The organism is Lacticaseibacillus boliensis, from assembly GCF_054784775.1.
The window spans coordinates 1-46,664 of record NZ_BAAIHN010000023.1 but is presented as its reverse complement, the minus strand read 5'-3'; the positions used below and the strand labels follow the sequence as shown (position 1 = coordinate 46,664).

Annotated in this window: 52 protein-coding genes and 2 pseudogenes; 17 read left to right on the top strand and 37 right to left on the bottom strand. The window is 56.0% G+C overall.

All coding sequences use genetic code 11. The annotated features are described in order from the left end of the window. Window positions 1–131: 131 nt before the first annotated feature. Window positions 132–683 (bottom strand): ECF transporter S component, encoded by a 552-nt coding sequence (locus ACYVRB_RS10025; RefSeq protein ID WP_461215161.1) that lies wholly within the window; start codon window positions 681–683, stop codon window positions 132–134. 20 nt (window positions 684–703) lie between these two features. After that, window positions 704–1,528 carry a pyridoxamine kinase gene (locus ACYVRB_RS10020; protein WP_461215165.1) on the bottom strand — a complete coding sequence of 275 codons (825 nt, stop codon included), beginning with the start codon at window positions 1,526–1,528 and terminating at the stop codon, window positions 704–706. Window positions 1,529–1,610: 82 nt separating this feature from the next. On the opposite strand from ACYVRB_RS10020, the gene ACYVRB_RS10015 reads away from it, so the two are divergent. Both ACYVRB_RS10015 and ACYVRB_RS10010 read left to right on the top strand, forming a co-directional pair. Next, window positions 1,611–2,405 carry a MerR family transcriptional regulator gene (locus ACYVRB_RS10015; protein ID WP_461215160.1) on the top strand — a complete coding sequence of 265 codons (795 nt, stop codon included), beginning with the start codon at window positions 1,611–1,613 and terminating at the stop codon, window positions 2,403–2,405. Window positions 2,406–2,461: 56 nt separating this feature from the next. Next, complete coding sequence (locus tag ACYVRB_RS10010; protein ID WP_461215159.1) at window positions 2,462–3,145, top strand: DUF554 domain-containing protein; 684 nt, start codon at window positions 2,462–2,464, stop codon at window positions 3,143–3,145. Here ACYVRB_RS10010 and ACYVRB_RS10005 read toward each other — a convergent pair. Both ACYVRB_RS10005 and ACYVRB_RS10000 read right to left on the bottom strand, forming a co-directional pair. Further along, complete coding sequence (locus ACYVRB_RS10005; protein WP_461215158.1) at window positions 3,098–3,835, bottom strand: glycosyltransferase family 2 protein; 738 nt, start codon at window positions 3,833–3,835, stop codon at window positions 3,098–3,100. The genes ACYVRB_RS10010 and ACYVRB_RS10005 overlap by 48 nt on opposite strands. 175 nt (window positions 3,836–4,010) lie before the next feature. Next, entirely contained in the window at window positions 4,011–6,059 is a 2,049-nt protein-coding gene (locus ACYVRB_RS10000) for a KUP/HAK/KT family potassium transporter (protein WP_461215157.1), read from the bottom strand. Window positions 6,060–6,171: 112 nt separating this feature from the next. Here ACYVRB_RS10000 and ACYVRB_RS09995 point away from each other — a divergent pair, with 112 nt between their 5' ends. Continuing rightward, window positions 6,172–6,750 carry a TetR/AcrR family transcriptional regulator C-terminal domain-containing protein gene (locus ACYVRB_RS09995; RefSeq protein WP_461215156.1) on the top strand — a complete coding sequence of 193 codons (579 nt, stop codon included), beginning with the start codon at window positions 6,172–6,174 and terminating at the stop codon, window positions 6,748–6,750. Between the two features lie 77 nt (window positions 6,751–6,827). Here ACYVRB_RS09995 and ACYVRB_RS09990 read toward each other — a convergent pair whose 3' ends face one another. Then, a complete protein-coding gene (locus tag ACYVRB_RS09990; protein ID WP_461215155.1) occupies window positions 6,828–7,457 on the bottom strand; it encodes a pentapeptide repeat-containing protein in 630 nt (209 codons plus the stop codon). A 53-nt stretch (window positions 7,458–7,510) separates the two neighbouring features. On the opposite strand from ACYVRB_RS09990, the gene ACYVRB_RS09985 reads away from it, so the two are divergent. Further along, window positions 7,511–8,317 carry an HAD family hydrolase gene (locus ACYVRB_RS09985; RefSeq protein ID WP_461215154.1) on the top strand — a complete coding sequence of 269 codons (807 nt, stop codon included), beginning with the start codon at window positions 7,511–7,513 and terminating at the stop codon, window positions 8,315–8,317. Here ACYVRB_RS09985 and ACYVRB_RS09980 read toward each other — a convergent pair. The 4 genes from ACYVRB_RS09980 to ACYVRB_RS09965 all read right to left on the bottom strand — a co-directional run bounded on the left by ACYVRB_RS09980 (window position 8,314) and on the right by ACYVRB_RS09965 (window position 11,120). Then, entirely contained in the window at window positions 8,314–8,943 is a 630-nt protein-coding gene (locus ACYVRB_RS09980) for a LysE/ArgO family amino acid transporter (RefSeq protein ID WP_461215153.1), read from the bottom strand. The genes ACYVRB_RS09985 and ACYVRB_RS09980 overlap by 4 nt on opposite strands. A 170-nt stretch (window positions 8,944–9,113) precedes the next feature. Beyond that, entirely contained in the window at window positions 9,114–9,332 is a 219-nt protein-coding gene (locus ACYVRB_RS09975; RefSeq protein ID WP_461215152.1) for a P8 family protein, read from the bottom strand. Between the two features lie 203 nt (window positions 9,333–9,535). Then, complete coding sequence (locus ACYVRB_RS09970) at window positions 9,536–10,201, bottom strand: EAL domain-containing protein (RefSeq protein WP_461215151.1); 666 nt, start codon at window positions 10,199–10,201, stop codon at window positions 9,536–9,538. 220 nt (window positions 10,202–10,421) lie between these two features. Then, window positions 10,422–11,120: an EAL domain-containing protein gene (locus ACYVRB_RS09965; protein ID WP_461215150.1), complete on the bottom strand. Its 699-nt coding sequence runs from the start codon at window positions 11,118–11,120 to the stop codon at window positions 10,422–10,424. 310 nt (window positions 11,121–11,430) lie between these two features. Here ACYVRB_RS09965 and ACYVRB_RS09960 point away from each other — a divergent pair, with 310 nt between their 5' ends. Next, window positions 11,431–11,928, top strand: a complete 498-nt coding sequence (locus ACYVRB_RS09960; protein ID WP_461215149.1) for a GNAT family N-acetyltransferase — start codon at window positions 11,431–11,433, stop codon at window positions 11,926–11,928. A 661-nt stretch (window positions 11,929–12,589) separates the two neighbouring features. Here the strand turns inward: ACYVRB_RS09960 and ACYVRB_RS09955 are convergent. Further along, window positions 12,590–13,183 carry a DUF1801 domain-containing protein gene (locus tag ACYVRB_RS09955; protein WP_461215148.1) on the bottom strand — a complete coding sequence of 198 codons (594 nt, stop codon included), beginning with the start codon at window positions 13,181–13,183 and terminating at the stop codon, window positions 12,590–12,592. A gap of 83 nt (window positions 13,184–13,266) precedes the next feature. Between ACYVRB_RS09955 and ACYVRB_RS09950 the strand changes: the two genes are divergently transcribed. Both ACYVRB_RS09950 and ACYVRB_RS09945 read left to right on the top strand, forming a co-directional pair. Beyond that, entirely contained in the window at window positions 13,267–13,503 is a 237-nt protein-coding gene (locus tag ACYVRB_RS09950; protein ID WP_461215147.1) for a hypothetical protein, read from the top strand. A 27-nt stretch (window positions 13,504–13,530) separates the two neighbouring features. After that, the gene (locus ACYVRB_RS09945; RefSeq protein ID WP_461215146.1) at window positions 13,531–14,298 is read left to right on the top strand and encodes a putative ABC transporter permease; all 768 of its coding nucleotides are present in this window, start codon (window positions 13,531–13,533) and stop codon (window positions 14,296–14,298) included. Between the two features lie 54 nt (window positions 14,299–14,352). Here the strand turns inward: ACYVRB_RS09945 and ACYVRB_RS09940 are convergent, their stop codons facing one another. Next, a complete protein-coding gene (locus ACYVRB_RS09940; protein ID WP_461215145.1) occupies window positions 14,353–14,799 on the bottom strand; it encodes a GNAT family N-acetyltransferase in 447 nt (148 codons plus the stop codon). A 34-nt stretch (window positions 14,800–14,833) separates the two neighbouring features. Next, window positions 14,834–16,012: an MFS transporter gene (locus tag ACYVRB_RS09935; protein ID WP_461215144.1), complete on the bottom strand. Its 1,179-nt coding sequence runs from the start codon at window positions 16,010–16,012 to the stop codon at window positions 14,834–14,836. A 117-nt stretch (window positions 16,013–16,129) separates the two neighbouring features. On the opposite strand from ACYVRB_RS09935, the gene ACYVRB_RS09930 reads away from it, so the two are divergent. Next, the gene (locus tag ACYVRB_RS09930) at window positions 16,130–16,507 is read left to right on the top strand and encodes a winged helix-turn-helix transcriptional regulator (protein WP_461215143.1); all 378 of its coding nucleotides are present in this window, start codon (window positions 16,130–16,132) and stop codon (window positions 16,505–16,507) included. A 56-nt stretch (window positions 16,508–16,563) separates the two neighbouring features. On the opposite strand, the gene ACYVRB_RS09925 is transcribed toward ACYVRB_RS09930, so the two are convergent. Beyond that, on the bottom strand, window positions 16,564–16,767 hold the full coding sequence (locus tag ACYVRB_RS09925) for an EamA family transporter (RefSeq protein ID WP_461215164.1): 204 nt from the start codon (window positions 16,765–16,767) through the stop codon (window positions 16,564–16,566). Continuing rightward, on the bottom strand, window positions 16,768–17,457 hold the full coding sequence (locus tag ACYVRB_RS09920) for a DMT family transporter (protein ID WP_461215142.1): 690 nt from the start codon (window positions 17,455–17,457) through the stop codon (window positions 16,768–16,770). It lies immediately after the preceding gene. A 254-nt stretch (window positions 17,458–17,711) separates the two neighbouring features. On the opposite strand from ACYVRB_RS09920, the gene ACYVRB_RS09915 reads away from it, so the two are divergent. Together ACYVRB_RS09915 and ACYVRB_RS09910 are read left to right on the top strand one after the other, a co-directional pair. Continuing rightward, window positions 17,712–18,395, top strand: coding sequence for a TerC family protein (locus tag ACYVRB_RS09915; protein ID WP_461215141.1), 684 nt, complete (start codon window positions 17,712–17,714; stop codon window positions 18,393–18,395). Beyond that, window positions 18,373–18,975: a sugar O-acetyltransferase gene (locus ACYVRB_RS09910; protein WP_461215140.1), complete on the top strand. Its 603-nt coding sequence runs from the start codon at window positions 18,373–18,375 to the stop codon at window positions 18,973–18,975. The genes ACYVRB_RS09915 and ACYVRB_RS09910 overlap by 23 nt, the downstream gene beginning before the upstream one ends. 56 nt (window positions 18,976–19,031) lie before the next feature. Here the strand turns inward: ACYVRB_RS09910 and ACYVRB_RS09905 are convergent, their stop codons facing one another. The 10 genes and pseudogenes from ACYVRB_RS09905 to ACYVRB_RS09860 all read right to left on the bottom strand — a co-directional run bounded on the left by ACYVRB_RS09905 (window position 19,032) and on the right by ACYVRB_RS09860 (window position 28,779). After that, window positions 19,032–20,117: an iron-containing alcohol dehydrogenase gene (locus tag ACYVRB_RS09905; RefSeq protein WP_461215139.1), complete on the bottom strand. Its 1,086-nt coding sequence runs from the start codon at window positions 20,115–20,117 to the stop codon at window positions 19,032–19,034. Next, window positions 20,110–21,246, bottom strand: coding sequence for a 2-aminoethylphosphonate--pyruvate transaminase (gene phnW / locus ACYVRB_RS09900; RefSeq protein WP_461215163.1), 1,137 nt, complete (start codon window positions 21,244–21,246; stop codon window positions 20,110–20,112). Before phnW ends, ACYVRB_RS09905 begins: the two co-directional genes overlap by 8 nt. Next, a pseudogene (gene phnX, locus ACYVRB_RS09895) lies at window positions 21,247–21,996 on the bottom strand (phosphonoacetaldehyde hydrolase); the annotation flags it as partial. 18 nt (window positions 21,997–22,014) lie between these two features. Then, window positions 22,015–22,851 (bottom strand): PhnE/PtxC family ABC transporter permease, encoded by an 837-nt coding sequence (locus ACYVRB_RS09890; protein WP_461215138.1) that lies wholly within the window; start codon window positions 22,849–22,851, stop codon window positions 22,015–22,017. Then, window positions 22,845–23,636 (bottom strand): ABC transporter permease subunit, encoded by a 792-nt coding sequence (locus ACYVRB_RS09885; protein ID WP_461215137.1) that lies wholly within the window; start codon window positions 23,634–23,636, stop codon window positions 22,845–22,847. Before ACYVRB_RS09885 ends, ACYVRB_RS09890 begins: the two co-directional genes overlap by 7 nt. A gap of 13 nt (window positions 23,637–23,649) precedes the next feature. Beyond that, window positions 23,650–24,381, bottom strand: a complete 732-nt coding sequence (gene phnC, locus ACYVRB_RS09880; RefSeq protein WP_461215136.1) for a phosphonate ABC transporter ATP-binding protein — start codon at window positions 24,379–24,381, stop codon at window positions 23,650–23,652. A gap of 17 nt (window positions 24,382–24,398) precedes the next feature. Continuing rightward, the gene (locus ACYVRB_RS09875; RefSeq protein WP_461215135.1) at window positions 24,399–25,421 is read right to left on the bottom strand and encodes a phosphate/phosphite/phosphonate ABC transporter substrate-binding protein; all 1,023 of its coding nucleotides are present in this window, start codon (window positions 25,419–25,421) and stop codon (window positions 24,399–24,401) included. Window positions 25,422–25,909: 488 nt separating this feature from the next. Next, a complete protein-coding gene (locus ACYVRB_RS09870; RefSeq protein ID WP_461215134.1) occupies window positions 25,910–26,260 on the bottom strand; it encodes a hypothetical protein in 351 nt (116 codons plus the stop codon). Window positions 26,261–26,303: 43 nt separating this feature from the next. Continuing rightward, complete coding sequence (locus ACYVRB_RS09865; protein WP_461215133.1) at window positions 26,304–27,251, bottom strand: 2-hydroxyacid dehydrogenase; 948 nt, start codon at window positions 27,249–27,251, stop codon at window positions 26,304–26,306. Between the two features lie 61 nt (window positions 27,252–27,312). Continuing rightward, a complete protein-coding gene (locus ACYVRB_RS09860; protein ID WP_461215132.1) occupies window positions 27,313–28,779 on the bottom strand; it encodes a PucR family transcriptional regulator in 1,467 nt (488 codons plus the stop codon). 212 nt (window positions 28,780–28,991) lie between these two features. Here ACYVRB_RS09860 and ACYVRB_RS09855 point away from each other — a divergent pair, with 212 nt between their 5' ends. Genes ACYVRB_RS09855 through ACYVRB_RS09835 form a run of 5 tightly spaced genes read left to right on the top strand, consistent with a single transcriptional unit; the run spans window position 28,992 to window position 32,722 of the window. Further along, complete coding sequence (locus ACYVRB_RS09855; RefSeq protein ID WP_461215131.1) at window positions 28,992–29,846, top strand: SDR family NAD(P)-dependent oxidoreductase; 855 nt, start codon at window positions 28,992–28,994, stop codon at window positions 29,844–29,846. Between the two features lie 31 nt (window positions 29,847–29,877). Continuing rightward, window positions 29,878–30,723 (top strand): acetoacetate decarboxylase family protein, encoded by an 846-nt coding sequence (locus tag ACYVRB_RS09850; RefSeq protein ID WP_461215130.1) that lies wholly within the window; start codon window positions 29,878–29,880, stop codon window positions 30,721–30,723. 15 nt (window positions 30,724–30,738) lie between these two features. Continuing rightward, on the top strand, window positions 30,739–31,380 hold the full coding sequence (locus tag ACYVRB_RS09845; RefSeq protein ID WP_461215129.1) for a nitroreductase family protein: 642 nt from the start codon (window positions 30,739–30,741) through the stop codon (window positions 31,378–31,380). A gap of 11 nt (window positions 31,381–31,391) precedes the next feature. After that, window positions 31,392–32,492, top strand: a complete 1,101-nt coding sequence (locus ACYVRB_RS09840; RefSeq protein ID WP_461215128.1) for an alpha-hydroxy-acid oxidizing protein — start codon at window positions 31,392–31,394, stop codon at window positions 32,490–32,492. A gap of 29 nt (window positions 32,493–32,521) precedes the next feature. Next, window positions 32,522–32,722, top strand: coding sequence for a hypothetical protein (locus ACYVRB_RS09835; RefSeq protein WP_461215127.1), 201 nt, complete (start codon window positions 32,522–32,524; stop codon window positions 32,720–32,722). A gap of 63 nt (window positions 32,723–32,785) precedes the next feature. Here ACYVRB_RS09835 and ACYVRB_RS09830 read toward each other — a convergent pair whose 3' ends face one another. After that, complete coding sequence (locus ACYVRB_RS09830; protein WP_461215126.1) at window positions 32,786–33,016, bottom strand: cytochrome b5 domain-containing protein; 231 nt, start codon at window positions 33,014–33,016, stop codon at window positions 32,786–32,788. Window positions 33,017–33,073: 57 nt separating this feature from the next. Further along, window positions 33,074–33,373 carry a hypothetical protein gene (locus ACYVRB_RS09825; RefSeq protein ID WP_461215125.1) on the bottom strand — a complete coding sequence of 100 codons (300 nt, stop codon included), beginning with the start codon at window positions 33,371–33,373 and terminating at the stop codon, window positions 33,074–33,076. A gap of 112 nt (window positions 33,374–33,485) precedes the next feature. Between ACYVRB_RS09825 and ACYVRB_RS09820 the strand changes: the two genes are divergently transcribed. Continuing rightward, on the top strand, window positions 33,486–35,096 hold the full coding sequence (locus tag ACYVRB_RS09820; protein WP_461215124.1) for an FAD-dependent oxidoreductase: 1,611 nt from the start codon (window positions 33,486–33,488) through the stop codon (window positions 35,094–35,096). A 33-nt stretch (window positions 35,097–35,129) separates the two neighbouring features. Here the strand turns inward: ACYVRB_RS09820 and ACYVRB_RS09815 are convergent, their stop codons facing one another. The 7 genes from ACYVRB_RS09815 to ACYVRB_RS09785 all read right to left on the bottom strand — a co-directional run bounded on the left by ACYVRB_RS09815 (window position 35,130) and on the right by ACYVRB_RS09785 (window position 38,743). Continuing rightward, window positions 35,130–35,501: a hypothetical protein gene (locus ACYVRB_RS09815; RefSeq protein ID WP_461215123.1), complete on the bottom strand. Its 372-nt coding sequence runs from the start codon at window positions 35,499–35,501 to the stop codon at window positions 35,130–35,132. Window positions 35,502–35,579: 78 nt separating this feature from the next. After that, a complete protein-coding gene (locus ACYVRB_RS09810; protein WP_461215122.1) occupies window positions 35,580–35,837 on the bottom strand; it encodes a GlsB/YeaQ/YmgE family stress response membrane protein in 258 nt (85 codons plus the stop codon). Between the two features lie 99 nt (window positions 35,838–35,936). Next, the gene (locus ACYVRB_RS09805) at window positions 35,937–36,824 is read right to left on the bottom strand and encodes a metal ABC transporter solute-binding protein, Zn/Mn family (RefSeq protein WP_461215162.1); all 888 of its coding nucleotides are present in this window, start codon (window positions 36,822–36,824) and stop codon (window positions 35,937–35,939) included. 113 nt (window positions 36,825–36,937) lie between these two features. Further along, window positions 36,938–37,057 (bottom strand): putative metal homeostasis protein, encoded by a 120-nt coding sequence (locus tag ACYVRB_RS09800; RefSeq protein ID WP_461215121.1) that lies wholly within the window; start codon window positions 37,055–37,057, stop codon window positions 36,938–36,940. A gap of 154 nt (window positions 37,058–37,211) precedes the next feature. After that, window positions 37,212–37,808 carry a sugar O-acetyltransferase gene (locus tag ACYVRB_RS09795; protein ID WP_461215120.1) on the bottom strand — a complete coding sequence of 199 codons (597 nt, stop codon included), beginning with the start codon at window positions 37,806–37,808 and terminating at the stop codon, window positions 37,212–37,214. A gap of 34 nt (window positions 37,809–37,842) precedes the next feature. Next, window positions 37,843–38,427 carry a nuclear transport factor 2 family protein gene (locus ACYVRB_RS09790; protein ID WP_461215119.1) on the bottom strand — a complete coding sequence of 195 codons (585 nt, stop codon included), beginning with the start codon at window positions 38,425–38,427 and terminating at the stop codon, window positions 37,843–37,845. 16 nt (window positions 38,428–38,443) lie between these two features. Beyond that, complete coding sequence (locus ACYVRB_RS09785) at window positions 38,444–38,743, bottom strand: DUF2316 family protein (RefSeq protein WP_461215118.1); 300 nt, start codon at window positions 38,741–38,743, stop codon at window positions 38,444–38,446. 108 nt (window positions 38,744–38,851) lie between these two features. Between ACYVRB_RS09785 and ACYVRB_RS09780 the strand changes: the two genes are divergently transcribed. Next, the gene (locus ACYVRB_RS09780) at window positions 38,852–39,283 is read left to right on the top strand and encodes a MarR family winged helix-turn-helix transcriptional regulator (protein ID WP_461215117.1); all 432 of its coding nucleotides are present in this window, start codon (window positions 38,852–38,854) and stop codon (window positions 39,281–39,283) included. A gap of 65 nt (window positions 39,284–39,348) precedes the next feature. Here ACYVRB_RS09780 and ACYVRB_RS09775 read toward each other — a convergent pair whose 3' ends face one another. From ACYVRB_RS09775 to ACYVRB_RS09760, 4 genes and pseudogenes are all read right to left on the bottom strand, one after another. Continuing rightward, the gene (locus ACYVRB_RS09775) at window positions 39,349–40,308 is read right to left on the bottom strand and encodes a glycosyltransferase (protein ID WP_461215116.1); all 960 of its coding nucleotides are present in this window, start codon (window positions 40,306–40,308) and stop codon (window positions 39,349–39,351) included. Next, a complete protein-coding gene (locus tag ACYVRB_RS09770) occupies window positions 40,305–41,246 on the bottom strand; it encodes a glycosyltransferase family 2 protein (protein WP_461215115.1) in 942 nt (313 codons plus the stop codon). The genes ACYVRB_RS09775 and ACYVRB_RS09770 overlap by 4 nt, the downstream gene beginning before the upstream one ends. Then, on the bottom strand, window positions 41,239–42,228 hold the full coding sequence (locus ACYVRB_RS09765) for a glycosyltransferase family 2 protein (RefSeq protein ID WP_461215114.1): 990 nt from the start codon (window positions 42,226–42,228) through the stop codon (window positions 41,239–41,241). Before ACYVRB_RS09765 ends, ACYVRB_RS09770 begins: the two co-directional genes overlap by 8 nt. A gap of 96 nt (window positions 42,229–42,324) precedes the next feature. After that, window positions 42,325–46,664, bottom strand: a pseudogene (locus ACYVRB_RS09760) (hypothetical protein); the annotation flags it as partial.

Genomic DNA, 46,664 nt, shown 5'->3' with positions numbered 1-46,664 from the left:
TTTGGTTTCGACGCTTAGAGCATAGCATGGGTAGCTTTGTAGGTGTCCTTTTAATTTGTCATTTTAAAAAGGGCCTACACTCTCGGCGTTGGATTTCTCCAACACCAGAAAGTGTAGACCCGTTTTTTCGCTCACACGCGCGCTTTGAACGCCCGGTGCAAGGCGGCATACAAAATCGGCACGACGATTGCCGTTGAGATTGCGTTGATGGTCGCAGACGTCAGGCTCAAGAAACTGGCGACGATGGCGACCTTGAAACTGGTCCCTACCATCAAGGCTTCGACGATCGACACCAGGTAACTGGTGATGATCTTGGTGATGCCGGCGGTGACACTGATGATGATGATTCGCGTGGCGCTCAGATCGCCGCGGCGATCGCGCAAGCCGCGGTACAGACGCGACACGACGATCGCCATGACGGCACATTCCAACACCGTCAACCAAGACGTCGCGGCATAGCCGTTGAGCAGGTCAAAGCCCCCCAGCCCGATCGCTGACGCGACAAAGCCATAAGGTCCACCTAAAAACAAGATGGCCAAGACCATCAAGGTGTTGCCAAAATGAATGAAAGGCTTGCCGACCAAAGCCGGTAGCGGAATGCGTAAGACAGAGATCCCGATAAAAATAATGGCGGCAAACAAGCCAGTGAAGACAAGTTTGCGTAAATTGTTGGTTCGTTGCATCTTTTTCCCCCTACTAAACACTATTGTAGCTGTGCGATCAGCCACGGCAGGTCCGCGACGTAATCGACCCCCATGCGCGGATCGCGAACGGTGGCAAGCGTGCTGATGATCGCCTTAGTGACAAAGGTCGCGGCCAGATCACAGGCTTCTTGCAGGCCGCGGCGGCTGAGCAAGGCGCCGCACAAGACACTGGCAAAGATGTCGCCGGTGCCAAAATAATGCCCGGCAAACCGCCGGTGGCGCAACACCCACGACTGGGCGCCATCGGTACCAACGACGCCGATGCTGCCATGGTCTAACGCCACACCGGTAACCACCACGGCGACGCCAAAACGTTCCGCGACCCGCTCGGCCAACGCTTTGGCCGCGGCTTCATCCCAAGGCTTATCGCGTAGCGGTTCGTCGAGTAACAGTTGCGCTTCCGTGGGATTAGGTGTGATTACCGTGGCTTGAGCCACCAAATCGCGCATGGCGGCCACGTATTCTGGCCCGAAACCGCGATACAGCTTGCCGTCGTCTGCCATCACCGGATCGATGACCCGCACAGCAAGGCTGTGATACTGCGGCAACCATTGCTGCCACACCGCCAACGCAGGCGCACCAAGATAGCCCAATAACAAGCCATCAGGCGCCAACCCCAGCTGTTGCCAATGCGTCAAAATACCCGGCATCTGCGGCGACAAGTCAGCAAACGTGCTGCCTGCAAAACCGGTATGCGCAGACAACAGCGCCGTTGGCAACACATAACAATCCTGGCGCATCGCCGTCAGCAACGGTAGCGCCACGGTCATCGACACCTGGCCGACGCCAGAAAGATCTTGGCTAATGATCACACTCACGATAATCCTCCTTGTCGTGTCACCAATTGTAAGGGAAAATTCTTGCGAATACTAGTTTTTTTCAGAAAATCGTGCTAGCGTGAAGCCTATGGAAAACGAATTCACGATCGGCCAGATGGCGGCCTTGAACGCCACCACAGTGAAGACCCTACGCTATTATGATCAGATTGGCCTCCTCAAGCCGGCCCGCGTCGATGCCGCCAGCGGCTATCGCTATTATACTGTCGCCCAGTTTGAGCGGTTGAACACCATCCAATACCTCAGCCGGCTCGGGCTTTCGTTGGCAACGATCCAGGCCCACTTGGCACAGCCGCACACCGATTCTTTTTTGGCGATGCTGGCGACGCAACGCCAACAGATCCACCACCAGATTGCGACGCTTCATCGCATCGATGCCCAACTTGAAGCGCGGATCGCAGACATCCAAACTGCTGCCCAGGCCCCAGTCGCCCAGCCCTTCACCCAGCTTTTGCCACAACGCAACATCGTCAGGCTCGACACGCCGATCCATCACAACGACGAGCTGGAGTTGGCCTTACGCCGCATGCAAAGCAACGCGGCGATCTACATCGGTGGCGTCGGCCTGTTGCTCGATCAAGCCGCCTTGCTTGACGGCCGCTTCGCGGATTACAGCGGCTTATTCGTCTTGGTGGAAACCAACGACACGACTACCGCGACGTTGCCGGCCGGCGAATACGCCTGCATCAGATTCAACGGCGACCACACGCAAGCCGGTGATTATTACCGCCGACTGTTGAATCAGATCGCAGAACTTAACGCCACAGTCAGCGGCTTTGCCTGTGAGCGCACGATCATCGATCAAGACATCTCAAGCGACCCGGCCGCTTATCGCACCGAGATCCAGATCCCGATTCAGCGTTGACTCTCCTGTTAGAGGAGTGTTTACAATAGCATCATCAACTTCTATTGGAGGACAACATGTTAGGCACGATTTTTAACACCACGATGATCATCATTGGTAGCAGTATTGGCGCCATTTTCCGCAAGGGGATGCGGCCTGCCACCAAAGACATGGTCATGCAAGCGTTGGGGCTGGCGGTCATTGCCATCGGCCTGAACACGACTTTGACCCACATGAAAAACAGCCACTACCCGGTGTTGTTCATCGCCAGCCTCGCCATCGGGGCACTGATCGGCAGCCACTTCGATCTCGACGGCCACTTCAACCATTTGCTGGGGCGGTTTCAAGGCCAGGCGGGCCTGGCTCAAGGCCTCGCCACCGGCGTGTTGCTTTATTGCATCGGGACGCTGTCGATCGTCGGCCCGATCACGGCCGCGTTGAACGGCGACATCACGATGCTGTTAACCAACGGGATGCTAGATGCAGTCACCTCAACAGTCCTTGCCGCCAATTTTGGCATCGGGATGATTCTCGCCGCACCGATCTTATTTTGCTGGCAAGGCGGGATTTTTTTATTGGCGACACTGCTGCACAGCGCCATCTCCAACGCCATGCTCACCGAGTTGTCGATCGTCGGCGGCGTGTTGATCTTGGCCAGCGGCATCAGCATTCTCGGGCTCAAGCCGATCAAGACGCTGAACCTCTTGCCGGCGTTAGCCGTTCCAGTCATTGTCGTCGCGGTGATCCAGGTGTTCGCCTAAACGCGCGATCTTAGAAAACACCACGGCTTCTTGCGCCCGCCCGCTGTAGCCGGCGGTGTGGATGGTGCTGTTTGGACGCATGACTTTGGTGTAGCGCACCTGCGGATCAAACAGATACCGCCCGGCGTTGGCCGCGACAAAACTCGCGGTGAACCAATAATCTTCTGCCAGACGTAGCGACTCATCAAACCGTAGATCCCCGATGGCGCTGCGTAAAAACGCCTTGTTCCAGACATACCCGCCGACCGCCGTGCCGTGTTGAGACACCTGCGCAAACATCTGCGCTTGATCTAACACCTCCCAGCCGCGAGAACGCGACACGCCACCACCCCACCACCGATAACCGACGGTGGTGGCGACCACGCCTTGGCCAAAGCCAGCGGCCAGCGTCTCAACAAAATCCGGCGCCAGCTCGTCGTCGCCGTCGACAAACACCACGGCATCCCCGGTCGCGTGCGCCAGCCCGACGTTGCGCGCGCGGCTGATGCCGCTGTGTTTTGGCAACGCCAGCACGTGCCAATCGGGATGCCCGTCAACAAATTCGGTTGCCACCTGCGCGGACTGATCGGTCGTGCCGTCCAGCACCAACCACAATTCAAAATCGACTGTTTGCGCCGCTACCGTTGCCAACATCGGGGCCAGATACTTCCCTAATTGATAGATCGGAACCACCAAAGAAAGACGCGTCATGCTAAACTCCTCCTTGTCAGACGCCAAGCGTCGAAGTGAGTTTAGTATGACGCGCCTTTTGTGCTGACGCAAAGATTTGCCTATGGTAGCTAGCGGCCGTCCAGCAAGCGCATGAAACCGGCATTTTGCCAGGTTCTTGCCGGCCTTGACAGCTGCAAATCACATCATTTAGCCATTATTTGTTAATCGTATCATCATTTATCGGCTTGCCGTCTTTGCGGTTGTACACTTCGTAGTGATCGAAGCGCGGTCGCAGCGGACTTTCGATAAACAGTGGCACCGTTTCTTCGATCACGTTGGCAAATTCCAAGCCGTACCACTGGGCCGGCGTCGTCGTGATGTTTTGCATGAACAACCGCCCAGAGATCAGGCGCTTTTGCCAGTTTGGAATGTTGTCTGCGGCCAAGAGTCCTGCCGGCTTTTCACCGATGATCACGAAGCGGAAGTCCCCGACCCGCCGGTTGCGGATGGTCGAGTAAACCGGCGCTTGCGGTGCCAAGATGCCGGCGTCTAACAAGTCGTTGATGATCTGACGGATGTAGACGTTGACGTGTTGCGAACACCGGAAGCCCAGGTAGAGTTGCACCGAGACGACGTTATTGGTTTTCATCATGTCCACAGTGTAGTGCATGTCCCAAGGCGAATCGGTTTCGTTGACCGTCACGAACCAGTAGACCTTGGCACGCTTAGGTTGCTTGTCGAGGATCGAATACATCGTGGTACGCTTCAGCCGATAGCCCGGCTTGACCTTGGTCATATACACCAGGTTGGTCGTCAGCATCGGAATGCTTTCATCGTTGGCAAGCGCCTGTAGCTGGCCGAGGTAATCCGTCAAGGTGACATATTCGGACTCGTCTTGATACTGCTCGCGGAACTTGTTGCCAAAATACCACACCACCATGATGCCCAAAATCAACAGCATGATGAGCAAGGTGATATAGCCGCCCATGATGAACTTGGTCAGGCTGGCAACCAGGAAAATGGCTTCGATCACCGCAAAGAACCCGGCAATGACAGCCGCCCGCACCCTGGAGCCGTGCGAAGACAAAAACTCGAACAGCAACAAGGTCGTCATCAGCATCGTGACCGTGATGGCCAAACCGTATGCCGCCTCCATATGCTCAGAGGTCCTGAAGAAGCCCACGATCCCAAGCGTGACCACGCACAAAAACCAGTTGACCAAGCCAATATAGATCTGACTGCGGGTGTTGTTGGGATGGCGAATCGTCATCTTTGGCAGGAACTTCAGCCCCACCGCTTCATTGACTAAGGTGAAGGAGCCTGTGATCAAGGCCTGGCTGGCAATGATCGCGGCAAACGTCGCCAATACAATCGCCACCGGCCGCAACCCGCTAGGCAGCATTGCGTAAAACGGGTTGATCGTTTCCAAGCCGCGATAAGCTGCGTCTTGGGCGTGGTTCAACAGCCAAGCGCCTTGACCAAAATAATTCAGCATCAACATCGCGTAGACAAACGGCCAGGTCAGATAAATGTTTTTCTTGCCGACGTGCCCCATGTCTGAGTACAACGCTTCGGCCCCGGTCGTCGCCAAGAAGATACTCCCTAATAGGAAGATCCCGACTTTGTTGTTCGGGCTGAACAAGACTCTGATGGCATACACCGGCGACAGCGCCTTTAAGATCTCCAGATGTGTGGTCATATGTAGGAACCCGGCGATACCCAAGAAGCTGAACCAGATCAGCATGACCGGTCCGAACAGCTTCCCGATGCTGGCGGTGCCGGCCTTTTGGATCATAAAGATGCCCAAAATAATGACCGCCACGATCACCATCACCACGGTTTGGGAATTGGAGAAGATGAAGCGCCCGAATTGCTGGCCCTTCAACCCTTCGATCGCACTGGTGACCGTCACCGCCGGCGTCAGCGTGCCGTCGGCCAACAACGCCGCGCCACCGACCAAAGCCGGCACCGCCAGCCACCGTCCGCGATGGCGGACCAAGGCAAACAGCGCGAAGATTCCGCCTTCACCTTTGTTGTCTGCCTTCATGGCGATAATGACATACTTGATCGTCGTCAACAGCATCAAGGTCCAGAAGATCAACGACACCGACCCGATGATATAATCCGGCCGCAACGCGCCGACAGAACCGGCATCGCCGATGATGGCGTTCATGACGTAAAGGGGGCTGGTCCCGATGTCGCCATAGACGATCCCCAATGTGATCAACAGCCCTGCCAATGACACCTTTTTCTTTAAAGCCAAAAACGATCCCTCCTTGACAAACATCAGTGGTTTCACTATACGGCGTTGACCGGCTAAACACAATCTTGCACCACAAACTAGCGACGGTTATGATGAAAAAAGGGGGTGTGTTATGGATACGAAAACCAAGATCGAAGATGCCACCAAGCGCTTGGTGGTCAGCCAGCCTTTTGCCAACATCAACGTCACCACGATCATGCAGGTGGCAGGCTTGCGGCGGCAAACCTTCTATGATTACTTCCGCGATAAATACGACGTGTTAGGCGAGATCTACGCCACAGAAGTCGCCCAAGCGGCTCATTATTGCGGCCATTATCAATATTGGCCGCAAACCGTCGCCAGCATCGTCGCCTATTTTGGCACCAACCGCGCCTTTTACCAGCGCGTGTTGACGATCGACGAACAAAACGCCCCAGAACAGATCATCCAGACCCACCTGCAAAACATGGTCGCAGATATTTTTAAGACCATGGGTGACGCCGAACAGGTGATTATCGACACGCAGTACTGTCAGTTTCTCAAGACGATGCTTGGCGACGCGCTGTTGGCCGGCATCAAAGCCTGGCTGCTGGCAGAAGCGCCGGTCACCATCGCCCAAGAAACCGCCAACCTGCAGGCCTACATTCAAGATGGCATCAACGGGTTTTTGTTGCGGGCACGCAGGCTCCAAGTCGTCGACGGCCGCTCATGAGCGTTGTTTCAGCCACTCAAAACACCAACAGCTCTGCATCGCGATCCTACAATCGCCGTGCAGAGCTGTTGATGTTTTCAATCGCTGACGGCCAAGCCGAGATAGCGCGCCGCCAGTGCCGCGGCTTGTTCGCTGGTGACATGCAGGCCGCGCAACTGTGTGGCATTGGCCTCGATCGTGGTGAAGTCGCAAGTCGCCACATCGATGCCTAACAGCCGCGTGCCAAACAACCCGAGGCCGTCAATCATGCAATGATCAAATCCCAGCTTGGTGGCGTGGACCTCGCTGAGCTCTGCCCGCTCCAGGCGGCAATCTTTGAAGCTGACGGTTTTTAAGGTCGCCTCGGGCAACCACGCCAGCGTCATCTGACACTCGTTGAATTGCACGTTGGCCGCATAGCAGCGCGTCAAGTTGGTTCCGACCAGGCGACACTGGTCAAAGCGCACGCGGTACAAGGTCGCTTCGCTGAGGTCGACATTGGCAAAGTCGCAATTGTGAAACACCACGTCGCTGGCTTCGAAGCGTTCCGCCTGTAGCGCGGTGAAGTCGACGTGCTCGACGCGGCTGTTTTCGATCGTCGGGTGGTGCAGCCAAGCCTTGGTGGCATTGTCGTTGCAAAGCTTGCAACCGTTGAGATAAGGGTCTTCTCCCTCCCAATCTGCCAAACTTGCCGGCGTCAGCTCAGCTTGAATCCTCGGTTCCTGCATGGATTTCCTCCTATATGATAGACTTGGTAGTGAATGATAATAAAGGAGTTACTATGACGATTACCCACATTTTTTCAGACATGGACGGCACACTGTTAAACAGCGCCGGCCGCCTCACTGCCACCAACGCCCAACTGATTCAAGACGCGCACCTGCCGCTCACGCTGGTTTCTGCGCGTGCCCCGATCGAGATGGCACCAGCCATCACCGGCTTACATCTCACCGGCCCGCAGATCGCCTTCAACGGCGGTTTGATTTTTCGCCCAGACGACGGCGCCTTCACGCCGCTGGTCCAAGCGCCAATCGGAAAAAACGCCGCGCACACCTTGTTGCACGCGATTCAAGACCAGTTTCCAACTGTCAGCCTGAGTTTCTACGACCGCAAGCACTGGTACACGCCACGCATCGATGAAGGCATCCGCTACGAGCAGCGGCTGACCGAACAGGCCCCGGAGCTGCGGGTGTCTGCGATCGAAGACGCAGATCACCTCACTGTTTTCAAGCTGATGATGATCTGCTTTGACGCCGAACAGATGCAAGCGTTAGTGACTTACCTTCACAGCCTACACGTTTCAGGCGTTGCCATCCAGCGATCCGGCGACGCTTATCTGGAAATTACCAGCGCCCAGGCATTAAAATCCACCGGCATTCGCTACATCTTGCAAGCCGCCGGGCTAAAACCGGAAACCACCGCCGCGTTTGGCGACGGGCATAACGACCTGCCCATGTTAACCCTCGTCGGGACGCCGATCGCCATGGCCAATGCGCAACCCGAGGTGCTGGCCGCCTGCCAATACACCACCTTAAGCAACGATCAAGACGGCGTCGGCCGCGGGATCCACCGCTTTTTGCTGGGCTAAAACCATGCCAACACCATGGTGAGCGCATGCCAGATCAGCGTGCAGCCGTAAATCGTCACGATGGTCCCGGAAATCAGGTTCAACCACAACAAAAACCGCCGCGGCAGGCGGTTTTTGAGGATGCCGATGATCAAGGTCACCCCGAAAAACCACAGCGCCGTGCTGGTCAACACCCCGAGCAAGAACGGCAACACCTCACCGCTGGCCAGACTGCTGCGCATCGCACCGAAGGAAACGCTGGTGTCGATGATTGCCTGTGGGTTGGCAAACGCCACCGCCCAGGCCGCCAGCCAGGCTTCTTTGAGTGGCAACGGCTTGGCCGCCCCGTCCATGGTAGTGGCGTTGGCCCCGCGCACGATCCCGATGCCCATCCACACCACGATGCCGCCGCCGATTAGCAGAATCAACAGCTTCAGCCACGCGAAGCGCTCGATCAATGCCCCCATGCCCAAAAACGCCACCACCGTCAGCGTGGTATCCGCCAGCCACACGAAACTACAGATCAGCATAGCCCGGCGTAAACGGTTGGCCATGGCCGAATTAAAGACAAACAGGTTTTGCATCCCGATGGAACTCACCAGTGCGATCGAGACCAACAACCCTCGAAGGTAAACAGCTAACATCATAATCCCCCTATAACGCCAAAAGGCATCCACCCCACGATCTTCCGACGCAATGCGCCGTGCCTCCGATCGTGAGGTGGATGCCTAAGTTGCGTGCCCGACGACACCACAACCCAATAGCGATTTAATTGATTATCATGTTAGCTGACCTAACAGCCACTGTCAACGCCAAATTACTTCTTCAACAACTTCTCGGCCAAGGCCTTGACCTCGTCGTCGGATTCGTCAAGCAACGGCTTCATTTGCTCTTCTGTCTTAACGGTATCCTTAGCGTTTTGTTCCATGTAGAAGTTCCACAAAGCGTCGCGTACAGGCGTCTCATCGTCGCTCCAATCGAATACCGCGTTCATAGGCTGATCCAACACTAATGTCTTCTCGACTACTGCTGCCATAATTCAATTACCTCCACATATTTTTTCTTGCTTACAAGTACATTATAGTCCTTTTGCTGGATTATGGCACAACTAAATTAGCACTTTGGCGAACTGATTGCTAAATCGATTTTTCTCATTCATTCGCACCTCTCCCGCACACAAGCGCCCCTGCACCGGATTCGGTCGACCGAATCCGGTGCAGGGGCGCTTGGGCGATGGGTTTAAACGTCAAGCAGCGCTGGCTTGCCCAGCAAATAACCTTGAACCACATCGCAAGGATAATCTTGGCGAATCCGTTGAAATTCCGCGTCGGTTTCCAAGCCTTCGATGGCGAGAAACTTGTGGTTGGCCTTGGCCAGGTCGTACCAATAGTCGAGCTCGTCTTTGATGTCATCGATCGTCTTGAACGGCCGAAAATTCTGCAAGGCAAATTTGTATTCCGCAACAGAATCGCCCATCTGCAAGACCATCTGTGGCGTATTTTGCCCGGTACCCACATCATCGATGCAGACCAACAGCCCCGCGTCTGCATAGCGCTGAGCCGCCGCTACCAGCTGAGCTTGCGTCACGCATGGCGCCACGCGCTCGGTCAATTCAATGAACAAACGCAACTTGGTGTGTTCCTCGATGCGCAATACCATCGCCATGTAAGCCGGATCGACGAACTGATCTTGCTCCAAATTGAACGACAACATCGTGATATTGTCCGGCACGACTGCCACGATCTGCGTCAACAATTTTTCAATGATCGGTGCTGACAGCTTGTTAAAGTCTTCTGGCAACACCCAGCGCTCATCGCGCCATTCACGAATAAACAGCTCATAGCCAATCGGTTTTTGATTATCTGGATTTAAATCAAACTTTGGCTGTCCAAAGAAACGGAACATCCTCATGCCTCCCAATGCACCAATAAAATAAAATACGACCTGAACATGTCTTTCTCATGTGCGGGTCGTATGCTCGATTTCTCGAACTTGAGCAGGTTACTATTGTCTGCGTCACCGAAGCCGATAACGCTATTTGTTTACAAGTATAAGTATAGCCGACGTTTGCCGGGCACACAATATAATTAGAAAAAATTTCGCCGATAGTGATTCGTCGTCTCGACTAGCTACCACTGACTTCGAACGGCTCGTACAAGACGTCTTCCAAGCGTGCCTGGTGGGCAAACAAGTATCCCTGCAGATAATCCCCAGGATAACGCGCGGTCAACAGCGCCAGTTCGATGTTGGATTCGATGCCTTCCCAAACCAGCAACTTTTTTTGTTGTTGCGCCATCTCGGTCCAAAACTTCAACTGTGGCGCCAACTCGTTGACCGATGAAATCGGCCGGAAGTTTTGGAAGGCAAACTTGTACTCGGTGATGTAATCGTTCAGCAACATCACCAGCGCCGGCGAGTTCTGCCCGGTGCCCACATCATCGATGCAAACGGCAAGTCCGCAGGCGGCAAAACGCTTAGCCGCGGCCAATAACTGCTTGGCGGTGACGTCTTTGCCAATGCGCTCGGTCAGCTCGGTATACAGCGTGATGTCGGTGTGCCGCTGGACGCTGGCAATCATCGCCGTGAACGCCGGATCGATAAACTGCGCCTGTTCCAGATTGAACGACAACAACTCGATGCCATCTGGCATCTGCGCGATTGTTTGCCGCAACAGATTGTTCAGCGTGAGCACCCCGATGCCGGTCAACGGATCTGGAATCTGCCACCGCCCATTGCGCCATTGCCTGATGAATAACTCATAACCAACGGGTTCGCCATACGACTTAGCCATAGAATATTTAGGTTGTGCAAAAACCGTATACACACTGTCACCTCCAAGATGATTCACCCTACCCAATACACAAGAAAATAAAACGACCCGAACATGTCTCTCTCATGTGCGGGTCGTATGCTCGGAATCATTCCGAACTTGAGCATTTTTTCTGATGTTTGAATAAGTCTATTATACACAGCTAATAGGTAAAATGCTACAAAAAAATTTATCTATTTACGAGTTTCTTCTACGCAAGGCGTACACTCTCGTCAAGCACCGCCGCGACGGCCTCTATCAGCTTTTGCCTGACGGCGCCATTGTGCTGTATGATGGGCACAACATGATTCGAGGAGAGAAAATTATGGCCATCACATTCACCTATGCCACTCACGCCCAACTGCCGGCGATCGTTGCTATCTACAACCAGGCCATTCCCGGCCGGCTGGCGACCGCTGACCTCAAACCCGTCACCGTCGCTGACAAAGAAGCGTGGTTTGCGGCCTATAACCATGACCGCCGTCCGCTGTGGACGATCAACGTCGACCACCAGCTCGCCGGCTGGGTCGGCCTGGAGTCCTTCTACGGTCGGCCGGCATATAACCACACCGCAGAGATCAGCATCTACATCGCCGATGCCTTCCAACATCACGGCCTCGGCCAGCAAGCCTTGGACTTTGTCGCCACCCAACTGCCCCGGCTTGATCTGGACACACTCGTCGCGTTTGTCTTTTCCCACAACGCCGCCAGCCAAGGCTTGTTCGCCCGCAACGGCTTCCAACGCTGGGCCCACCTGCCCGACGTCGCCTTAATGGACGACCAACGCCGTAGCCTCGACATCCTCGGCAAAAAATTCAACTAGCTTCAGACACGTCACCTCTCATTAAAGAAGTGGCGTGTTATCGTCTTTAAACACTATCGTTGTCCGGTAGCGTAAGCATTCGGTGTTGGGTAGACCAGTAAGCTGTCGGTGCGGGCGAAAGCGACTCCAGCAGGCTTCAATCTGACGTGGAGAGGGTGCTCGGCGGAGCTAACTTCGTCTGCGACGAAGTTGATCTCCACCTGCGCTTGGCTGTAGGCGACAAGTCGCCAACAGCCATCTCACCACGTCAGATTGACCTGCTTCCGTCACTTTCGCCCATACCCTGGATTCTACGTATCAGGATCGTATAGTGTAACGGACAAGCGGGTTGTCGCACGCTGTGAATATGGTGCAACAAATGAATTATCAGTCACTATCTAATGTTTCTAGCCTCAGAAATTGCCACTTAGGATATTTAGGACACAAATGTAAGGACGGGGTGCGCGGAAGACAGATATGGCTCAGGCGCGACATTGTTGTTGGTGGCTTGCCACCTACAACAACGGCGTCGAGGGAGATCCACTCGTAGCGTAGCGGAGAGTTAGCTCCCGAGCGCCGCGCACCGTTCCAGCCATATCTGTCTGTAGTGCACACCGTCCGGGCCTATACCACCATCCAAAACACATACCAAAGAAGACTTACGCTGCCGGACAGCGTTAGATCAGAGCTTAGCATCAGGCTTGACTCGTGGTGACCAAGGTCGCTTCATATAGACATCCCCCTCGCTTAGTTCAGCTAGCATCTGAGCCAAGCGGCGTTGTTTAGTTGCGGGTTGTTTGGCGCGGGCGATCCAGTTGAGATAGTCTGTCCGCTGATATTGCGGCCGTTCCACGAATGCTTCGGCCACCCCGGCAGTTGCCATGGCTTGGGCGATCGCTTCTGGAACCGGCACGACCGCGCGGCGCTTGGGCGGCGTGTGCAAATCAGCGTGTGCGAGCCGGTAGCGGGCAATGCGCGTGATCAGATCGAGCGGTAGCGGCTGGTCATAGGCAAATTGAATCGCGCCTTTGGACGTCGGGTAGGCCTTGAGTTCATTGGCAAACGCCGCGATCGGGGCGGCGGTTGGGTAAAAGCCAGCGTGGGTCTTGTTGGTCCCGAAATACACCAGCACCCGCTGCTGCCACAACGCCGGCATGCCATAGCTGATCCGCTCCTCAGCATCTGGCAGGACCGCCTTTAACGTCTCATACAACGCTTGCAGGTGTGGCTGGGCGACAGGTTGTTGGGCTTGAATATAGTCTGTGATCACCGTCATGGTGGCAACCTCCAATTTTTTGTTGATGCTTGTCTACAAAGTACCATATCCAGACGTCTTCTTGTTGGGAGGAGGGGAAAAAGTTGCGCGCATCTGCATTCGATCAGCACCTGCTGGCATTAGGACAGCAGGTCATCGCCTTACTGCTTGCCCGCGGGATCAGCCAAGCCGACGCCAGCCTACCGCCGCGCGATGGTCACCGGCAAAAGCGAAGCCCTCAGGCAACTCGCCAAGGCAGATTACGTCGTCGGCACCAGCATCGGGGCCACCGCAGATCGGGTTCCCTATATTTCTCCAACGCGATGAGCGTGGTACACTGAAGAAAATCCATTTCAAGGAGCGAGTATATGCCTTTTCAACAAGTCTTCACGCTGTGGGTGCTGTACTTCTTCGCTTATGCCTTCGTCGGCTGGGTGTGGGAGTCAGGCTATGTCAGCGTCCAAAAACGCCACTGGGTGAACTCCGGTTTCCTCAACGGCCCGATCATCCCGGTTTACGGCTTTTCGATGATCGCCGTGCTCGCCGCCATCGCCCCTTTTCAAAATAACTTGTTGGTGTTATACCTCGCTTCTGCGGTGGTGGTGACGATCATCGAATATCTCACCAGTTGGCTGATGGAGCTACTGTTTCACGCGCGGTGGTGGGATTATTCCAAGGTCCCCCTCAATCTCAACGGCCGCGTCGCCTTACCGATCTCTGCTTTTTGGGGACTGGGCGTCGTTGTGATCGTCAAGTTCATCCACCCACTGGTCGCCACCGCTGTGTTGTGGCTGGCCGGCCATTACGGGATCTTCGCGGCGATTGTGCTGATCGCCGGCGGCATGTTCGACTTCGGCTTCACGCTGGCCAATGCGTTGGCCTTTGGTGCTGCGACCAAGCGCGTGGGCGATGCCATCGAAGCCAAGAAAGCAGAACTGCGCGAAAAACTCGACACCCAGCGCGATTGGCTCGAAACCTATCGCGAAGATGCCAAGTTGCCACACCTCAACGCCGTGCAACGCCGGCTGGTCCGCAGTTTTCCTAACTTGCAGCTGCGCGATACGCGCACCCCGCGGCAAGATTTTGAAGACCTGATCAACCAGCTCAAGCAAAAGCGTCACAACGACAAAAACTGAACATGCAAAAACGCGCCAACATCACAACCGTGGTGTTGGCGCGTTTTAATTTGGTCAGTTCCCATGCAACAGCATGTCCAAATGGGGAATGCCGTCTTCTAAATAAGTGGCAGACACCGGCTTGAACCCGAAGCTGGCATAAAATGCCTGCAGGTAGGCTTGCGCCTGGATCAACACTCCTTGGTTTGGATACAGGCGCTGGATCTCGGCTAATGTCGCTTGGACCAACTGGCGTCCGAGGTGTTGATGTCTGGCCTTAGCCACCACCAGAACGCGGCCAAACGAGAGATGCACGCCATCATCGTGGGGAATAATGCGCGCGTATGCCACCAGTTCGCCTGCTTGCAGCAACATCACGTGCCGCGCAGTTTGGTCTTTGGCGTCGACTTCCTGGTAAGGGCAGTCTTGTTCCACCACAAACACGGCGATACGCGCTGCCATGATCGTCAACAGCTCCTGTGGGGTAAGTTCATTCGTCTCTTTGATCGCAATCGTTGTCATTAGGCTTCCTCCCAGAAGCCATCTTACCACGCCATCAGGCTTCTTGGCGCGCCAACCATGCCGTCAAGCCCAGCGCCCCTAGACTGAATAAGATCCCGCCCCAAGGTGTTGCCATCAGCTCCCAGTGGTTGAGCAATTGCCCACCGATAAAGCTTGCGCCCATGACCCCGACATTAAACGCGGAAATGTTCAGCGCCGAGGCAAGTTGCGTATCTTCAGGCAGCGCCTGCTCGGCCGCCTGCATGACCACCAACTGCAACCCAGGCACGTTCATGAACGCCAACAGCCCCATCGCCAGTAACAAGAACAACCCGACGCCGGTGTTGGCCAGTCCAAACAACATCGCGATCATCACAACAGTCAGCGCGGCAAACATTTTGACCAACGCGTGCAACGGCCGGTGGTTGGCGAACTTGCCACCAAGCGTGTTGCCGACCGCCACTGCCAAGCCATAGAACAACAACAAAATCACAGTGGCGCTGGCATCAAAACCCATGCGTGCCAACATGGCAGAGATATAAGTGTAGACTGGGAAGCTCGCCCCGTAGCCCAGTGCCGTGATGATCAAGCTGGCCCGCACCTGCGAATCGCCCAGCAAGCGCCACACCCCACCGCGGCGGCCAGTTGCCGGCTGCGGCAAGTCGTTAGGCACCAATAACCAATTCAACAACAGTGCCACGACACCGAATACTGCGATAAAGCCAAACGCCAGCCGCCAACTCGCATGCTGGGCAATGAACGTCCCCAGAGGCACCCCGGTCACGGTTGCGACCGTCAGCCCGGTAAACATCGTGGCAATGGCGCTCGCTCGGCGGTCTGCGGCTACAACCGAAGCCGCGATCATCGTCGCAACGGCCATGAATAGCCCGTGGGCAAAAGCGGAGATCACCCGCCCGACCAGCAACAGCCAGAAGTTAGGCGCCAAGGCCGTCGCTAGATTGCCGATCACAAAGGTAACCATCACGGCCAACAACAATGCCTTGCGAGGCACACGGCCGGTTTTTGCTGTCAGTAACGGAGCGCCGATCATGATCCCGGCCGCATAGACCGACACGGTCAATCCGGCGGTGCTCAAGCGCACGCCAAACGCCGTGACCAGCAACGGCATCACCCCGACGGAGATAAATTCGGTCATCCCGATGGCAAAAGCAGACAGTGCCAGCGCCAACAACGTCCAAGTAGCGGTACGAGAATGCGTAGAAGTAGTTTCCATATTGTCCTCCAGATGTTTTTCTTACAAAAAACAAGTATAATGATCAGGGATATTTCCGCAATTACGCACTAATAAGTGCTGTACGTACCAAAAAGTACCTATCCCAAGGAGGACCTTATGCAAACTTATAACATTGGTGTCGAAGCGACCATGGCGATCATTGGCGGCAAGTGGAAGCCCATCATCTTGTGTCACCTGCGCCACGGCGTCATGCGCACCGGAGAGCTCCGCCGGGCCATCCCCAACATCACCCAAAAAATGCTCACGCAACAACTACGTGAGCTCGAAGCCGACGGGATCGTCCACCGCCATGTTTACAATCAGGTGCCGCCGCGCGTCGACTACTGCCTGACCGAACGCGGCAAGAGTCTCAACGGCATCTTGAGTGCTTTGTGCACTTGGGGCGAGCACAACATCGACGAGCGCCGTGCCAACGGGGAAGCCATCACCCTCATCCATCGCGACGACGTCAAGCTGACCCCTACTGATGATTAAGCCGATGCAAAAGGCGTGTGCCACCAGCCACACGCCTTTTGCGGCTCTACATATGATCAAGTCCTGCGCCGAAACAGCCACAGCCGCCGGAACCCGACTTGCATCACCACCAAGGCCAACACGATCAGCGCCCCGCCAATCAACAGGTCCCAGGTGAACGGTTCGAACCCAAACACGACGGAAAAAATGCTACCAAACATCGACTCGGTCATCAAGATCAGCCCCGCCGGTGTCGGGTCTGTGTAGCGCTGACCGACCAGCTACAGGGTCTGCGCGCCAAACGACGACACGATCCCGAGAATGATTACCGGCAACAGTCCCGCCTGCCAATCGACGCCGGCATAGGTCCCGCGTTCAAACAGCGCACTCCAGATGAGCCCAAACGTCCCTTGCGTTAACCCCAGCATGAATGCCAAGATCCAGGGACTCGATTCGGTGACGACGCCAAAATACACGATCTGTAGCGCATAGAAAAGCGCAGACACGATCGTCAACAAATCGCCCAGATGCAGACTGAGGCCATGTTGAAACACCCCGGTCAAAAACGCCATGCCGATCATGCAGATCACGATCGCGACATAAGCCTTGCGGACAGGCCTTTGCCGGAAAAACAACCAGACGATAAACGGGATCATGACGACATAGATCGCGGTCAAAAACGCGTTGTTGGCCGGCGTCGTATACATCAAGCCAATCGTCTGCAACTGATAGCCCAAGAAATTGATCGTGCCGGCGATCAGCCCCACCGTGAAGTCGCGCTTGTTCATCTTGTTGATGGTCTGATGGAAGAACGCGTAGGCCAACCCGGCATAGATCAGCCCGCGGATGCCGTTGATCAACCCGGCGTGCATGCCGGCGTTGGTCGCCTGTTTGCTGAAAAGATACCCCGCACCCCAGATGATGGCCGCCAGTAGCAACATCAAATTGGCCTTCGTTTTTGTGATCCGCACCCGATCTCCTCCTCAATCCGTTCACCACACCGCCTTGGCGGTGCGATATAATCGATTACGCCCACCAGCGTAACACAACTAACGGGTTTTCAACCATTGGAAAACATTTATCGTTTTCTCATGAGATTTTTAGGTTATAATGTATGCCATAGATTCTAAAAGGGGGAACCATTATCAATACGCTCATTCGACTTTACGCCCCATTCTTTGAGGCTTCAGACTGGCACGCGGCGGTCATGACCGGCGCCGGCTTAATGACCATCTTGACCTTGGCCATCATGGAATGCCTGTTGTCAGTCGACAACGCGGTGGTTTTGGCCGCCCAAACCGCCACCTTAGGCGATCCGAAGAAGGAACATTCCGCTTTGATGTGGGGGCTTTGGGGCTCATACATCCTGCGCTTTATCGCCATCGGCCTAGGCAGTTTCTTGATCAAGTTCTGGGCGATCAAGGCTTTAGGCGCGGCTTACCTGCTGTGGATGTCGCTGCACTTCTTCTGGGAACAACACAACCCCAAGCCCGAAGAAGAAACGACCGCCAAAGCGCATTCGTTTTGGGGAACCGTCGCCGCGATCGTTTTCTTAGACTTTGTCTTTTCGATCGACTCGATCCTCACGGCGCTGGCGATCGATAACAACCCGGTGATCGTGTTGATCGGGGGCATGATCGGGATCTTGGCCATGCGGTTTGTCGCCCAAGGCATGATCGTGCTGCTCGCCAAGGTGCCCGAGCTATTGTACATGGCCTATGTCTTGATCGGCTTCATCGCCGTCAAGCTGGGCCTAAGTCTTCCCGCCATCGGGATCGAAGTGTCGAACACATTCTTTTCGATCTTCGTGCTCGTCGCGTTCATCGCCACGTTAGTCATCCACCGACTGCGCAACCAACCTAAAAAAGGAAAGCAGGTCAACCCAGATGACCCATCTATCAGACGGTAAGCTGTATCTGCCCAACGACCCGGAGCTCATGGCCGAGCAGTTGCACTATCAAGATCTGCAGGCGCAATACAACCAGACACTTCCCAGCCAACAGACCCAACGACGTGACTTGCTCCAGCAGATGTTTCATACCATTGGGGACGACTGCTACATAGAAGCCCCGCTGCATGCCAACTGGGGCGGCCACCATGCGGATTTTGGCCACAACATCTACGCCAACTACAACCTGACCATGGTCGACGACGACCGGATCACGGTCGGCGACAACACGATGTTTGGCCCCAATGTGACGCTGGCGACAGGAAGCCATCCAGTGTTGCCGGAGTTGCGCGCCCGCGGTTATCAATACAACCTCCCGATCACAATCGGCCGCAACTGCTGGCTCGGGGCCGGGGTAATCGTTTTGCCCGGCATCAGCATCGGCGACAACACCGTCGTCGGCGCCGGCAGCGTCGTCACCCACGACCTGCCACAAGACGTGGTGGCGGTGGGCAATCCCGCCCGCGTCTTGCGTGCGATCAACGCCGAAGATCGCGAATTCTACGCCAAAGGGCGGCGGATCGACTGGCACGACTTATAAATCAAAAAACTGATGGCGGCGGTATCCGGATCTGGATATCGTCACCATCAGTTTTTTTATGCCAAGATCGTTTGGTACAGCGTCGTGAGTGTCGCCGGCGTTAGCGTCGCGGGATTGTTGGCCAGACGCTGTTCATTGACGGCTGCGGCCAGTTCCGCCGCAGCCTCTGGCGTGGCGTCAAGCTTGGGCAGGTTGAGGCTGGCAACCAGGTTTTGATAAGCGGTCAAGCCGGTTTCCGGCGTGCCGGCAAGCATGATTCCCAGGCTGGCAAAACAATCTGCGAGGTAAACTTCTCCGCGCGGATGCCGCCAAGATTCCGGATGCTCGAGCATGTAGCGCCACACCACCGGCAGACACAGCGCAACGGCATGCCCATGGGCGATATGATAGCGATGTGTCAGCCCGTAGCTCATTGCGTGAGCGCCGGTCGTTGTGGTGATGGCGATCGCCTGGCCTGCCAGATGGGCGGCCTGCATCACCGCGTCTTGGGCCTGCAAGTCGTCTGCCATGTAGTCGCGATAATTGCGCATGATCGCTGTGATCGCCTGCCGGGAATCGGCCTGACTTGCCGCCGTTGCGGCCTGCGACCAAAAGGATTCGATCGCCTGGCTCAGCGCGTCTAACAGGCCACACGCCCGCTGATAAACCGGCAGCGTCGTCAGCAATTCTGGTGCGAGCAAAGCCACGGTGGGGGTCAGCCACGGTGCTTGGACCGAGCGTTTGCGGCCGTTGCGATAAACCACCGCAAACGGCGTGGCCTCGCTGCCGGTACCTGCCGTGGTCGGGACCGCGATATGGGGCAAGGCGTTTTGTCGCAACGGCTGGTCGACGACCGGGGCCTGTTGCACGCCTTGAAAGGCCTTGATGCACTTGGCAACATCGATCGCACTGCCGCCGCCAAGCGACACCAGACCGTCGCAATCCCCTAGCGCAAACTGGGCCATGCCCGCAATCACCTGACGGTCGCTGGGGTTCGGGGTAAACTGTGAAAATTGCGCATAAGGCCGCAACCAGTTGACGATCTCGGGACGATTTTTGATTGCTTCGTCACACACCACCAACGGTCGGCGACAGCCGGCATACTCAAGCGCCGCCGTCAGCGCTGCGATCAGTTCTCCAGACGCTACATTCACTTTAACCATTGGCAACGACTTCGCTTTGCACTTGGGGATATGCGGCGATCGCGGTCAGCAGGCGGTCGATATCGGCTTCCGTTACCGTACCAATGTTGCCGATCCGAAACGTCGGCGACTGCGACACCTTGCCGGGATAGATAATAAAGCCCGCGGCCTTCAGCGCTTCATAAAAGCCGTTGAAATCAAAGTGCGCGTCAGGATATTTAAAGCTGGTGATGATCGGAGACTGCACGTCTTCATGGATCAAAGGGGCATAGCCCAGGTTTGCCATGCCGGCGCGCAGGCGTTCTTCGTTGGCCGCATACCGCTTGCTTCTTGCGGCCACGCCACCTTCTGCGACTAGTTCTTCTAACGCCGTCTTGAACGCATACACCGTGTGCGTCGGGCTGGTGAACCGCCACTTGCCGTCGTTGTCTTCAAAACACCGCCATTGATCATACAGGTCCAGGCTTAGGCTGCTGGCGTTACCTGCGCATTCAGCCAAGCGAGCCTTGTTGGCGATCACAAAGGCAAACCCAGGCACGCCTTGGATACACTTGTTGGCGCTGGAAATCACATAATCGGCTTGCAAGACATCCAGATCCATCACCACCCCACCAAAGCTCGACATCGCGTCGACAATGGTCGTGATGCCCAAACCGTTGAGCTCGGGGATCAGCGGCACCAGTGGGTTCAAGATGCCGGTCGTGGTTTCAGAATGCACCATAGCAAAATGGGTGACTTCTGGATGCTGGTGAAGGATCGTCAACACCTTTTGGGCCGAGACCACATGAGTTTCCCCAAAGTCGATCGCGATGTGTTGGATCCCTAACCGTGCCGCCATCTGCGCCATCCGCTGGCCATAAGCGCCGTTCATGGCGATCAACAAGACGCCATCTTCAGGCATTGCGGTTTGCAGCGTCGCCTCTACGGCGTAGCTGCCGCTGCCTTGCAACAAAACGCTGCTGTAAATCTCGGGGTCTGCGTGGCCGACCGCCAACAGTGCGCGTCTGATGGTTTGGGTTACCGCCTTGTATTCCGGATCCCAGGTGCCGTGATCGACCGTCATCGCCTCTTTGACGCTGGCGGTGGTAGTCAACGGCCCCGGCGTCAACAACAGTGGGGCTTGGTGATTCAGCCGTTCGATCAATGGCATCACGTCTGCCAAGGTCGTCACCGTCGCGTCAGCCCCGGCGGCTTCAAAAGTCTCGCGGGCCAACTCGCGCAGGCGGTCTTGTTCTTGTGTAGACAAGGCGACAAATTCCGCCTCTGACAGCCCGATGACGTTACTGCCTTCCACCACCCCGACGCTGATCGCGCCGGCGTTAGTGCCTTCATGGATATCGTTGACCGTGTCGCCGATCTTCAGCACGGTTTGCGGGTCGGTGATGCCCAGCGCCTTCATGGCATGCGTCAGCATCGCCGCAGCCGGTCGCCCGACGCCGCCGGTTTGCTCTGACGTCACGTTAAGCACCGGGTGATAGCCTTGTGCCGCCGCCACTGGCGCGACTTGGGCGATCATGTCAGCGGTATAGCCGGACGTCGACGCGATCGCAATATTTTTTTGTTCAAGGTAAGCACACAGCGCCTTCAACCCTGGCTTCAGCGCGGCGGTTTCGGTCAACACGCGCTTGATCTCGGTTTGAAATTGGGCGTAGACTTCGTCGATCGCCGCGTCGCGATCTGCGGTGTGGCCGGTCGCCACCCAGGCCGCCCAGGTGCTGGGCTCTGCGAAAATTTTGGCGATGTGTTGGGCCTTATCCAGCCCAACGTCTGCTCGGATCACGTCTTCTGCCACGTCGATGCCGTAATGGGCAAACGCGCGCTGAAACGCGATGATCGGCGCACGACTGCCATAATCGACCGTCGTGCCGGCCCAATCAAATACAACTGCTTTAATGGTCATGGTTTCCTCCTGAAACACTCACTCGATCACGTGCTTGCGCAGCCGCGAACCGATGAATTCTAGCACGAACACGAACGCCAAGATGTAATAGACGATCAGGCCGACTTCGTTGAAATTGAAATAAAAGTTGCTGGCAACATACAGCTGGTAGCCGATGCCGCCGGCGCCTGCCGCGGCGTCGACGACCACTGCGTTGGCGAAGTTGATCTCAAAGCGGATGAACGTCCAGCTCAACAGCCGCGACGCCAAAGACGGCAACACTGCCTGGGTCAACACCGGCAGCAACCCGCAACCGCTGGCCTTGAGCGCCTCGATCGTTTGCGCCGGGATCTCTTCGATCGTGTTGGCGTAAACCTTGGCCAGATAGGCCATGCTGTGGAAGGTCAACCCCACCACCGCGGCGTCGGGACCCAGCCCCAGCGCCACCGAATAGATCAGCACCCACAAGATCGTGGGAATCGCGCGAACGAACGCCATCACGCTTTTGACGATCGTCGCCAGCCAACGCGGGGCGATGTTTTGCGCGGCCATCAACCCGCAAACCAGCCCCAACGCCGCGCCTAACACGGTGGTGACTAGCGCCAGCGCGATGCTTTGCAACAACGCCACGGCGAGCTTGGCCACGCTGTCGTTACCGACGTTTGGTTGCAAAAACATCAGCTTCAAGTGGCTGAAAAAGCTTGCCGTCGCCGCCCACAGGTCAAAATGGGTGGGGATCACCGACACCACGCCGTAAAGCGTCAACGCCGTGATCCCGGCCAGAAACAATCGTAAAGTTTGCTGACGGCGGTTTTTCGGCCGCACAGCCGGCGCTTGTCGGCGTTCGGGGGCTTCAACAATGCGTGTATCTAGCATGTCAGTCTCCTTTCGATCCAGCTGGATCCTAGTTCCAAGGCGATGACCAAAACGATCAGCGTCATCACCACCAACCCGGCGGCAGGATAGTTAATGCTCTTAAAGTACAGGTCGAACAAGAACCCGATCCCGGTCCCGGTCAGCAAGCCGACCAGCGTCGCGTCACGGACATTGTTTTCCACCATGTACAGCAACCATTCGATGGCAGGCACCGCGATCTCCGGCAGCAAGCCTTGCACCAGCGCCTGGGCCGGATTCGCCCCGGTGGCGGTCAACGCCTCGAGCTTGCCGGTGTCAAAGTCTTCGATCGTTTCCAAAAACGCCCGCGTCAAGAAGCCGAGGTTCATCAAAAACAACGCCAGAAAGCCGGTCAGCTCGTTTTGTTTGAACGAAAACAACAAGATCAGCGCCCAGGCAATGATTGGGATGTTGCGCAACACCGAGGCAAACCCGCGAATCAGCGCGGTCAGCCCGGCCGGCCGCTTGCCCAGATTAGGCGCCCCCAACACCGCCAGCAACAAGCTCAACCCGCCGGCGACGCCAGCGGCCGCCGCGGCGATCACAAACGTCCGCCACAGCTGATACAAGATCGTTTGCAAGGCCCCAAGCGACGCCGCCGTCGGCATGAAGTTCTGCGCCATCCAGACGAACCCGGTGTGGACCCGCAACAAGGCGCCTTGGTTGAATCCCAGGCCGACGCTTGCGATCACATACAGTGCCGCGATGATCAGCAACGCGGCTAATTCGCGCAACTGCTTGCGGCGGAAAAATTGTGCTTGATTCATGTCGCGTCTCCTCTCAGCGGTAAATCGCTTGGACTTGCGCTTCTGTCAGCGCCTGAGGGGTGTCGTCAAACACCAGCTTGCCGTGATTCAACGCCACGATATGGTCGGCGTAGTCGCGGGCGATGCTGACCTGATGCAGGTTGACGATGACGATCAGGTCTTTATCGTCGGCCAGCTTGCGCAAGATATCCATCACCAGCGTCGCCGACTTCGGGTCCAGCGACGCGATCGGTTCGTCACACAAGATCATCTTGGGGTGTTGCATCAAGGCCCGGGCGATCCCGACGCGCTGTTTTTGCCCGCCGGACAGGCGCTTGCAGGCGACATAGGCAAAATCTTCAAGCCCCATCTCCTTGATCAGCGTCAACGCCTCTTCTCGTTGTGCAGGCGAATACAAGGCCAGCATCCCCGCCAGCGTGGACTTACGGCCGAGACAGCCGTGCAAGACGTTTTCGATCACCGTCAGTGAATCGATCAGGTTGTAGTTTTGAAAAATCATCCCGATATCGCGCCGTGCTTGTTGTAGCTGGCGCTTGGACAACAAGCGCAGGTCTTGGTCGTCTAGCCACACGGCACCGCTGTCGTCTTTGAGCAGCTGATTGAGGCTGCGCAACAGTGTCGTTTTCCCGGCACCAGACGGCCCGATCACCGCGGTGATGGTGCCTGGTGCCGCTTGGAAGCTGACGTCTTGAAGCGATGGCTTATCTGGCGTGTATTGCTTGCATAGCGATTCAACAACTAACATGGCTTACCTCTCGTCGGTTACTCGCCTAACACTTGGTGAGTTGGCGCGTACCATTTGTCTGTGATGTGGATGAAGTGCACCTTGCCGGTTTGGGTGAACAGGCCAGGGGTCTTCGCGTCTGCCTTGCTGAAAAATGCCGGATCTTTTGTCGTGGCTTCAGACGTCAACGCTTTGATGATCTTGGCTTGGTCGGCCTTAGACACGGCCTTGGTGTTGACCGCCAGCGGTTCGTTTTGGACCTGGGCCGCGGCGATGGCGATGCTTTCCTTGTTACGGGCGTCGTTCAGCGGTGCTGGGGCGTCGGCCTTGATCTTGAAATCGGCGCCAGCCTTGGTCTTGTCGTTGGTGAAACTACCATATTGGGTCAAGTCGATGTCGTCAAATGCCGCCACGTCAGCGTCGCCGTTGAACAAGTTGACGGCAGAGCCTGGATGGGACTGGCCGTATAGCACCTTCTTGAAGAAGCTACCGCCTTGTTGCAGGTCACTGAGCTTCACGTCGTTGGTCTTGGCGATTGCCCCAGCCGGCACCGCAAACCCAGAAGTGGAAGTCGCTGCGACAAAGGAAATCGTCTTGTTTTTCAGCGTCTTCAAGGAGTATTGGCCGCTGGTCTTGTAGGCATCTGCCTTGGCCTTTGGCACCATCAGGTATGAATAGTAATGCGCGTCTTTAAGCGTGCCGGATTCTCCAGAGTAGGTCACCAGCGGGTTCACGTTGGCGTTTTGCTTGCGGGCTTGGATATAGCTGTCAGGCCCCATCAAGCCGATCTGCGCCTTGCCGGATGCTAACGCCTGAATGGCAACGTTATAGTCGGTGGTGGTTTGGATCTTAACCTGCTTGCCGGTCGCCTTGTGGATCAGCTTGCTCATTGCCGTGCGGACAGGGGTGAGTTCTTTGCTGGATTCTGACGGCAGGAAAACCACCGTCAAGGCCTTGCCGTTTTTGTCGGCCTTGGCGCTGTTGCTGCTGCAACCCGCGGCGGTTGCCAATAACCCTGCTGCGGCCACCATGGCCAAGACGTGCTTGCTGTTCAGTTTCAAAATAACTCCTCCTCGGTAAGGTCGATTAACTAACAACATCAGTGTATCGATACCGTGTAAAGATACCCGCATCTTCACGTGAAGGTTATGAAAAAGATCCCACCGCCGCGTAAAATTCCTGTATGCTGCCGATACAACGCCAAAAAAGGCGAGCCACTGATGGGCTCGCCTTCTTCCTATTAAATTAAGTTGGCCGTCCTCCAGAAAAAAACGGGATAGCTCTGCTTCGCCGGCAATGGCGGTATGCTGTGCGGCCGTCTTCTTCCTCCGGACTCACATCCCATACCGAGAGGCATCTGGATGACTTTCTGAATACGATTGCCATGCACGTAAGCCAGAGATACAGACCCAAAACGATGGCATTTTATCTCATCTAGAAGTTTGTGCCAACCATCCCGACACGTTAAACCCAGGATGCGGGTGAAAGCGACGGAAGCAGGTCGATCTGCCGTGGTGGAGTCGCTTTCGCCCATGCCCGGCAGCTCAACCTATCCGCAATGACAATCTTCGCTGCGACAAAGTGCTTTGCTGGCAACGATCGCGATATCACCGTCTGTTGTGGCAAAGTACACGCCGGCTTCCGCTTCGTCTTGGAGCAAGAAGCCGGAAGCCGTTTTGGCCTGCGTCAACGCGCTTGCCAAAGGCATCGGTGTGACTGCAGCCACTTCTCCGGTGTCGGTGAAGGTCACCTTTTGCGCCAACACGTCGGGCATCCCAATGCTGGCCATCTCCCAATAATCAGCCACCTTCCCTGCAGGCAAGGCGCGCACGATGTGTTGCGGGACCGAGTCGAGCAGTGGCAGCCGTTGTTCAAGCGTCTGTTTTGTTACTGTCGCCATTTTGACCACCTCCATGCCTAGTATAACGCATTGAAAGCGGTTGCTAAAGCACCCGATTGATCGGGTCGCCTGCCTGCCAGGCCGTGATGTTGGCGCCGACCAGCTTGACCAAACGCTGGCGCGTTTCAAGTCCCCGCCAGCCCATGTGCGGCGTCACGATCACGTTAGGTAGGCTAAACAAAGGACTGTCGTCGGGCAGCGGCTCGACTTCTTGCACATCTAAGCCGGCCCCGGCGAGTTGGCCTTGCTGAAGTGCTACGACCAGCGCTTCGGTGTCGACCAAGCCGCCGCGCGCGGTGTTAATCAAAAACGCGCTTGGCTTCATTAAAGCAAGTGCTTGCGCGTCGATCAGATGGTGGGTCTGTTCAGTGAGCGGCAGGTTCAGCGACACAAAATCACTCTGCTGCAACAAGGTCTTCAGATCGGTGAAGTGGATGCCGTCGCGGTCTACTCGTGGCGTGCGCGTGTTGACAAGGATCTTCATGCCCAGCGCCTGGGCGACCTTGATGATTTCTTGGCCGATGTGGCCAAACCCGATCACCCCAAGCGTCTTGTCGTTGACCTCGATGTGATCGACCAGCAGGTGGTCGCTGAAATTGCGATGGTCGCCGTTAGCCAACATTCGCAGCTGCGTCTGCATCGAACTGGCCAGATTCAACAGCAACATGATGGCGGTGTGTGCCACCCGCTGCGTGGAATACGCCGGGATGTTCGTCAGCGCGATGCCGCGCGCCTGCAGCGCCTGGGCGTCGTAGTTGTTATACCCCGTCCCCGCCTCCACGATCATTTTGACGCTATCTGGCAGCTGCTGGATCAGATCGGCTCCCATCGGCAGCTCTTTGATCACCAGGATTTCGGCGCCTTTTGCGCGTTCACTCAGCTGTTGCGGTTGGGTGCTGCCATAAACCGCGACGTCTTCTCCGATGCTGGCCCAATCCATGCGGCGATCATAGTCGACGACATCCCCGTTTACTACGACAATTTTTGCCATCTTATTTCCTCCTCAAACTCATTTTGTCGCTTCCAGTTTACCGCTATGTTTGCGTCAGCGTCTATTTTTTGGCACCGCTGTGCAGGTGGTTGGCGTTGAGGCATTGCATGACTTTGAAGCTGGCGGCCAGCTTGAAGCAGGTGTTGGCGTCTTTGAGGTCTAGCCCGGTGATGCTGTGGATCCGCGTCAGCCGGTTGCGCAAGGTGTTGGGGTGAATATACATCGCCGTAGCGCATTCTGCCTGGTTGCAGGTCGCCTGCAGATAAGCGTGCAGCGTCAAGACCAAGTCCGTGTGATAAGTCGCGTCGTGTCTGGTCAGCGCCTTGATGGCCGGATTGATGAAAAATGGCAAGATTGCGGCCCCGTCGTTGACCTGCGTCAGCATCAAGTCAAAAAATGCGTCTTCACAAAACACGACCGGCTCCGCCAGCCGCAACTTGGCCGTCCGTCCGCACACGGCGTTAGCGGCGACGGTGTCTTCCGGGCGGGTGTAGAGGTTTGAGACGATCAAATGACAACGGGCGTGCGCTGCCAGCTTGGTCAACTGATCGTGAAAATGCGAATCGTGATATTCCTGCAGGCTGACGGTGATCAGGCCGACGCATTGGTGATGGTGGATGGTAATCAAAAACTGGCTAAACATCGGCGTCGCCAGATACTTCAGCTGTTCTTTGAGTTCTTCGAGTGTCTGTTGGCCGTTGGGATAGGCGCGCACGACCACCATCGAATGCGGCAGCGTCGCGTTTTGCAGGTGGAACTGCGCGGCAAAGGTGGAATCGACCGGCGACGTCAACAACATATTCACCAGCCGGTCGCGCGCAGACACCGCCGGTTCGATCACATGCGCCTGCACGGCGGCGTTGGCGACCAGCTTTCCGAGCAGTGGCAGTAGCTGGGTTTGATTGGCGGCGATCGGTTTGGCGTACACCGCCATGGCCAGATACCCCAAGGCATCGTTGTGGTGAGACAGCGGCGTCACCAACAGCGGGATCGGGGACTGGTCTGGATTGGTCAAGTAGAGATGATGGTAAAAATTATCCGGATCCAGCGCCGGCACATGCGTCGCCAAGAACCGCCCGACGGGACTGTCTGGTCCCACCGCAGCGTTAGTGGTGCGCAAGATGTGCTGGCCGTCGAGGCTCAACACCAACAGCGGGTTATTGAGCATCCCCGCCGCCTGGGCGAGCGTGGTGTCAAAATCCGCCGTGATCGCGGCGATCGCCAGCTGGGTGAGTGCCGTTTGGTCGCAGGGTTGGCCGAGCATGGCGGCGACTTCTTCAAGCAGCCGCAACGGCAACACCTTGTCGTCGGCGACCAGTGTCACTGTCGCCAAACACCAAGCCTTTTGCCCGGCATAAACGATCAGCGTCACTTGGTGCGGCCCGACATCGAGATACAACGTTCCAGAACTGGGCGCTTCGAGCGTATCGTCTGCCACCTGGACCCGCAAGATCGGGACGTTAGGGGCGTGATATCGCCTTAAGGCCAAGGTTTGCGCCAATTGGTTCAACAAGTCTTCGCTTAACATGGTGGATCCTCCCATTTCATCGTAACCACATGGCGAGTTGTCAACCATGTGGCTTTCCCACAATAAGTCGCGTGGATGCTTGTGGGCTTTCCCCCTACTAGCATAGCCCATGTAAGCGCTATTATACAGGTGTAAACGAGATCGAAAGACTTTCGACCTCGTCCCCGGGGCGTTGTTTATCGCACAAGGCATAGTGAAAAGGAGCAATTATCATGAAAGATTTTAAAGATAAGGTCATGTTCATCACAGGCGCTGCTCATGGGTTCGGCCGCGAGATCGCGATCGAAGCAGCAAAGCGCGGCATGAAGTTGGCGATGGTCGATATCGACGCCCCTGCACTGAAAGAAACCGCAGGCAAGCTGGGCGACGCTGACGCGTTGGTCCTTCCTGCAGATGTCACCAAAGAAGACGAGATCAACGACGCGATCGACAAGACCATGGCGCATTTTGGCCGCATCGATGTGTTGATCAACGACGCCGGGATCGCGTTGCCTGGGCGCATGTGGGAATTGCCGGTCCGCGACTGGGAATGGATCATGCACGTCAACACCATGAGCCAAGTCTATACCATGCGCAAGATCATCCCGATCATGTTGAAGCAAAAGACCCACGCCGCCATTTTGAACGTGGCGTCCATCGCCGGGTTGCTCGACACCCCTGGGATGCCGGCCTATCACGCCAGCAAGTTCGCTTCTGTGGGCTTGACTGAAGCAACCGCCTACGACCTGCAACGCATCAACGCCGACATTCAGATGCACGTCATGTGCCCAGGCTTCGTTCAAACCGACCTGTACCACACGGAACAACACCGTCCGGCCCAATACACCGACAAGTCCGATCCATACTACAGCAGCGAAGCTTATCTGAAGGGGCAACAGTTTGCCAAGTATGTCATCGTCAATGGCAGCCCGATCGACACCATCGCGCCAACGGTCTTCAAGGCCTTGGAAGACGACACCTTCTACATCCTCACCCATCCAGAATTCAACGGCTTGATCACCGACCGGGTCAACCGCATCGTCAACGGCGGCAAGCCTGATGTCCATGTCATGGACGGGATCATGTAGCTGCGCGTCATTCAATTAGGAGGAAAAAATTATGGCTAGTTATAAAGCATCTGCAACAGACGTCAAGAATTTCTTGAACTTGCCAAGCATGAACGACCAAGGCGGCCTCGCCTTCGCTTATGCGACCGATCCGGCCAAGCTCGCCGCCCTCGTACCGGCGCCTTTGAAAGTCGTTGCCCCGATCGTTGTCGGGTATGTGGTCCACATGGGCAAGCCAACCTTTGGTGCCCCTTATCTGGAGCAAACCTTGTACGCGATGGTTTCTTACAAAGACAAGATGGTGGGCGCCTATCCGTTCGAATTGTTGCTGTCTGGTCCAGGCGCAGAAGCCGGCTTGGTTGCCGGCCGTGAAGGCGCTGGGATTCCGAAGAAGTTGGCAGATCACATCGAGTTGCAGCGCACCGGCGACCACGCCCATGCCTGCGTCGTTCGCCATGGTAAGACCTTGTTGGACCTCGACTGGGATGCCGGCGAGATCAACGATCCGTCCTTCTTGAAGCAATTCGCGTCGATGATGCCGTTGAACCAAGAAGTCCAAACCAATAGCTTCTTCTTCAACTACGATCTGCAACAAGACGACCAAGGCGCCAACCACTTCACCAACGTCGAATTGGTCGCTACTCAGATGAAGTCCTTCACCGACGACTTGAAGCCAGGTAAGCTGAGCCTGAAGCTCGACTCGACCGAAGACGATCCGCTGGGCGAATTGCCAGTCTTGAAGCCACTGGGCGCCGGCTGGTACCACTTCAAGACCTCCACGATGTTCAAGACGCTGAACCTCGAGGCCGTTTCTGCAGAAGCCACCGCCCCTTATCTGATCACCGGGCGCTACGACCATGGGGTATGCGATCCTGCCGCGACCAGCTATTCATTCTAAAAAGGAGTGCTTGATATGACTGTTAAAAATAATAATTTTGAAGACGTGATGTTTAACCGGCATTCCGTCCGTCAATTCGACCCGTCAGTTAAAATCGACCGCGATGAGATCCAAGCGATGATCGCCAGCGCCACCACGGCACCTTCTGCTTGCAACTTGCAGTCTTGGCATTTTGTCGTCATCGATACCCCAGAAGCCAAGGCGAAGTTTAAGAAAGCGGCCATGAAGTTCAACTATCCGCAGGTCGACTCCGCTTCTGCAATCGTCTTCATCGCCGGCGACACCCAAAGCCACCTGGTATATCGTGACGTCTGGCAAAAGGTTTACGAAGCCGGCAAGATTTCCAAAGAGAAGCTCGACCAGATCTTCAACACCTTCTTGCCGCTGTATGAGCATGCAGACAAGAACTTCTTGATGCTAGATTCAACGCTCGATGGCGCGATGGTCGGCATGCAGCTGCTGTTGGTTGCTCGGGCCCATGGCTATGAAGCCAACCCGTTTTCTGGCTACGACTTCAAGACGGTGATCCCGGCTGTTGGCTTGGATCCAGAACGCTACGTGCCGGTCATGGCCGTCGCTTTGGGCAAGCCAGCCGCAGACGCAGAAGTCTTGAAGACCCAGCGCTATGACGCCAAGACCCAAACTGAATTTCTCTAGGAGATGATCGTATGCCAACCGCAACCCCAACTTCACCATTTGGTAAGGTGCAAAACATCGACGTGTTGAACCTCGCCAGCTTGAAAAACCGCGCCCGTGCCGTGATGGGTCCCGGTGAGTTTGGCTACATCGCAGAAGCCGCAGACGACGGCATCACGATGCGCCGCAACACCGAAGACTTCGCCAACATCAGCATTCTGCCACGGGTCTTACAAGGCATCGACCATCCCGATCAAACCGCGACGTTCATGGGCGCACAGCTCGCATCGCCGTTGATGACCGCGCCGATAGCCGGCAACACGCTCGCGCATTCCAGCGGTGAGATCGGCCTCGCCCGCGGCGCCAAAGAAGCCGGCATCATGATGTCGCAAAGCACCTTTGCCTCCAAGACGATCGCAGAAACCGCTGCGGTCTCAGACGGCGCGCCTTACATGTTCCAGCTTTACATGCCTAAAGACTGGGATTATTGCAAGTATCTGCTCGACGAAGCGCGCAAAGCCAACGCCTTGGCGATCATCTTGACCGCAGACTCCACACTTGGCGGCTATCGTGAGCTCGACGTCATCAACCACTACCACCTGCGCGGCAAGATCGCCAACCTCGATGGCTACAACACCGGGCAAACCGGCGTCGGCGCCGGCGGCTTGTTCAAGGAATCGATGCAGGCCTTGGATCTGCCGCTGATCAAAAAGCTGGCAGACTACTCAGAACTGCCGATCATTATCAAAGGCATCCAAGATCCTCGCGATGCCGTCGCCGCCATCGACGCCGGTGCTGCCGGCATCTATGTCTCTAACCACGGCGGCCGCCAAGTCGACGGCGCGCCGGGTTCGATCGATTGTCTACCGGCGATCGCCAAAGCCGTCAACCACGAAGTCCCGATCATCTTCGACGGCGGCGTTCAACGCGGCACCCATGTCCTCAAGGCCTTGGCCTTAGGCGCTGACCTCGTAGCCGTCGGGCGGCCGTTCAGCTACGGCTTGGCCTTGGGTGGCTACGCCGGCGTTCGGGCAGTCGCAGAGCATCTGAAGATGGAATTCAACATCGCCATGCAACTCACCGGCTGTGCCACCATCGAAGACGTCAAAAAGCTTCACTATGATCTGCGCTAATCGCCGCTCGTCAAAGGAGGGTAACGCGCATGGATACCACCACCGCGATTCGCGACGCCTTGTTGGCGCTTGATCACCCCTTTTACCGTGATGCCCAGCTGACCGAAGCCGCCAAAAAAGACCTGCAACAAGCACTCAAGCAGATCTTGCCAGCGACGATCGATCCGTATTCACCGGCCAACTGGCAGATCATCGAGACCTGTTTGGCCCAGCTAGCACCACAAAGCTGAGACCGAGAAAAACAAAGCACCGCTGTCACGCCTTCGGACGCAACAGCGGTGCTTTTTATGTTTCTATGCTTGCAGCTTCCCGACAACCGGGAGTTTAGGCAACACCGTCTTCAGATGTGGCGCGTGAGTGATCGCCTGGGATAGGTCTTGGCCCGCATAGTTGCCGTGATGCGTCCCGCCTTGCCAAGGGCCGACTTTGCTGACATCATAAACCGTGCCGTCGACCGCTACATAAGCGGCACGGCCGTCTTGGCCATCATAGTGTTTCAGTTCTTCAAGTGTGAATGTTTGCATGAGATCCCTCCTTTAACGCCATTGTACCATTGTCAAGGTAAGCGCCACCAGCCCAAATTAAGCCGCCAACCACGGCGCGACCAGCAGGCTGACCCCGGCGATAAACAAGATCGCCCCAAGCAACCACACCAGCACCTGGCCGCCTTTGCCCAACGTGACCGGCTCGCTGGCGCCGGCCAACAACTCTGTGTGTTTGCCAAACGTCAGCGCCCAGCTTGCCCAGATTACGACGATGCCAGCGCCAACCATGCCGACGTTGGTGACGGGCACATTTTTGATGATGACTCCCACCACGGCGACAAACGCCGCCCCCAGGATCCCGACGATAAATGGTGCTCGCAGATTGTGACGTTGCATCGCTTCCACCTCCGAGTGGCGTTGGCTAACGATCAAAATTGCGTCTCCTAAGAAATATCGGTACAATGCAAGTATAAAGCGGTTTCACTAACCTAACAAGGAGGTTTATTCTATGAAAGTTGTGGTTATCGGTGGCGTCGCGGCGGGGCCATCATTTGCGACCCGGCTACGGCGGTTGAACGAAGAAGCAGAGATCATCCTTTTTGAACGCGGCGAACACATCTCGTATGCCAGTTGTGCCTTACCCTATTATCTCGGTGGGATCATCACCGACCGCGAGTCGCTGATCGAACGCACGCCGGAAATTTTGAAGCAGAAAAATAATATCGACGTCAGGGTGCAAACAGAGGTCTTGGCGATCGATTCCACCGCCAAAACGCTGCAGGTCCAATCCCTCACAGACGGCCGTACCTACCAAGAAAGCTACGACAAGCTGGTGATCGCCACCGGCGCCAGCCCGATCTTGCCGCCGATCTCGGGGTTGGCCAATGCCCAGGATGCATTCACTATTCGTAGCATCAGCGACGCTGACAAGATCAAGGCTTTCATCGATGCCCACCAGCCGCAAACCATCACCTTGCTCGGCGCAGGCGCTGCCGGGGTTGAACTTGCAGAAAACTTCCGCCACCGCGGGCTCAACGTGATCTTGATCGACCAAGCAGAACACATCATGGCGCCTTACGACGGTGACATGGCGGCACTGCTCGAAAAAGAGATCACAGCCCACGGCGTCGACCTGCGCACCAACACCGCCGTCGTCGCCGTTAGCGATAACGGCCACACCCTGCAGCTGGCAGACGGCAGCCAGTTAACCACCGACATGTTGATCGTCGTCACCGGCGTCGCCCCGAACAACACGCTGGCCCAAGCCGCCGGCATCACTTTGGCAGAAGACGGCCACATCCCCGTCGACGACCGTCTGCAAACCGAGCTGCCAGACGTCTACGCGATCGGCGACGTGATCGAAACCACCAGCCGCATCACCGGCAAGCGTGTCCCCAGCGTTTTGTCCAGCGCCGCCAACCGCCAAGGGCACCTGCTGGCAGACATCATCAACGGCGAACCGCTACGCTACCCGGGTTTTATCGGCGTCAGCGTCGCACAGGTCTTTGACCTCACCGCCAGCAACGTCGGCTACACGGAAACCACACTCCAGCAAGCCGGGATCACCGACTACGACGCCGCCACGATCACGCCTTTTGACCACGCCTTCTTCTATCCCAACGCCCAGCGGGTCAACGTGAAGCTGATCTATCAAAAAGGCACCGGTAAGCTCTACGGCGGCCAGTTCATCGGCCATTCCGGTGTCGACAAGCGCTCCGGCGAGCTTGCCACCGCGATCGCCGGTGGCCTGACCGTCAACGACCTGCCTGACATCGAGTTCCCCTACTCGCCACCGTATTCATCCAGCCGCGACATCTTGAACGTCGCCGGCTACGTTGCAATCAACCGCATGACGCAATTGGCAAACACGGTGACACTGGCATCCCTATCCCCGGCTGCGCGCGCTTCAGGATATTTTCTGGATATCCGCGAGCCCGGCCGGCCGCAATCGGGCACCATCGCCGCAGACGGTAACATTCCGCTCAGCCAGCTACGCGACCGGCTCGATGAACTGCCTAAAGCCAAGACGATTTACATCATCGAACGCCTCGGGCTCGGACCGTACAACGCCACCCGGATCCTGGCCGGCAACGGCTTTGACGTCAAGATCGTCACCTAATAAGTACCTGTGTTTTGCACATCTCAAAAGCACCTATGCTCTCGCATGGGTGCTTTTGTCATCTTCAGCTAACCGTGCCTGCAAAACCTGCTCTCCCAGTTGCATGGCAGAAAGCATCGCCGCCAAACGGCGATAGGTGGCTGAGTCAACGGTTTGTTTTGCCTGCGCAACGGTCAGCTTATGGATGATCGAGCGAATCGGCGCCAACGCCTGCCGACACGCCACTGCATCTGGCTGGGGCCCGCCATCGACCAGTGCCATCACGGTTTGTAACGCCGCGATCCGGTTGACCAGCAACGTCGCCTGTGGCGTCTCCGGTGCAAACTTGGGTTGCATGCGCTGGCAATTGCGAATCGTGGCACGATAAACTTGCACAGCGGCTTGATTCGCCGTTTGTTGTGACATCAGTAGCTCTCCACTTCATTTTTGATACAGCATACCGCACGCACAAAAAAAGCGCCACAACTTGTGACGCTTAAGCGGTCAAGCCCGCTTCCGGCTGGCACCGATGATCAGCGAGACGATGAAGACAACCACCATCGCGCCGATCACTGCAGGAATCACGGCCATCCCGGCAACCTGAGGACCCCACGCACCTAGCAGGCGTTCACCCAACCAAGCACCCAGTAAACCACCGATCAGGTTGCCGATCCAACCACCCGGCATGTCACGGCCAACGATCAGCGAACCAATTGCGCCAATCACGATCCCGATCAACAAGACCCAGAGTAGATGTAGCATGTTGTTGCACCTCTCTTTCAAGATTGACTAAAAACTCGGGCTACCTTGCCCTTAACTTAATGGTAAAGAATTACCGCCACCGGATGCAACTTTGACACCTTACTGCTCAGTTTGGATCTTCTCGAGTGCTTGATATTGCGCCGTCATCCATTCCGTGTAGGTTTTCCCGGCGGGCAGCGTCTCGGTCACCTTCAAGACCGGCACGCCCGCGGCTCGACACTGCTTGACGAGATGATCGACGACCTTGTTTTGCACCTGCGTATTTTGAACGAAAAACGCGATCTTGTGCTGCTTGATGTCTGTTTCCAAGCGCCTGATGTCGGCAGGACTGGGATCCGTGCTTTCTTCGATGGCGTTGGCAAAATGCGCGTCACTCACCTGATAGCCGAGATAATTCAACGCGTTGACAAACACCGGCTCGGAAACCGCCACGCGCTTGCCACTGGCATTGGCCTTCAGCTTATCGATCAGCGCCAACAGCGGCTTCAACTCAGCGATGTAGCGCTTGGCGTTGCGCTTGTAGTCGGCCTTATGGGCTGGGTCTTGCTTCCCGAATGCTTTCGCCAAAGCATTGGCCATCTTAGGCATGGTTTGTGGTTTATACCAGATATGTTCGTTCTCGCCGTCTTTGACCCCGACCACCTTCGCGGCCGAAACAGTAGCCACCCCATTGCCACTGCCTTTGACCAGTTTATTCATCCAGCTATCGTAGCCGGCGCCGTTGGTGACCACCACGTCGGCCTTGGCGACTTGCTTACCGGTTGTGGCGGTCGGTTCATAATCATGCGGGTCGACGTTGGGGCGGTCGATGATTTCGGTCACCTGCCCGTGATCGCCCAACACGGCCTTGGCCACTTCACCGTAAAAATCGACACTAGCCACAACGTTCAGCTTGTCGTGGCTGGCAGCACGTTGGGGGCTTCGACAGCCCATCAGCACGATGCCCAAGGTGAGCGTGATTGCCAAGCCAAGCAGGAATTTGGAAATTTTCATGTCGGTATCCTTTCTTTAACTGGTGCTATGTTTGGGATGTGGCCATCCCTTGACTTGTATCCCGCATCGGCTACGGTTTACATTTTGGCGGAGACGAAAATCAGCACTCACCGTATTTTCTGGCGGTTGCGTTTGGCTTCGTGCAACACTTTCAACGCCCGCTTGCGTGTCTTAAGATTGCCGCTTTTTAGCCGGCGCCGGGCACTGGCTAGGTCAATTTTTTCCATAACATTCTCCTTAAACGTAATGGTTACGAATAACAACACGCATCAGTTTATCTGATTCTCCGCGACCTGTCAATCCTGCTTTCGACGCCAACACAAAACGCCTGCGTCTGACGATTCAGGTTGAATCGTCAGACGCAGGCGTTGAGCGCATGATTTAAAAGTCGTCCTTACCGGCAAAGCCGGTTTTGTCTTGGAGGGTGATCTTGCGCAACACGCGGCAAGGGTTGCCGGCGGCGATCACGTTGCTGGGAACGTCTCGCGTCACCACGCTGTTGGCCCCGATGATCGTGTCATCCCCGATCGAAACGCCGGGCATCACCGAGACATTGGCCGCCAGCCAGCAGCGGTTGCCGATCGTGATTGGCTTGGCAACACAGCCGCCAAGCTCGCGCTCTTCGGCGTCGAACAAGTGGTTGGTCGTGTACAGCCCGACCTTGGGTCCGAAAAGCACCCGGTCGCCGATCGTCACCTGGCCGCCATCGAGGATCGTGCAATCGTAGTTGGCAAAAAAATGGTCGCCGACGTGAATGTTTCGGCCGAATTCGCAACGAAAATTGGGGCTGACCACAGGATTTTTTCCGACGCTGCCAAACAACTCCCGGACGAGCTGTTCTTTGGCTTCGGGATCGTCTTCACGATTCAGCCGGTTAGCCATCAACGTTGCACGCGTTCGCACCTTATCCAACAACGGATCCAGATCATTGTAAGGCTTCCCGCTGGCCATATAGGCAAACTTTTCCGCTAAATCCATTTGATCTCCCCCTTGCGTCGCAACAACATCACACTTATTGCGCCAACCACGCCTCAGCTCTATCATACACGGGTTGAACGGTTTCCGGTTGGTCGATCCCGATGCCGTCTTGGCCGATCTTGCCACCGGCCTTGATCCGGGTGTAAGCTAACCAGCGGTAAGAGGAACGAAGACTGTGGGCGAGCTTGGCATCGATGTGCAGATCTGTCCCTGGAATCTCAGGGGCGATGGTATCGGCCTCGTCGATGGCGGTCATGTCGCTGATCTTCCATTCGTCGCCGCGTTTTTCCACGCAGTAGATCAGGCGCATGAACGATTCGACAATGGCGAGGTTGCCATCGAGTTGCACCCAGTGTTTCGTGGTCGACGGCAGTTCCGCGTACCCGCGATTGCCGTTAACGTGGACGATTGGCGCGGCGTAGCGGCCGACAAGCGGTAAGGCGGTGGCATAGTCGACTGGCCGCTGTCCGACGAAGGTCGCCCGCGCGTTGCCGGTCGACCAACTGGTGGTCACCGTGCCGTCTTCCCAATAACAGTTGGCGAGTTCTTCATTGAGCCCGCGGCCGCGGGCCTGGCGCTCCCACAAAACTAATTGACTGATTGTTTCGATTGCTGACATGTTTGTCCTCCTTGAATTAAGCAATCTTGCCGCGTTCGATGACGGCGGCATCTAAAAAACAATAGCGATGATAATCACCGGTCAAGGCGCTGAACGGCACCCCGTCGATATGGTGGGCATTCATGTAATCGAGTAAGTAGTTGCGAATGATCCAGTTGTCATCGATGCGGCGCGGATGCATATCGATTGATTGGGCGATGACTGCCGGCGTCGTCCCCAATGCAACTGCAATATCTGCTAAACTAAGGTGACAACGACGGATGTTTTCTTGAAATTCATGACGAGTGGCTTGCGTTTGTGCTGGGGTTAAAGACATATTGGCCTCCGTGTGGTAGAATAAGCTTGTAAATACAAGGTATAGAATAATCGTATCAGATGTAGTTGTCAATCTAAAACTTGTTAATTTAACTTAGTGGAGGCACTTATGGATCTCGGAACCCAAGACGAGCTGGTCGAAAACATTTTCCAAATCACGCGCGACGAACGCCAATTCATCTCCCATCAACTCAAACAACACGGCCTCAATGTCGTTCAAGCCCAAGCGTTGAACTTCATCGCCGACCATCCCGGGGCCATCCAGCGCAAGCTGTCCCACTACTTGGGCAAACAAGAAGCGACGACGACCAATATTTTGAAGGCTCTCGAAGCCCGAGAGTTGGTCGTGCGGCGCGTGGCAACGGATAACGAACGGCAAAAGCAGCTGTACCTGTCTCCACAAGGCCAAGAGCTCGTCCAGTCGGTGCACGCCGTATTCATCGAATTGGAAAAACGCGTCAGCGCCCCGCTGACCCCAGACGAAAAAAACGTGCTCCTCAAGTTGTTGAAGCGGATCAACGCCCAGGTGTCGTTAAGCTGATCCCCATTTGCACGTAAATAGCGCCACTGACCGAAAACCGATCAGTGGCGCTATTATTGTGGCCGTTATGCCTGCGTCGAAACTTCCGCTTTGAGCGGTGACACCCGTTGGAGATAGGCCTGAAAGCGTGATGGCTCAGCGTTCCATGGCGCGGCAGCGTTTTTATCCGCGCTTTGCAGATTGTTGACAAACGCCAGCACCTGCGGCCACTGTGGTGCGTTCTGCGCGGTCAGTTCCGCCATCTGAGCCGTCATGGCCGCGTCTTGGCCGGCTTGCGAATAAAACCGCACAATCGTTTCGGCCAGCGTCTGCACATACCGTTCCGGGGCGAGTTTTTCCAACAAGTGCAGATAGCGCGCCATCATCCGCACCCAATCCAGCTGGAGTTTGGCCGGCGCCGGTGGCAACACCGCATCCGAGACAGTCCGTCCGAGAAACTGAACGGAAACGGCCTTGTCCAACTGTTGCGGGTCATGGGCGACCGCTTCGACCAACTGGCCAACGAAAGGCTCGGTGTAGGCGCCAAAATCTTCGAACTTGATCGCACTTTGCATCATCAACGCCCGGTCAATGAAGCGTCCGCGCAACAGATGCGTCGTCGCCTCCACGTCGTAGTTGAAGCTGCGATCCGGCTGCATCTCTTCTCGCAAAAGCAGCCCGGAGAACAGTTGCGCGTCGGGATGCGCTTCGATGGCCGCAAAGACCTGCTGCAACACATCGACCGAGTTGAACTGCATGTTGGGCCCCATGAAGACGACATATTTACCGGTTGCCAGCAACAAGCCTTGCTCAAACGCCGTCGGCCAAGACCAGATCTTAGCTGGCTTGATATAGCGAAACTTCAGGCGGTTGAAGACCCGCAGCGGCTCCAGATCTTCCAGCTGGTAGCGGCCGTTATCGATCAACAACACTTCGATCTGGCGAAAATCAACGCCCAGCTGGTTATTAACAGACGACAGCGGGACCACGAGATCCTGCACGGTCGCCGATTCCATCGCAATGATGAGGCTCAAAGTCTTACTCACGCTAGTTCCTCCAAATAGTTGAGATACCCGTCGACGGCAGCGGTGTCGAGATCACGCGCCTGCGCCTTTTTGACCGCCAGCTCCCGGACTAATGCCGGCACGCGCGGCAGTTGCCACCACTTGCGATTCTCTTGCAGCAGTTGCTTAACTTCACGCGCCACAGCTTGGGGGTCATGCGGTGAATACTGCTGCATGTGTACGTACATGTCCCCCAGCAACTCGTAGAAGTCATGCGCCAATCGGTCCGCTTCATGCGCCTGCAAAAACTGCAGGCGCAATCTGCCCGATTGCACCCAGGCCGCGCCGTCATGGACCATGGAAAAGCCTTCTCGGCGGCCGGTCGATTGCCAGTTCAAACGCCAGATGTAGGCGGGATTCGTCAACATCACTTTGGTCTGGGCAAAATCCAGTGCCAGCGCCACAAAATACACGTCTTCATAAACTCGCAACGCCGGGTGAAACCGCAAGCCGAGCTGTTCAAGAAACGCCCGCCGGTAAGCCTTGGCGTAAACGGCGGCGTGATTATTGGCCGGATGGACATCATAAGCGACCCCGTCTCCGGCGCGTGATTCCCCCCAAAACGGCGCCAACACCACGTCGGGCTGATCAGCGCACGCTTCAAAGAAATCATGCAACACCATGGGGCTGGCCAACATATCGTCTGCATCCATGAACATCACATACTCACCGCGCGCGTGATCGATCCCCACCTGCCGGGCCACCCCGGCGCCGGCACTTTGCGCTAACGCATACCGGCGAAGCGGCCAGCGCTTCGTGACCGAGTCAGGCAACGCCGGCCCGCCATCGTTGACAGCGATTACTTCGACTTGAGTTAAGTCTACTCCAATCTGAGTGAATACAGAAGCCAATGCGCGGTCAAAATCGGCCCCGTAATTCGAATTATAGGGAATGATCAGGCTCAACCACGGTTCAGCCATTGGCGACCTCCTGTTCATATGCGCGTTTCAAATACGCCATCTGCGCGGCCAGATAAGCGTCTAACCCTTCCAGCGACTGCCCGGCATAAGTGCCGCCAGGTTCTTGTAGCTTCAGGATCGTTTTGCGAATCTGGTCTTGCCCTTCTGCAGTCCACAGCATCCGGTTGGCGACCAGCAACGCGGTTTGTTCTTTGATCAGCGCGGCTGGATCTGCCGGCACGTGCACCTTCACGCGATAGAACAGATCCGCCATGTACTCATAAAAGTCCCGCGGCCATACCGACGGCTTTTGGTCGTGCAAAACAGCCAGACTGTATCGGTTAGAGCGCGCCCAGACATGCAGCTGATGATCGAAGGCATGGTTGTCTTTGCGTACCGTTGAAGCGGGATTCCACAGCCACACATACACTGAGCGGTTCAGGTATTGCCGCCGTTGCGCCAGCTCGCAGGCCAACCCGACAAAATAGGTGTCTTCAAAGATCCGCAGATCCGGCCGCCAGCGCAAACCAATCCGCTCTATATAAGCTCGATTATATAGCTTCGCATAGGCGCCTTTCCAGTCATATTCCGCCGATAAAGCATAATTTTCTTGCCGTTGGAAACGCTGTTGTTTCGTATAACGCGCGATAACGACATCATAATCGTTCGTTTCCACCGGCGCCAGCATGTCTCGCAAGGCGAAAACATCCTGCAACACGTCATCAGCATCGATGAACATGAAGTAGCGACCCGTCGTGTTATCGATTCCGGTTTGCCGGGCTACGCCTGCCCCGAGGCTCGGGCGATAGGTCAGCTGCCGGACAAACAACCCCTTAGGCGCCGGGAACAAAGCATCTGGCAGCGCGGCAACACCATCGCCGACCAGCAGCACCTCGATATCTGCAAAAGAGATCCCCACTTGCATCGTCACACTCGCAAACGCCCGGCGGACTTGCTCTGGTGTTTCATTGTGATAGGTAATAATGATCGAAAGTAGTTTCATTGTATTTTACCTCTTCCACATTTATATGTAAGAACAAGCTGACTACCTTGGTTGCCCAAGGTACCCAGCTTGCGTAAAACTCACATGACTGTGAGCTTAGTACAGCGGATCCTCATCGGAATCGCGCCGCTTCTTAGCTACCGCAAACGCCGCTAAAGCATCTGCGATCGTTAAGCCAACACCGGCCAGGATCAAGGCCTCGTTGCCTGCATCACTTGTATCAGGTAGCGTGTGTCTGCCACTTGCATTGCCTGCACGATCAGACGCATATTCCTCGATGCCTGCACCTGTGTTACCAGTTGCGTAAGCACCAGTTTCGGTGCCTGTGGCATCAGCCGGGGAAGCCTCAACACTTGTCGTCGTGCCAAGTGTGTCAGCCAGTGGTACCCGACTCGTCCGAGTTGCAGGCGTGGTTGTCGCAACGCGCTGATTCGTCACTTGATCAGAATCGCCGTCGTCGCTAGTCCCTAACGTATCTGGCAGCGTCGCCCGTGTCGTTTGACGTGCCGGTACATCCGTTGTTGCAGTCTGTTGGCCAGACGGTGTGCCTGTCGTGGTACCGGTTGGGTTACCACTCGGATCGCCCGTTGGTGTGCCTGTCGTGGTACCAGTTGGGTTGCCGCTCGGATCACCTGTTGGCGTGCCCGTTGTGGTACCAGTTGGGTTGCCGCTCGGGTCGCCGGTTGGCGTGCCCGTTGTGGTACCAGTTGGGTTGCCGCTTGGCGTGCCCGTCGTGGTGCCAGTTGGGTTGCCGCTTAGGTCGCCGGTTGGCGTGCCTGTCGTGGTACCGGTTGGGTTGCCGCTCGGATCGCCGGTTGGCGTGCCTGTCGTGGTACCGGTTGGGTTACCACTCGGATCGCCGGTTGGCGTGCCTGTCGTGGTACCGGTTGGGTTACCACTCGGATCGCCCGTTGGCGTGCCTGTCGTGGTACCGGTTGGGTTGCCACTTGGGTCGCCGGTTGGCGTGCCTGTCGTGATACCGGTTGGGTTGCCACTTGGGTCGCCGGTTGGCGTGCCAGTTTCACCACCATCTGGATTGTCGGTAACGTTGATCTGATAAACCGGCTCAGGAACTAAGCTCATAAACGTTGCCTGAATACCATCACCCACAATACCAATTTGATCGATTCCGGTGTTCTCAGTATCACCGGTGTCGCCCGTTGCCCCGGTATCACCCGTTGCTCCGGTATCGCCTGTTGCCCCGGTGTCACCCGTTGCTCCGGTATCGCCGGTTGCTCCGGTATCGCCGGTTGCTCCGGTATCACCCGTTGCTCCGGTATCACCCGTTGCTCCGGTATCACCCGTTGCTCCGGTATCGCCGGTTGCTCCGGTATCGCCCGTTGCCCCAGTGTCGCCTGTGGCGCCAGTATCACCTGTAGCTCCGGTATCGCCGGTTGCCCCAGTGTCGCCTGTGGCGCCAGTATCACCTGTAGCTCCGGTATCGCCGGTTGCCCCAGTGTCGCCTGTGGCGCCAGTATCACCTGTGGCGCCAGTTGCCCCAGTTGCTCCAGTTACCCCAGTTGCTCCAGTTGCCCCAGTTGCCCCAGTTGCCCCAGTTGCCCCAGTTGCTCCAGTTGCTCCAGTTGCTCCAGTTGCTCCAGTTGCCCCAGTTGCTCCAGTTGCCCCAGTTGCTCCAGTTGCCCCAGTTGCTCCAGTTGCCCCAGTTGCTCCAGTTGCTCCAGTTGCCCCAGTTGCCCCAGTTGCTCCAGTTGCCCCAGTTGCTCCAGTTGCCCCAGTTGCTCCAGTTGCCCCAGTTGCCCCAGTTGCTCCAGTTGCCCCAGTTGCTCCAGTTGCTCCAGTTGCTCCAGTTGCCCCAGTTGCTCCAGTTGCTCCAGTTGCTCCAGTTGCCCCAGTTGCTCCAGTTGCCCCAGTTGCTCCAGTTGCCCCGGTTGCTCCAGTATCACCCTTGTTAAACTGCTCGTAATCGTTCAGGTCGACTTTACCGTCCTTATTCAGATCGGTGCCGCCTGCTTGTAACCATAGATCAAATGCTGACAAGCCATCGGCCGGTGCATCTACTGTGCCAAGAGGAACTTTGTTACCATCCTTGCCAATGTAGAAGAAGCTATAGCCAGTGGTCTTACCATCATCATCTGTAATTGCTTCAACAGATGGTGTGTGACCATCTTCACCATCCTTAGGTGCCGGAATAGTGCTGATTGTCTGCTCGCTACCATCTTCACCGGTGGTGTAGAAGACATAGGACTTGCTGCCGTCAGAGTTCTCAACCACCTTAACTTGTGGCGTCTGGCCTGCCTCACCTTGATCGCCCTTGTCGCCTTTTGCCCCGTTCAGCACGGTGTAATCGACGCCATTGAGCGTGAAGGTCCAGCCATCTACCTTTCCTTCCGTATCAGTGTGTGGCTTGACGGTTGGTGTCTGACCATCTTGACCGTCAGCAGGTGCTGGCACGACACCTACTGGAACCTTCTTGCCATTTTCATCGGTGTAGTAGAAGCTGTAGCCGGTAACTTTACCATTCGCGTCAGTGACCGGTTCGACTTGCGGCGTCTGACCGTCTTCGCCGTCCTTAGGTGCCTGAACAGTGCCGACTGTCGTTTCTTTGCCATCGTCGCCTACCACGAAGAATTCGTAACTGGTGGTGCCATCTTCACCGACCTTGGCACGGATCTGCGGTGTCTGACCCGCTTCACCCTTTTCACCCTTGTTTACGGTGACGGTGGAGCCATCAGAGAAGGTGATCTGGGTATTGCCGGCTTCATCAATGATCGAACCGGTGACTGTCAGCGGTGTCGCATCTTTACCATTCGTCCCGTCAACACCGTCTTTACCATCTGCGCCGTCTTGGCCGTCCTTACCGTTCTTAACGGTGTAATCAACGCCGTTAAGGGTGAACGTGTAGCCGTCGACATTGCCTTGGCTGTCAGTGTGTGGCTTGACTTCAGGCGTTTGACCATCTTTTGGTGCTTCAACGTTACCGGTAACTACCTTCTTACCCTCATCATCGAGATAGAAGAAGTCGTAACCAGTGATCTTGCCATCGCCGTCCTTGATTGCTTCAAGTTGAGGTGTCTGGCCATCTTTACCAGCAGCGCCATCCTTTGGTGCTTCGACCGTGCCAACCGTGGTTTCATTGCCATCCTGATCGGTGACGTAGAATTCGTAGTTGGTCGTGCCATCTTCACCTTGAACTGCGCGAACTTTAGGTGTTTGACCGTTCTGACCGTCAACCCCGTCTTTACCATCTGCACCTTTGGCAACCGTGACTTGCGAGCCATCGGAGAAGATGATGATTGTATTGCCATCTGTGTCAGTAATGGTATTGGTAATGTTTAAGTCAGCACCATCTTCCCCATTCTTGACGATGTAGTCTTTACCGTTCAGGGTGAAGACATAACCATCCACGTTGCCATCGCTGTCAGTATGCGGCTTAACATCCGGCGTCTGGCCATCCTTAGGCGCGTCGACCGTACCAACAGGGATTTCTTTGCCATCCTTATCAGTGACATAGAACTCATAGCTGGTCTTGCCATCTTCGTCTGTGACTGCGCGAACGTTAGGTGTCTGAGCGTTATCCCCTTTCTGCCCCTTTGGCACAGTGACATGAGAACCATCAGAGAAGGTAATCACTGTGTCGCCGGTTTCGTTAATCGTGGTATCAGTGACCGTCAGTGGATCAGCATCCTTGCCGTTTGCGCCGTCCTCTCCATCAACGCCATCTTTACCATTGAGAACCGTGTAATCAACGCCGTTCAGCGTGAAAATGTAACCATCAGTCTTGCCTTCACCGTTAGTGTGTGGCTTAACAGTTGATGTTTGGCCATCCTTAGGCGCTTTGATCGTACCCATAGATACCTTTTCACCGGCATCGTTGGTGTAGTAGAAGCCGTAACCAGTAATCTTGCCATTACCATCAGTGATTGGTTCCATTATCGGTGTCTTGCCATTTTCACCGTTCTTTGGTGCTTGAACCGTGCCAACAATGGTTTCATTACCGTCACCATCGATGACATAGAACTGATAGTTAGTTACGCCATCTTCGCCGCGAACTTCACGAACGTTAGGCGTCAGGCCATCTTGGCCGTCGGCACCTGCTGCACCAGTAGCACCCTTGATGGCTTGGATAAAGTCGTTCCCATCGACGCTCCCGTCTTTGTTCAGATCCTTATCCTTGTCATCAATGCTACCGTCTTCGTTGATGTCTTCCGTTGCCGGAATCTTCAACCATGCGCTGTAGCCGTCATCGCCGGTATCACCTTTGATTGCGATCGCGTAGTCTGCTTCATCGATGGTATTGTCGTTGTTTAGATCCTTCACGTCTTTACCATTCTTCCAAACTTCATACGCGCTGGCGCCGTCGGCACCCTTGATATCCTTGATAAAGTCATTCTCATCGACTTTGCCGTCTCCGGTCAGATCTTTATCCTTGTCATCAATTGAACCATCGTTGTTAAGGTCTTCCGTTGCCGGAGTCT

Excerpts from the sequence above, each read along its gene's own strand:
- ACYVRB_RS09935 (WP_461215144.1), bottom strand. The coding sequence starts at position 16,012 with ATGGAAACTACTTCTACGCATTCTCGTACCGCTACTTGGACGTTGTTG.
- ACYVRB_RS09985 (WP_461215154.1), top strand. The coding sequence starts at position 7,511 with ATGACGATTACCCACATTTTTTCAGACATGGACGGCACACTGTTAAAC.
- ACYVRB_RS09960 (WP_461215149.1), top strand. The coding sequence starts at position 11,431 with ATGGCCATCACATTCACCTATGCCACTCACGCCCAACTGCCGGCGATC.
- ACYVRB_RS10010 (WP_461215159.1), top strand. The coding sequence starts at position 2,462 with ATGTTAGGCACGATTTTTAACACCACGATGATCATCATTGGTAGCAGT.
- ACYVRB_RS09910 (WP_461215140.1), top strand. The coding sequence starts at position 18,373 with ATGACCCATCTATCAGACGGTAAGCTGTATCTGCCCAACGACCCGGAG.
- ACYVRB_RS09850 (WP_461215130.1), top strand. The coding sequence starts at position 29,878 with ATGGCTAGTTATAAAGCATCTGCAACAGACGTCAAGAATTTCTTGAAC.
- ACYVRB_RS09830 (WP_461215126.1), bottom strand. The coding sequence starts at position 33,016 with ATGCAAACATTCACACTTGAAGAACTGAAACACTATGATGGCCAAGAC.
- ACYVRB_RS09845 (WP_461215129.1), top strand. The coding sequence starts at position 30,739 with ATGACTGTTAAAAATAATAATTTTGAAGACGTGATGTTTAACCGGCAT.
- ACYVRB_RS09815 (WP_461215123.1), bottom strand. The coding sequence starts at position 35,501 with ATGTCACAACAAACGGCGAATCAAGCCGCTGTGCAAGTTTATCGTGCC.
- ACYVRB_RS09820 (WP_461215124.1), top strand. The coding sequence starts at position 33,486 with ATGAAAGTTGTGGTTATCGGTGGCGTCGCGGCGGGGCCATCATTTGCG.
- ACYVRB_RS09905 (WP_461215139.1), bottom strand. The coding sequence starts at position 20,117 with ATGGTTAAAGTGAATGTAGCGTCTGGAGAACTGATCGCAGCGCTGACG.
- ACYVRB_RS09795 (WP_461215120.1), bottom strand. The coding sequence starts at position 37,808 with ATGGATTTAGCGGAAAAGTTTGCCTATATGGCCAGCGGGAAGCCTTAC.
- ACYVRB_RS10025 (WP_461215161.1), bottom strand. The coding sequence starts at position 683 with ATGCAACGAACCAACAATTTACGCAAACTTGTCTTCACTGGCTTGTTT.
- ACYVRB_RS09810 (WP_461215122.1), bottom strand. The coding sequence starts at position 35,837 with ATGCTACATCTACTCTGGGTCTTGTTGATCGGGATCGTGATTGGCGCA.
- ACYVRB_RS09885 (WP_461215137.1), bottom strand. The coding sequence starts at position 23,636 with ATGAATCAAGCACAATTTTTCCGCCGCAAGCAGTTGCGCGAATTAGCC.
- ACYVRB_RS09870 (WP_461215134.1), bottom strand. The coding sequence starts at position 26,260 with ATGGCGACAGTAACAAAACAGACGCTTGAACAACGGCTGCCACTGCTC.
- ACYVRB_RS09865 (WP_461215133.1), bottom strand. The coding sequence starts at position 27,251 with ATGGCAAAAATTGTCGTAGTAAACGGGGATGTCGTCGACTATGATCGC.
- ACYVRB_RS09995 (WP_461215156.1), top strand. The coding sequence starts at position 6,172 with ATGGATACGAAAACCAAGATCGAAGATGCCACCAAGCGCTTGGTGGTC.
- ACYVRB_RS09855 (WP_461215131.1), top strand. The coding sequence starts at position 28,992 with ATGAAAGATTTTAAAGATAAGGTCATGTTCATCACAGGCGCTGCTCAT.
- ACYVRB_RS09770 (WP_461215115.1), bottom strand. The coding sequence starts at position 41,246 with ATGGCTGAACCGTGGTTGAGCCTGATCATTCCCTATAATTCGAATTAC.
- ACYVRB_RS09930 (WP_461215143.1), top strand. The coding sequence starts at position 16,130 with ATGCAAACTTATAACATTGGTGTCGAAGCGACCATGGCGATCATTGGC.
- ACYVRB_RS09890 (WP_461215138.1), bottom strand. The coding sequence starts at position 22,851 with ATGCTAGATACACGCATTGTTGAAGCCCCCGAACGCCGACAAGCGCCG.
- phnW (WP_461215163.1), bottom strand. The coding sequence starts at position 21,246 with ATGCCATTGATCGAACGGCTGAATCACCAAGCCCCACTGTTGTTGACG.
- ACYVRB_RS09825 (WP_461215125.1), bottom strand. The coding sequence starts at position 33,373 with ATGCAACGTCACAATCTGCGAGCACCATTTATCGTCGGGATCCTGGGG.
- ACYVRB_RS09945 (WP_461215146.1), top strand. The coding sequence starts at position 13,531 with ATGCCTTTTCAACAAGTCTTCACGCTGTGGGTGCTGTACTTCTTCGCT.
- phnC (WP_461215136.1), bottom strand. The coding sequence starts at position 24,381 with ATGTTAGTTGTTGAATCGCTATGCAAGCAATACACGCCAGATAAGCCA.
- ACYVRB_RS09840 (WP_461215128.1), top strand. The coding sequence starts at position 31,392 with ATGCCAACCGCAACCCCAACTTCACCATTTGGTAAGGTGCAAAACATC.
- ACYVRB_RS09860 (WP_461215132.1), bottom strand. The coding sequence starts at position 28,779 with ATGTTAAGCGAAGACTTGTTGAACCAATTGGCGCAAACCTTGGCCTTA.
- ACYVRB_RS10005 (WP_461215158.1), bottom strand. The coding sequence starts at position 3,835 with ATGACGCGTCTTTCTTTGGTGGTTCCGATCTATCAATTAGGGAAGTAT.
- ACYVRB_RS09980 (WP_461215153.1), bottom strand. The coding sequence starts at position 8,943 with ATGATGTTAGCTGTTTACCTTCGAGGGTTGTTGGTCTCGATCGCACTG.
- ACYVRB_RS09765 (WP_461215114.1), bottom strand. The coding sequence starts at position 42,228 with ATGAAACTACTTTCGATCATTATTACCTATCACAATGAAACACCAGAG.
- ACYVRB_RS09835 (WP_461215127.1), top strand. The coding sequence starts at position 32,522 with ATGGATACCACCACCGCGATTCGCGACGCCTTGTTGGCGCTTGATCAC.
- ACYVRB_RS09915 (WP_461215141.1), top strand. The coding sequence starts at position 17,712 with ATGACCATCTTGACCTTGGCCATCATGGAATGCCTGTTGTCAGTCGAC.
- ACYVRB_RS09800 (WP_461215121.1), bottom strand. The coding sequence starts at position 37,057 with ATGGAAAAAATTGACCTAGCCAGTGCCCGGCGCCGGCTAAAAAGCGGC.
- ACYVRB_RS09955 (WP_461215148.1), bottom strand. The coding sequence starts at position 13,183 with ATGACGGTGATCACAGACTATATTCAAGCCCAACAACCTGTCGCCCAG.
- ACYVRB_RS10015 (WP_461215160.1), top strand. The coding sequence starts at position 1,611 with ATGGAAAACGAATTCACGATCGGCCAGATGGCGGCCTTGAACGCCACC.
- ACYVRB_RS09790 (WP_461215119.1), bottom strand. The coding sequence starts at position 38,427 with ATGTCAGCAATCGAAACAATCAGTCAATTAGTTTTGTGGGAGCGCCAG.
- ACYVRB_RS09785 (WP_461215118.1), bottom strand. The coding sequence starts at position 38,743 with ATGTCTTTAACCCCAGCACAAACGCAAGCCACTCGTCATGAATTTCAA.
- ACYVRB_RS09940 (WP_461215145.1), bottom strand. The coding sequence starts at position 14,799 with ATGACAACGATTGCGATCAAAGAGACGAATGAACTTACCCCACAGGAG.
- ACYVRB_RS09970 (WP_461215151.1), bottom strand. The coding sequence starts at position 10,201 with ATGTTCCGTTTCTTTGGACAGCCAAAGTTTGATTTAAATCCAGATAAT.
- ACYVRB_RS09990 (WP_461215155.1), bottom strand. The coding sequence starts at position 7,457 with ATGCAGGAACCGAGGATTCAAGCTGAGCTGACGCCGGCAAGTTTGGCA.
- ACYVRB_RS09975 (WP_461215152.1), bottom strand. The coding sequence starts at position 9,332 with ATGGCAGCAGTAGTCGAGAAGACATTAGTGTTGGATCAGCCTATGAAC.
- ACYVRB_RS09780 (WP_461215117.1), top strand. The coding sequence starts at position 38,852 with ATGGATCTCGGAACCCAAGACGAGCTGGTCGAAAACATTTTCCAAATC.